57 protein-coding genes, 1 riboswitch and 1 other annotated feature (2 of these 59 cut by a window edge) are annotated in these 56136 nt (G+C 49.2%); of the genes, 41 read left to right on the top strand and 16 right to left on the bottom strand.

Going from position 1 to position 56136, the window contains the following annotated elements; all coding sequences use genetic code 11:
* Positions 1 to 54: riboswitch (cyclic di-AMP (ydaO/yuaA leader) on the top strand (it extends 83 nt beyond the left edge of the window).
* Positions 55 to 237: 183 nt separating this feature from the next.
* The 3 genes from AB4Y93_RS12000 to AB4Y93_RS11990 all read left to right on the top strand — a co-directional run bounded on the left by AB4Y93_RS12000 (position 238) and on the right by AB4Y93_RS11990 (position 3235).
* Complete coding sequence (locus AB4Y93_RS12000; RefSeq protein WP_441892162.1) at positions 238 to 1257, top strand: KamA family radical SAM protein; 1020 nt, start codon at positions 238 to 240, stop codon at positions 1255 to 1257.
* A 55-nt stretch (positions 1258 to 1312) separates the two neighbouring features.
* On the top strand, positions 1313 to 2425 hold the full coding sequence (locus tag AB4Y93_RS11995; protein ID WP_441892160.1) for an alpha/beta hydrolase: 1113 nt from the start codon (positions 1313 to 1315) through the stop codon (positions 2423 to 2425).
* A gap of 300 nt (positions 2426 to 2725) precedes the next feature.
* Positions 2726 to 3235, top strand: coding sequence for a C40 family peptidase (locus tag AB4Y93_RS11990; protein WP_441892158.1), 510 nt, complete (start codon positions 2726 to 2728; stop codon positions 3233 to 3235).
* 218 nt (positions 3236 to 3453) lie between these two features.
* Here the strand turns inward: AB4Y93_RS11990 and AB4Y93_RS11985 are convergent, their stop codons facing one another.
* Together AB4Y93_RS11985 and AB4Y93_RS11980 are read right to left on the bottom strand one after the other, a co-directional pair.
* Positions 3454 to 4521 (bottom strand): CapA family protein, encoded by a 1068-nt coding sequence (locus AB4Y93_RS11985; protein ID WP_441892156.1) that lies wholly within the window; start codon positions 4519 to 4521, stop codon positions 3454 to 3456.
* A gap of 13 nt (positions 4522 to 4534) precedes the next feature.
* Complete coding sequence (locus AB4Y93_RS11980) at positions 4535 to 5584, bottom strand: YheC/YheD family protein (RefSeq protein WP_441892154.1); 1050 nt, start codon at positions 5582 to 5584, stop codon at positions 4535 to 4537.
* A 217-nt stretch (positions 5585 to 5801) separates the two neighbouring features.
* Between AB4Y93_RS11980 and AB4Y93_RS11975 the strand changes: the two genes are divergently transcribed.
* Together AB4Y93_RS11975 and AB4Y93_RS11970 are read left to right on the top strand one after the other, a co-directional pair.
* Positions 5802 to 6551, top strand: a complete 750-nt coding sequence (locus tag AB4Y93_RS11975) for a YheC/YheD family protein (RefSeq protein ID WP_441892152.1) — start codon at positions 5802 to 5804, stop codon at positions 6549 to 6551.
* A 240-nt stretch (positions 6552 to 6791) separates the two neighbouring features.
* Positions 6792 to 7613, top strand: a complete 822-nt coding sequence (locus AB4Y93_RS11970; protein WP_441892150.1) for a squalene/phytoene synthase family protein — start codon at positions 6792 to 6794, stop codon at positions 7611 to 7613.
* Between the two features lie 159 nt (positions 7614 to 7772).
* Here AB4Y93_RS11970 and AB4Y93_RS11965 read toward each other — a convergent pair whose 3' ends face one another.
* Positions 7773 to 8486, bottom strand: a complete 714-nt coding sequence (locus tag AB4Y93_RS11965) for an SDR family oxidoreductase (protein ID WP_441892148.1) — start codon at positions 8484 to 8486, stop codon at positions 7773 to 7775.
* A 153-nt stretch (positions 8487 to 8639) separates the two neighbouring features.
* Complete coding sequence (locus AB4Y93_RS11960) at positions 8640 to 8993, bottom strand: winged helix-turn-helix transcriptional regulator (protein ID WP_441892146.1); 354 nt, start codon at positions 8991 to 8993, stop codon at positions 8640 to 8642.
* Between the two features lie 133 nt (positions 8994 to 9126).
* On the opposite strand from AB4Y93_RS11960, the gene AB4Y93_RS11955 reads away from it, so the two are divergent.
* The 7 genes from AB4Y93_RS11955 to AB4Y93_RS11925 all read left to right on the top strand — a co-directional run bounded on the left by AB4Y93_RS11955 (position 9127) and on the right by AB4Y93_RS11925 (position 12957).
* Positions 9127 to 9390, top strand: coding sequence for a hypothetical protein (locus AB4Y93_RS11955; RefSeq protein WP_441892144.1), 264 nt, complete (start codon positions 9127 to 9129; stop codon positions 9388 to 9390).
* 123 nt (positions 9391 to 9513) lie between these two features.
* Entirely contained in the window at positions 9514 to 9978 is a 465-nt protein-coding gene (locus tag AB4Y93_RS11950) for a heme-degrading domain-containing protein (protein ID WP_441892142.1), read from the top strand.
* Positions 9979 to 10063: 85 nt separating this feature from the next.
* Positions 10064 to 10753 (top strand): HAD family hydrolase, encoded by a 690-nt coding sequence (locus AB4Y93_RS11945; protein ID WP_441892140.1) that lies wholly within the window; start codon positions 10064 to 10066, stop codon positions 10751 to 10753.
* A gap of 29 nt (positions 10754 to 10782) precedes the next feature.
* Positions 10783 to 11253, top strand: coding sequence for an MEKHLA domain-containing protein (locus AB4Y93_RS11940; protein ID WP_441892138.1), 471 nt, complete (start codon positions 10783 to 10785; stop codon positions 11251 to 11253).
* A 90-nt stretch (positions 11254 to 11343) separates the two neighbouring features.
* On the top strand, positions 11344 to 11790 hold the full coding sequence (locus AB4Y93_RS11935; protein ID WP_441892136.1) for a hypothetical protein: 447 nt from the start codon (positions 11344 to 11346) through the stop codon (positions 11788 to 11790).
* Positions 11791 to 11849: 59 nt separating this feature from the next.
* Complete coding sequence (locus AB4Y93_RS11930; protein WP_441892134.1) at positions 11850 to 12257, top strand: VOC family protein; 408 nt, start codon at positions 11850 to 11852, stop codon at positions 12255 to 12257.
* An 88-nt stretch (positions 12258 to 12345) separates the two neighbouring features.
* Positions 12346 to 12957 (top strand): polysaccharide deacetylase family protein, encoded by a 612-nt coding sequence (locus AB4Y93_RS11925; protein ID WP_441892132.1) that lies wholly within the window; start codon positions 12346 to 12348, stop codon positions 12955 to 12957.
* A 52-nt stretch (positions 12958 to 13009) separates the two neighbouring features.
* Here AB4Y93_RS11925 and AB4Y93_RS11920 read toward each other — a convergent pair whose 3' ends face one another.
* Entirely contained in the window at positions 13010 to 13639 is a 630-nt protein-coding gene (locus AB4Y93_RS11920; RefSeq protein WP_441892130.1) for a M15 family metallopeptidase, read from the bottom strand.
* A gap of 638 nt (positions 13640 to 14277) precedes the next feature.
* Between AB4Y93_RS11920 and AB4Y93_RS11915 the strand changes: the two genes are divergently transcribed.
* Positions 14278 to 15894 carry an S-layer homology domain-containing protein gene (locus tag AB4Y93_RS11915; protein WP_441892128.1) on the top strand — a complete coding sequence of 539 codons (1617 nt, stop codon included), beginning with the start codon at positions 14278 to 14280 and terminating at the stop codon, positions 15892 to 15894.
* Positions 15895 to 15998: 104 nt separating this feature from the next.
* Here the strand turns inward: AB4Y93_RS11915 and AB4Y93_RS11910 are convergent, their stop codons facing one another.
* Entirely contained in the window at positions 15999 to 16643 is a 645-nt protein-coding gene (locus AB4Y93_RS11910; protein WP_441892126.1) for a TetR/AcrR family transcriptional regulator, read from the bottom strand.
* Between the two features lie 163 nt (positions 16644 to 16806).
* On the opposite strand from AB4Y93_RS11910, the gene AB4Y93_RS11905 reads away from it, so the two are divergent.
* The 4 genes from AB4Y93_RS11905 (at position 16807) to AB4Y93_RS11890 (ending at position 21576) form a co-directional block, all read left to right on the top strand.
* Complete coding sequence (locus AB4Y93_RS11905) at positions 16807 to 17559, top strand: SDR family NAD(P)-dependent oxidoreductase (protein ID WP_441892124.1); 753 nt, start codon at positions 16807 to 16809, stop codon at positions 17557 to 17559.
* 411 nt (positions 17560 to 17970) lie between these two features.
* Entirely contained in the window at positions 17971 to 19434 is a 1464-nt protein-coding gene (locus tag AB4Y93_RS11900) for an aminotransferase-like domain-containing protein (RefSeq protein WP_441892122.1), read from the top strand.
* Between the two features lie 37 nt (positions 19435 to 19471).
* Entirely contained in the window at positions 19472 to 20383 is a 912-nt protein-coding gene (locus AB4Y93_RS11895) for a D-alanine--D-alanine ligase (RefSeq protein ID WP_441892120.1), read from the top strand.
* Between the two features lie 20 nt (positions 20384 to 20403).
* Positions 20404 to 21576 (top strand): aminotransferase class I/II-fold pyridoxal phosphate-dependent enzyme, encoded by a 1173-nt coding sequence (locus AB4Y93_RS11890; RefSeq protein ID WP_441892118.1) that lies wholly within the window; start codon positions 20404 to 20406, stop codon positions 21574 to 21576.
* 100 nt (positions 21577 to 21676) lie between these two features.
* Here the strand turns inward: AB4Y93_RS11890 and AB4Y93_RS11885 are convergent, their stop codons facing one another.
* From AB4Y93_RS11885 to AB4Y93_RS11875, 3 genes are all read right to left on the bottom strand, one after another.
* Positions 21677 to 23086 (bottom strand): ABC transporter substrate-binding protein, encoded by a 1410-nt coding sequence (locus AB4Y93_RS11885; RefSeq protein WP_441892116.1) that lies wholly within the window; start codon positions 23084 to 23086, stop codon positions 21677 to 21679.
* A 79-nt stretch (positions 23087 to 23165) separates the two neighbouring features.
* On the bottom strand, positions 23166 to 24005 hold the full coding sequence (locus tag AB4Y93_RS11880; RefSeq protein ID WP_441892114.1) for a carbohydrate ABC transporter permease: 840 nt from the start codon (positions 24003 to 24005) through the stop codon (positions 23166 to 23168).
* Entirely contained in the window at positions 24002 to 24967 is a 966-nt protein-coding gene (locus tag AB4Y93_RS11875; protein ID WP_441892112.1) for a carbohydrate ABC transporter permease, read from the bottom strand. Before AB4Y93_RS11875 ends, AB4Y93_RS11880 begins: the two co-directional genes overlap by 4 nt.
* Before the next feature lie 269 nt (positions 24968 to 25236).
* Here AB4Y93_RS11875 and AB4Y93_RS11870 point away from each other — a divergent pair, with 269 nt between their 5' ends.
* From AB4Y93_RS11870 to AB4Y93_RS11860, 3 genes are all read left to right on the top strand, one after another.
* Entirely contained in the window at positions 25237 to 26028 is a 792-nt protein-coding gene (locus tag AB4Y93_RS11870) for a glycerophosphodiester phosphodiesterase (protein WP_441892110.1), read from the top strand.
* Between the two features lie 150 nt (positions 26029 to 26178).
* The gene (locus AB4Y93_RS11865; protein ID WP_441892108.1) at positions 26179 to 27069 is read left to right on the top strand and encodes a DUF72 domain-containing protein; all 891 of its coding nucleotides are present in this window, start codon (positions 26179 to 26181) and stop codon (positions 27067 to 27069) included.
* A gap of 87 nt (positions 27070 to 27156) precedes the next feature.
* A complete protein-coding gene (locus tag AB4Y93_RS11860) occupies positions 27157 to 27786 on the top strand; it encodes a DUF2306 domain-containing protein (RefSeq protein ID WP_441892106.1) in 630 nt (209 codons plus the stop codon).
* Positions 27787 to 27820: 34 nt separating this feature from the next.
* On the opposite strand, the gene AB4Y93_RS11855 is transcribed toward AB4Y93_RS11860, so the two are convergent.
* The gene (locus AB4Y93_RS11855) at positions 27821 to 28453 is read right to left on the bottom strand and encodes a TetR/AcrR family transcriptional regulator (protein WP_441892104.1); all 633 of its coding nucleotides are present in this window, start codon (positions 28451 to 28453) and stop codon (positions 27821 to 27823) included.
* A gap of 286 nt (positions 28454 to 28739) precedes the next feature.
* Between AB4Y93_RS11855 and AB4Y93_RS11850 the strand changes: the two genes are divergently transcribed.
* The 13 genes from AB4Y93_RS11850 to thrC all read left to right on the top strand — a co-directional run bounded on the left by AB4Y93_RS11850 (position 28740) and on the right by thrC (position 43307).
* Entirely contained in the window at positions 28740 to 30194 is a 1455-nt protein-coding gene (locus AB4Y93_RS11850; protein WP_441892102.1) for a 4-hydroxyphenylacetate 3-hydroxylase family protein, read from the top strand.
* A gap of 37 nt (positions 30195 to 30231) precedes the next feature.
* Positions 30232 to 31395 carry an FMNH2-dependent alkanesulfonate monooxygenase gene (gene ssuD, locus AB4Y93_RS11845; protein WP_441892547.1) on the top strand — a complete coding sequence of 388 codons (1164 nt, stop codon included), beginning with the start codon at positions 30232 to 30234 and terminating at the stop codon, positions 31393 to 31395.
* Positions 31396 to 31414: 19 nt separating this feature from the next.
* Complete coding sequence (gene sfnG, locus AB4Y93_RS11840) at positions 31415 to 32503, top strand: dimethylsulfone monooxygenase SfnG (protein WP_441892100.1); 1089 nt, start codon at positions 31415 to 31417, stop codon at positions 32501 to 32503.
* A 130-nt stretch (positions 32504 to 32633) separates the two neighbouring features.
* On the top strand, positions 32634 to 34073 hold the full coding sequence (locus AB4Y93_RS11835; protein ID WP_441892098.1) for an APC family permease: 1440 nt from the start codon (positions 32634 to 32636) through the stop codon (positions 34071 to 34073).
* A 28-nt stretch (positions 34074 to 34101) separates the two neighbouring features.
* Entirely contained in the window at positions 34102 to 35301 is a 1200-nt protein-coding gene (locus tag AB4Y93_RS11830) for an acyl-CoA dehydrogenase family protein (RefSeq protein WP_441892096.1), read from the top strand.
* Between the two features lie 19 nt (positions 35302 to 35320).
* Positions 35321 to 36496, top strand: coding sequence for an acyl-CoA dehydrogenase family protein (locus AB4Y93_RS11825; protein ID WP_441892094.1), 1176 nt, complete (start codon positions 35321 to 35323; stop codon positions 36494 to 36496).
* Between the two features lie 53 nt (positions 36497 to 36549).
* Positions 36550 to 37632 (top strand): dimethylsulfone monooxygenase SfnG, encoded by a 1083-nt coding sequence (gene sfnG, locus AB4Y93_RS11820; RefSeq protein ID WP_441892092.1) that lies wholly within the window; start codon positions 36550 to 36552, stop codon positions 37630 to 37632.
* 233 nt (positions 37633 to 37865) lie between these two features.
* Complete coding sequence (locus AB4Y93_RS11815) at positions 37866 to 38939, top strand: PQQ-dependent sugar dehydrogenase (RefSeq protein ID WP_441892090.1); 1074 nt, start codon at positions 37866 to 37868, stop codon at positions 38937 to 38939.
* Positions 38940 to 39020: 81 nt separating this feature from the next.
* Positions 39021 to 39419, top strand: a complete 399-nt coding sequence (locus tag AB4Y93_RS11810) for a hypothetical protein (RefSeq protein ID WP_441892088.1) — start codon at positions 39021 to 39023, stop codon at positions 39417 to 39419.
* Between the two features lie 12 nt (positions 39420 to 39431).
* A complete protein-coding gene (locus tag AB4Y93_RS11805; protein WP_441892545.1) occupies positions 39432 to 39869 on the top strand; it encodes an SRPBCC family protein in 438 nt (145 codons plus the stop codon).
* A gap of 1 nt (position 39870) precedes the next feature.
* A complete protein-coding gene (locus AB4Y93_RS11800) occupies positions 39871 to 40245 on the top strand; it encodes an ArsR/SmtB family transcription factor (RefSeq protein WP_441892543.1) in 375 nt (124 codons plus the stop codon).
* Between the two features lie 485 nt (positions 40246 to 40730).
* Positions 40731 to 41795, top strand: coding sequence for an undecaprenyldiphospho-muramoylpentapeptide beta-N-acetylglucosaminyltransferase (locus AB4Y93_RS11795; protein ID WP_441892086.1), 1065 nt, complete (start codon positions 40731 to 40733; stop codon positions 41793 to 41795).
* Between the two features lie 111 nt (positions 41796 to 41906).
* The gene (gene thrC, locus AB4Y93_RS11790; protein WP_441892084.1) at positions 41907 to 43307 is read left to right on the top strand and encodes a threonine synthase; all 1401 of its coding nucleotides are present in this window, start codon (positions 41907 to 41909) and stop codon (positions 43305 to 43307) included.
* Between the two features lie 87 nt (positions 43308 to 43394).
* Here thrC and AB4Y93_RS11785 read toward each other — a convergent pair whose 3' ends face one another.
* Together AB4Y93_RS11785 and AB4Y93_RS11780 are read right to left on the bottom strand one after the other, a co-directional pair.
* Positions 43395 to 43904 (bottom strand): methylated-DNA--[protein]-cysteine S-methyltransferase, encoded by a 510-nt coding sequence (locus tag AB4Y93_RS11785; RefSeq protein ID WP_167279162.1) that lies wholly within the window; start codon positions 43902 to 43904, stop codon positions 43395 to 43397.
* Entirely contained in the window at positions 43901 to 44470 is a 570-nt protein-coding gene (locus tag AB4Y93_RS11780) for a bifunctional transcriptional activator/DNA repair enzyme AdaA (protein ID WP_441892082.1), read from the bottom strand. Before AB4Y93_RS11780 ends, AB4Y93_RS11785 begins: the two co-directional genes overlap by 4 nt.
* Before the next feature lie 155 nt (positions 44471 to 44625).
* On the opposite strand from AB4Y93_RS11780, the gene AB4Y93_RS11775 reads away from it, so the two are divergent.
* Together AB4Y93_RS11775 and AB4Y93_RS11770 are read left to right on the top strand one after the other, a co-directional pair.
* Positions 44626 to 45531, top strand: a complete 906-nt coding sequence (locus tag AB4Y93_RS11775; protein ID WP_441892080.1) for a DNA-3-methyladenine glycosylase family protein — start codon at positions 44626 to 44628, stop codon at positions 45529 to 45531.
* A gap of 19 nt (positions 45532 to 45550) precedes the next feature.
* Positions 45551 to 46297 (top strand): SDR family NAD(P)-dependent oxidoreductase, encoded by a 747-nt coding sequence (locus AB4Y93_RS11770; protein ID WP_441892078.1) that lies wholly within the window; start codon positions 45551 to 45553, stop codon positions 46295 to 46297.
* Between the two features lie 237 nt (positions 46298 to 46534).
* On the opposite strand, the gene AB4Y93_RS11765 is transcribed toward AB4Y93_RS11770, so the two are convergent.
* On the bottom strand, positions 46535 to 47584 hold the full coding sequence (locus tag AB4Y93_RS11765; RefSeq protein ID WP_441892076.1) for an LLM class flavin-dependent oxidoreductase: 1050 nt from the start codon (positions 47582 to 47584) through the stop codon (positions 46535 to 46537).
* A gap of 173 nt (positions 47585 to 47757) precedes the next feature.
* On the opposite strand from AB4Y93_RS11765, the gene AB4Y93_RS11760 reads away from it, so the two are divergent.
* From AB4Y93_RS11760 to AB4Y93_RS11750, 3 genes are all read left to right on the top strand, one after another.
* A complete protein-coding gene (locus AB4Y93_RS11760) occupies positions 47758 to 48036 on the top strand; it encodes a hypothetical protein (protein ID WP_167279166.1) in 279 nt (92 codons plus the stop codon).
* Positions 48037 to 48245: 209 nt separating this feature from the next.
* Positions 48246 to 48818 carry an RNA polymerase sigma factor gene (locus AB4Y93_RS11755; RefSeq protein ID WP_441892074.1) on the top strand — a complete coding sequence of 191 codons (573 nt, stop codon included), beginning with the start codon at positions 48246 to 48248 and terminating at the stop codon, positions 48816 to 48818.
* Positions 48779 to 49801 (top strand): hypothetical protein, encoded by a 1023-nt coding sequence (locus AB4Y93_RS11750; protein ID WP_441892072.1) that lies wholly within the window; start codon positions 48779 to 48781, stop codon positions 49799 to 49801. The genes AB4Y93_RS11755 and AB4Y93_RS11750 overlap by 40 nt, the downstream gene beginning before the upstream one ends.
* A gap of 42 nt (positions 49802 to 49843) precedes the next feature.
* On the opposite strand, the gene argS is transcribed toward AB4Y93_RS11750, so the two are convergent.
* The 3 genes from argS to AB4Y93_RS11735 all read right to left on the bottom strand — a co-directional run bounded on the left by argS (position 49844) and on the right by AB4Y93_RS11735 (position 53180).
* Complete coding sequence (gene argS / locus AB4Y93_RS11745) at positions 49844 to 51538, bottom strand: arginine--tRNA ligase (RefSeq protein WP_441892070.1); 1695 nt, start codon at positions 51536 to 51538, stop codon at positions 49844 to 49846.
* 46 nt (positions 51539 to 51584) lie between these two features.
* Positions 51585 to 51820, bottom strand: a binding site (T-box leader).
* Between the two features lie 44 nt (positions 51821 to 51864).
* The gene (locus tag AB4Y93_RS11740) at positions 51865 to 52185 is read right to left on the bottom strand and encodes a thioredoxin family protein (protein ID WP_441892068.1); all 321 of its coding nucleotides are present in this window, start codon (positions 52183 to 52185) and stop codon (positions 51865 to 51867) included.
* Between the two features lie 41 nt (positions 52186 to 52226).
* Positions 52227 to 53180 (bottom strand): L-lactate dehydrogenase, encoded by a 954-nt coding sequence (locus AB4Y93_RS11735; protein WP_441892066.1) that lies wholly within the window; start codon positions 53178 to 53180, stop codon positions 52227 to 52229.
* 553 nt (positions 53181 to 53733) lie between these two features.
* Between AB4Y93_RS11735 and AB4Y93_RS11730 the strand changes: the two genes are divergently transcribed.
* The 3 genes from AB4Y93_RS11730 to AB4Y93_RS11720 form a co-directional block, all read left to right on the top strand.
* Complete coding sequence (locus tag AB4Y93_RS11730; RefSeq protein WP_441892064.1) at positions 53734 to 54693, top strand: ABC transporter permease; 960 nt, start codon at positions 53734 to 53736, stop codon at positions 54691 to 54693.
* A gap of 90 nt (positions 54694 to 54783) precedes the next feature.
* On the top strand, positions 54784 to 55698 hold the full coding sequence (locus AB4Y93_RS11725; protein WP_441892062.1) for a carbohydrate ABC transporter permease: 915 nt from the start codon (positions 54784 to 54786) through the stop codon (positions 55696 to 55698).
* Between the two features lie 63 nt (positions 55699 to 55761).
* A protein-coding gene (locus AB4Y93_RS11720; protein ID WP_441892060.1) for an extracellular solute-binding protein crosses the window boundary here: on the top strand, positions 55762 to 56136 show its beginning. The gene runs 1326 nt beyond the window's last position; 375 of the gene's 1701 nt are visible here — the first part of the coding sequence; the start codon lies at positions 55762 to 55764; the stop codon falls past the right edge of the window.

Here is a 56136-nt window from a genome sequence, read left to right as displayed (position 1 = left end):
GGAACCATCTATCCCGAGTCCGTCAGCTAACCTCGTCAGCTTGAGATGGGTCTTTTGCGAATAACATTGCGAATTATTAGACCCTTTAACAGGGTCTTTTTCTGTTTAGAGGCCCACATGCACACAGAGCATGCCCATGCTCTGTGCTGCTGGGGTCTTTTTTTATTTTTCTGGGGGTGGGATGGACTTCCCGGCAAGTAGGTGAGAAAGTCAACAAACCTTTTGGAGGGATGACGAATGGTACAACCAATGGCTGATAAAGGAAGAGCGGCAGGGCTGTCAGAGGCGGAGAGAGAGCGGCTTAAGAAGCATTTTCGCGTCAATGATTACTACTTAAACCTGATTGACTGGGATGATCCGAAGGATCCGATCCGCAAGCACTTGATTGCAACGGCTGGGGAAGCTCACGGAGAGACTTTGGAGGATGCTAGTGGCTGTAAGCATGTCTACCATTCGATGGCGTTGCTCTCCGTCTCCCATGCTGCAGAAGGACTTGCCTATATTGCAGAACATACTGAAATCCATAAAGTTGTACTGACTGGTGGTGACAGCCTCTTATTAGCAACCGCTAAGCTGCGCCGAATTATCGAGCAACTGCGGGAATTGGATCATGTTGGCACAATCCGGCTGGACTCTAGAATCCCGATCTTTAATCCGATGCGGATCTATGAGGACTCCGAGCTGTTAGATATGCTTCACAAGTTCTCAAGTCCAGAGAAACGGATTTATATCATGACCTCCATTAATCATCCGCGCGAAATAACGGCAGAAGCGAAGAAAGCCTTTAATGCGCTGCATCAGGCAGGAGCTGTAGTCGTCAATCAAACCCCTATTGTAAAAGGCGTCAATAATGACCCGCTTGTACTTGGCAAGCTGATCGATCAATTGTCCAGAGCGGGGGTAACGCCGTATTCCTTTATCGTTAACCGTCCCCATACCGCAGCATACGCTGAATCCGTATTGTCTCTGAAGAGTATTTATTCCATTGTAGAGCAAGCAAAAGTACTGACCGCAGAGCTTGGTCAGCGCATCAGATTGTTAATGGCGCATACCTTTGGCAAGATTGAGCTTCTAGATATTGAAGCCGGCAAAGCCTATGTAAAATATCATCATTATAAAGAAGATGGCAATGGGCGTTTCATGATGCTCGACTGTCCGCCTGAAGCCGCTTGGATTGATGATTTGACCGATCATGATGACCATACGGTATATATATCGCAGGAACAACTTCCTAAAGTGAATAAAGGATGTTCTTGAATTGAAGTAGAAGTAGTTAGGGATAGTAACTCACATCCCGGGAGGCTTCTATTCAATGAGAGAATACGGTCAAGAACTAGTTAATGCTTTGCAGGCTCAGCAGGAAGAAGTAAGCTTGAACGGAACACCGGTTATTGTAAAAGGTAATCCGGAAGAGACAAGAGCAGGTTACTTGGATCCGTATGAGCTTAAACTGATCAGGCAGTGGATTGATGCCAGCCAGCAACAGGCCCCCCCTGCCACGCCGCCTACTCCGGAACAGCAGCTTCAGCTCATTCGAGATGCAATGGGTTTTCCGAATCGGAACTTGAATACGGTCGAGATTTACACGGGCTATGAACGGATACAGCTTGGCGATAATGAGGTTGGCCTTTGGCGGTATTATCCGCGTAAGTCGATGCGTAAGCCGAACAAACCTTGTCTCATTTATATTCACGGGGGCGGATGGATTGGCGGAACGGTATTTGCGGTAGAGAATCCATGCCGGCTGATCGCGGAACTGGCGGATGCCGTTGTCTTTAATATTGATTATTCGCTGGCTCCGGAGCATAAATTCCCGAATGGGTTTAATGATTGCTTTAACGCTGTTCAATATATTTACGAGCATGCGGAGGAGTATGGCATAGACCGGAACCGGATCGCGGTTGGCGGCGATAGTGCTGGTGGTAACTTAACTGCAGCAGCAGCGCTCAAAGACCGGGATCTAGGTACTCGTATGATTGCCCAGCAGGTGTTGATCTATCCATGTGTCACCTTCATTAATGATGTGAAAGGCTATCGCTGGGAGCTGTCGCAGTTCGAGATGGCGGAGGAGCAAAGGGCAATGATTGATCCGATGCTTGGTATCGGACGCCCTACGGAGGCTGATCCTGAAGGGAAAAAAGCATGGGAGCTTTATCTGCCAACCGAGGAGGACGTCCGTAATCCGTATGTCAGTCCGCTTCTAGGGGACAGTAAGGGATTGCCGCGCACGCTTTGCATTGGAGCAGAGTTTGATGGTTTGCGAATTCAGTCGGAAGTTTACAGCAAGCAGCTTGCTGAAGCGGGTGTTCCGGTTAAGACAATTCGTTACAAAGGCTGCACCCATGCATTTATCGATCGTTTAGGCTTTGTACCGCAAGCCGAGGATCTGTGTATCGAGATTGCCGAAGCTTTAAAAGCATTATAATAGAAGAGACACGGCTTTAAGCCGTAAGTGAGCCCGCTCTTTAATTATGGAGAGCGGGCTTAATTGTGTGGAAATATGAAAATTACGAATTATAGCATACGAACCACAAAGCAACAAGTAAGAAAATACTCATCAAAGCCTCATTTTATTCTCAGAAAGTGGATATACCTCATGAAACGCCTAGTTTTCAGCATTCTTAACGCTTTCATTTACCGCTCGCTTCCAATTTTTGCGGGTACTAACCAACTTTGAGCCTCTTTATAATTAGCCCTATCAACAAAGATAGGGAGTGAACAGCAAATGAAATTTATGACAAAAATCGCGATGCTCTTGGTGGCTATCGCATTACCAGTAACAGCGCTGCTGCATACGACGGCGGATGCCGCTTCGTCTGCAGATGCTAAGAGAGCGAAGATCGTCCAAACTGCAATGAAATTGAAAGGTCATGTCAACTACGTACACTGGCAAGACCGTCAAGAGAAAAAAGCCCCTTACGCGACAGACTGCTCCGGCTTCACTGCACTTGTATATAAACTTGCAAATGTTGGCGTTACTCTTGTCAACCGTGATGATGATGATCAAGCTAAAGTAGGTACAAAAGTAGGTTACGGCAACTTCAAAAAAGGCGACCTGTTGTTCTTCTGGAACAGCGGTTCGAAAAACCATAGCGACGTAGGCCATGTCGGTATCTACATCGGCAACGGTAAAATGATTCACAACGCAAGCCCTTCGGCTGACGTTATTATCTCGGATGTTAACTCCAGCTACTATAAAACACGTTTCATCGTGGGAAGACGCGTAATTAAATAGTTTGATTAAATAGCCTCACTACGCATTCGTATGTTCTTCCGACCGCTGTTGTTCGGGGATTCCATGATTGAAGCAGTATAGGAGGGAATCCCCGAACAAAGGCGGACGCTAACGCTTCTACAGAATCATACGAATCGCTCCGTTTGGGTTTTAATCTATATTTAATTACAAATAGGGTATGCAAATATGGCCGTACGGGATATCCGTACGGCCATTTTTTATATGATTTCCGCGCTGACGGAGGATGGGTCGCTTACGATATGATGCTTAACATGCTGGAGCATACGTTTCATACGGATGGCTTCTGGGTTGCCGGCATCCAGTTTTTTGAGATGTTGGGATAACGGGACGACCTTGAATGCACTTCGGCCGCCTGATTTTGATATTCGTGTCCAGGTTGGAATGAAGTCGACCTTCTTGATGCGGATCGAACCGTCGTCCAATTTGCGAACTTGAAGCTGTGTAATGAGTCCGGTTAAGGTGTGGTCATTGTAGTAGAGACGCGTTGAAATAATATTGCCGAGGGAATAGATAGCGAACTTTTGGATACCCGAGCCGCTTTTGTAGAAGACGGCAGGCTGGATCGTATGCGAATGTGCTCCCAGAATAATGTCGGCGCCATGTTTGAATAATAATCGCACCATGTCCTTTTGCTTCTGAACCGGATAATTGGCATATTCCCTTCCCATGTGCAGACTTACAATGATGAGATCGACGTTTTTGGCTTTCAACCGTTTCAGGTCGGAGACCATTTTGGTCGGATTAATAAGGTCGACTGCCCATTTGTGGTCAGAAGGGACAGGGATTTTATTCGTTGTTTTCGTATAAGCGAGGAAACCGATCTTAATTCCCTTCACTTCTTTGATGACAGCATGCTGCGCTTCATTAGGTGTCCGGTACGTCCCGGTATGGGCAATACCTTTGTTATCTAGTATTCGGAGTGTCCGTTTCAGACCGCTAATCCCATTATCCATACAATGGTTGTTGGCCGTTGAGACGAAGTCGAAGCCAAGATTTTTGAGTGTGTCGGCGAAAGCGTCCGGACAGTTGAACATCGGCCAGTTCGTCCGCGGATGCCGTTTCACTACGCTATAAGCGTCATCGGATGTCTTGCCCGCGAATACGGTTTCCAGGTTGCCAATGGTCAGATCGGCGTTACGCAGGTAAGGGGCGATGGGCTCAAACAAATGGTCGAAGGAATAGCCCTTCTCGCCTTTGCAAGAATTGATGATTCGCGTCTTCATCAGGAAATCCCCGACCGCGGTTATCGTTATTTCCGTGCTCATGATTCATCTCCGTTTACTTGATGGTTTTCGGCAGCAGGCTGCGGGCATATTGAAAATGGGTATGCAGGCTTTGCTCCCACACCTTTTGGCCATATAACTGCTTCATAATCATTTTCCCTGGCTTGATGTTAACCTCGAGCAGCCATAGTTTGCCGTGTGTATCAACAGCGAGGTCGATTCCAAGCTCGCAAAGCCGGGATTGGTACGACCTTTCCATAAAGGAAGGAATGTATTCCGAAACCTCACGAATCGAATTGGCGAGGGCGTCTCCTTTTTCGTCACCAAATTCTTTTTTAAGATAGGATCTCGCTTCAAAAGCATGACCGCCGCTCTTCAGGTTGGAGGTAATTCGTCCACGCCTTGCTTCACGCACAGCGATCCCCGTCGTTTGCCAGTCTCCTTCGCTTCTCTTTTGCATAAGTGACCGAATATCGAAGACAATACCCTGCTTGTTCCGGATATCAATCCACTGCTGCATCAGATGCCGTTCTTTGCCTATGACCCTTCGGACATAAGAGCGAAGACCCGCGGCATGCATCGTTTGTGTCATCTCTCCATTGGTCTGAACTTTAAAATGATTTTTCTCCACGGTTACCCGTACGATGCCTCTTCCGCCCCAGCCATTAATAGGTTTGAGCATGACGCTTCTATATTTTTTAAGAAAGAGGATAAAACTGCCCGCATTCCTCACCAGTTCTGTTGGAAGCAGATAAGGCTTCAGAACAGAAGATGTGATTAGATGCTTTTGGATCCTGATTTTATTGCCGACGCCGTAGCCGGTAAAAGGGAAAGACGGTGCTTTTTTGACCAGAGTAGCTCTAGCGACATCGGATCCTGTATAAAACCCGATATCCATATTGATCTTTGGAAATGGCATTGTCTGCTTGCTCCAGGTTCCTCCGCGATAAATGTTACCGTGAATTCTTCTGGTCGTTAAATTAACATCCCTAGGGGTGTATACAAGAATGCCGCTGAATTTCTCGGTGAGAGCCGATTTGGCATGTCTGGCAAAGCTGCCCGGATGGCCAATCCGATGAGTCATGATTCCTAAGATGTCGCTCATCTGTCGTTCTCCTGTCCTGTGGCTTGGGCTGAAATCGGAACTGTATATTATCATATGAAGCATGACATTTGTCCGGTATGGGATAAACGCCCATTCCTGAGCGGGCAGAAGGCTATTGAAGGTACTTTTTACTCGTTCAAGGAATAGTATGGAGCAAGCGATTAGCCTAATGTATAAGGATATGTAACCGCTGTTTGTCAACGGAGGAGATTCCAACATGAAAGGCTATATGATTAAATATCCAGGGAGAAAATGGTTAAAGCATGTGGCGCTGTCAGGTGAAGAGGAAATTCTGGATTTACTGCCGGACACCGAGCAATTCACGCCTAATGGCTTCATTAACATGATTGAACTTTATCCCGTTTTGTTCGTGAAGCCGGATCTTGGTATGAAGGGTCAGGGCGTTATGAAAGTCACCTATAATGACGGAACAGTTGTCATTCGTACCGAAAGGAATCGTTATTCCTACCAGAGTACGAAGGTGGCTGCCTTTAAGCTGAAGCAATTGATTGGAACGAAAAGATATATTATGCAGCAAGGCATTGATCTGATTCAGATCGACGGGAACCCTATTGACTTTCGTATCCTAATGCATTTGCGGAGGGATGGGACGTGGAAGTTTTTTGGCGTTATGGGCAAGGTTGCAGCACCTAACCGGTTTGTGACCAATCACAGCAGCGGGGGAAGAGCGATTCGGCTGCATCATGCGTTGGGCATCACGAAGCAGGAATGCGAGTCATGGGAGAAAAAGCTGCGTGATTATGCTTACAAGATCGCGCTAGGGATGAAAAAGCATTTTCCACTGATTAGCGAGCTTGGCCTTGATATCGCTATCGATAAAAATGATAAGATCTGGCTGCTGGAAGCTAATACCAGGCCGCAGTTCCAACTGTTCCGTTACCATTCCAATCCAAAGCTGTACGCGCAGATCGCCTCTTCAGTGAAGCATATCCGGGCGGATGAGTGAGCTGGAGCGTAGTTATAAAAATATCGGATGGTGTATAATGGAAGCTGATCAGCGTGTGAAGCACTCCGCTCTTTTCCGTCACTGATGGAGAGGGGCGGTTATTTTTATTTTTAGGGGGATGATTTGTATGAGATCAGCTCCTTTTAGACTATAATTGCGTCGAATTGCGTCGAATATTTTACTTTTGGGGAACCGTTAAAGTATGATGGATACATAGAGTTTACGTGAGATTACCGTGGTATGGAGGGAATTCCCATTACGAACATTATGTTGAACGATGCAATGACGATGTTGAAGCTGACAAGCCGGACTTTTTATATTCCAATCAGCAAGCTGATACCAGAATTGAGAGAAGCAGTGTCGTCTGCTTACCTCTGTATGAGAGCGATTGATGAGGTCGAGGATGACGAGAAAATGCCGGCTCCCATCAAGAAAGAACTGCTGCTTGGAGCAGCTGAGGCGATGAAATCGCCGAACATGGAGGAGGCGCTTCACCAGCTATGGGAGCCTCATCGCGAAGCGCTGCCAGAAGTAACTTTGCGAATGAATGAATGGGCACAGCTTTGCCCCGCAGGCATCGCACCGACGGTATTCAACTATATTAAGATGATGGCCGAGCAGATGTCGGATTGGGTAGGCACGTCGTGGAATATCCATACGGAAGAGGACTTGGATAAATACACGTACAGTGTTGCTGGCATGGTTGGCGAGATGCTGTCGGATATTTGGCGCTGGTATGACGGAACTGAGACCGACCGTGACAAAGCAGTAGCATTTGGCCGTGGTCTGCAAGCGGTTAATATTATGCGCAACCGTACAGAGGATATGGAGCGAGGTGTTGATTTCTTCCCGGATGGCTGGGATTTGAAGGACATGCTGCGTTACACCCGCCGCAACCTGAAGAAGGCAGATGAATATCTTGCTGAATTGAAAAAGGGTCCTGCACGAAGCTTCTGCCAAATTCCATTGTCGCTCGCACATGCTACGACTAACCTTATTGCCATCGGCGGCAATAAATTGACTCGGGATGCCGTGCTGAAGATCGTCAGCAAGATCAAGTAACCTTATAAAAAGAAAGTGCCCCACAGCATCGGGCTGTGGGGCTAAGTATTTATATTATTAAAAGGGGGGTTGAGACCTATTATAGGCGATGTTCATTAAAGAAAGATGAACATTAGATTGCGAATATGTTACAAATATTAACCAAACGATTCCAATCGCCTAAATAAGTCTATGCCCGCCATCCACATGAAGGACGGTTCCCGTAACAAAAGTATTCTGAATCAGATACAGTACGCTTTGCGCAACATCCGATACAGTACCAACACGGTTCACCGGAAGATTACCGGCAACCGTATCGTAAAATTGCTCGCGAGCATCCTGCGACATTTTGCTGCGGGATGGGGTATCGATAATGCCTGGTGAGACCACATTAACACGAATGGGAGCAAGCTCAAGGGCAAGTGTCTGCCCGAGATTCGAGACGGCGGCATTCACCGCGCCAAGCGCCGCTGAACCAACCATCGTTTTATAAGCAACCACTCCGGAAAACAAGGTGATTGATCCGGCTGCGGTCAGCTGTAACGCGCCATACTTGGCCGCATAATATTGACCCCAGAACTTATTCTCAAATAATTGGCGGGATGCCGCTGAATCGGTTTCCAGGAACTTACCGCCTGATGTCTCCGCTGCGCTGACGACCAAATGATCATAGCTTCCGATCTCCTCGAAAAACCTTCTCACTTGTTCTTCATCCGTCGTATCCAATACATGAATGGAAACAGAATCGTTTAACTGTTCCTTAGCTGCCTGCAGCTTTACCTCTGAGCGACTAGCGATGATCACTTCAGCGCCTCGTTCAAGAGCCTGCCTTGCTGTCTCCAGCCCAATTCCCGAGCTCCCTCCAATAATAACGACCTTTTGATTATGCAGCATGCTTATACCTCCTAAGTGGAAAATATTTGAAACTACTCTTGCAATGAGCAAAGCATAACTTCAATATTTCCTTTTGGGAAGTAGTGTTATTTTATTCATATAGTTTCCGAAAAGTAAGTTATGGATGACTATGCGGCATACACCGTGCTGAAATTATTTTCCTTGCAGGGTAAGTCCAAACCTTTTCAGCTCTATAAAAATACTTTCCAACTGCCTGCCACGCTCAGTCAACGTATACTCCACTTTTGGAGGAACCTCCGGATATACGGTTCGTTTAACGATACCTTGCGCCTCCAGTTCCTTGAGCCTTAGCGACAGCGTCTTGGGGCTGACGCCCTCCATTCCCTTCAGAAGATTGCTGAATCTCAAGGTCCCTTCCAGCAGCAGATCACGGACAATAAGAAATGTCCATTTTGTACCGATGACGTCAAGTGTGGCTTCAATCGGACAAGGCTCACCGGGAGTTCCTTTATTTAATGTAATCGGCTCAAGCATGCTCTTTCCCATCCTTCTCTGCTCATTTATTCCTCTCATAGTAGCATCATAATAGGTTGATGTGTAGGCGTACATGTCCAAGCCAATTACTGTTCCCTGAATACGATAAAAGGCAAGTATTCTCTAGTAAAAGGGGGAGTGGACAATGGGCTTAAAAAGTAAAGGTGTGCTGGAAAACCAGGTTTATTCGAACCGGGTTGTTCGATCGGAATTCGATAAGAACTGGAAAACAGTCATGACAAGAAGCGGGTATGTCGTCTATATTGCACTAAGAAACCATGCACAGGTGACGGTTCTGCTTACTACAGGTGCGAGAAAGCTGATTACCTTTAACAAGGGCGGCAAAGTCATCGTAGGCTCAGGCGGCATCAGTCATTACAGCAAACTGCATTTGGCACAGAATATTTAAGCAGAACAGCCTCTTGGAGCTGTTTGGAAGGGCCGGGTAATGCCAAGCCATACGGTATCCAAGGGGAAGGTTTTATAGTAAGATGTGGTTGTTAGTAATCGGATGCAAGGAGAGGAAGCAAGCATGAACGACTTGATGAAAACATTACTTGCGCAGGAAGAAGAGCTGCAGTTTGACTCATTTACACATGATGATGCGCTTCAATTAGGCAGTATAGTCGTGCAGCATGCGAAGGACGTTATCGGTAAAGGGATCGCCGTACATATTGAGAATGAGGAGCATCCGTTGTTTACCCACTACATGGCGGGTACCTCGAAAGATAATATTTATTGGGTGAATACGAAGAAAAATGTTGTGAACCACTTTGGTCACAGCTCTCTATATGTCGGCGAGATGTTCCGTGATCAAGGAACAACCTTCCCGGAAAGCTCTGGTCTTCCATTGTCGGAATACCAAGGGGAAGGCGGCTCGTTCCCGATTGTTGTCCGCGGCAAAGGTAAGATCGGAACTATTACGGTATCTGGCCTAACGGGTGAAGAAGATCATCAAGCGGCGGTTGACGGGATCCGTAAGTTTTTGGTGAAGTAAATACATAATTACGCAAAGAACAAACACCTCCGATTCAGCATCTGAATACTGGGGTGTTTTTTCATTCGTTATTTGGAGGCAGACGATGAAGTTAAAGGCGATATTTCTAGACTTTTATGGAACATTAGTGCATGAGGATGACGATATTTTGCCTCCGATCTACGAGGAGATTCGTCAAAACTCATCCTTCGATTGCGATGCGCAAGAGATCGGTCAATATTGGTGGAAGTCGCTCTCCGGCTTGTTTTCCGTCAGCTATGGGGATGCTTTCAAAAGTCAGAGGGAACTTGGAATACAATCGCTTACTGAGACTATTGAACATTTCCAATCTGGCAGTTCGGCAAAGCAGCTTATCGGGCAGCAGTTTGAGCATTGGATGAGGCCGGAGTTATATGAGGATACGCTTTCTTTCCTCTCGACTTTCAGTCATCTCCCGATTTATATTTTATCTAATATCGATACAACTGATATTGCAGCTGCGGCTGCTTTTCACGGCATTGAGGTCACAGATGTTCTGACGAGTGAAGACGTACGGGCTTATAAGCCTCGCCCGGAGTTATTCCTTGAAGCCATGAGAAGATGCGGAATAAAACCGGAGGAGATCGTACATATCGGTGATTCTTATGCTAGTGATGTTGTTGGTGCAAATACGCTAGGCATTAATACGATTTGGTTGAATCGATTGTATAAGCGGCAGCCACAAGGGGCGAAGCCGGACTTTATTTGCCATGATTTAAAAGAGGCAGAGCAGCGGATGCTTCAGGCGATGGAATAGAACAAAGGATCACAACAAGGAGGACTACAATGATGAACAGACCAACAGGAATAGGAGCATCCTACGAGCACAATAAGCTGCTCCTGGACAGCTTTCGGAGATGGACAGGCCAAGATTTGGTGCAGGTAGATTCAGATGGGGAGAAGAGCTTAGAGGAGCAGCTTTTTGACGCTCCGCGGGTTATTTTATCACATGGTACGGAGAAGGATCCGGTATTGAATTATGGCAACCGAATGGCGCTGGAGTTGTGGGAGATGGACTGGGAGCAAATGACGAGCACGCCGTCCCGTTTAACAGCTGAACCGATGGAGCGGGCGGAGCGGGATCTTTTTTTCACTCAAGTTACTGCGAATGGGTACGTCGATAACTACACTGGCATCCGAATTTCCAGCACAGGACGGCGTTTCTATATTGTCAATGCAACCGTTTGGAATCTGGTAGATAAGGACGGAATCTATCGTGGGCAAGCGGCAACCTTCCAAGATTACCGGAACCTATAAGGGGTTCTACAAAAGTTAGAACTGCACGGGCAGCAAAGGGCTTGATAGGATAAAGGCGTTCCATACTTTATTTAAAGGAATGGTGCCTTTATGCCGATTCGGATACCATGGTGCAGATTTATCAAATATTTTTCCTCCAAACTGTTTGGTGTTGGAATAGGGCTGCTTGTCTTTTACTTTATGTTCACGGGCTTCAATCCGGAGGTATGGTCAGCAATTAGCAGGGAGTTGATCGGTTATCCGGTCTGGACCTTTTTCTATGGATATGCTTTATTATTTTCTATCTTGGCTGATTATTTGGCATGTCTAACGAAGCGCGGGCGCGGTTTCTTTCTGCCGGTATTTTATTTGATGGGCGGCTTTGTCCCATTTTTCTGGTGGGATACTGCTGTTGTTGTAATTGCAGGTTCGGTCGGGGCATTTATGTCGATGATCGTGTTCGGAGCTTCATTTCTTATCCGCAAACATTGGCGGTTCTCAGGAATTGGAGCAGGGCTGCTGCTTTTGTTTCATATTGTCTTGATTGTAAGCTATTGAGCGGTGTAGGCTAGAATAAATGAGAAACTTAATTATGGACAAAGGACGTGTATAGTCGAATGGCAAAGCTGACACCTTACTTTTATTCGGAAGATGCCAAGGCACAAGTGGGATTTTATGTACAGGCGCTTGGCGGTGAAATCATTGATCAAATGACATACGGACAAGCTCCGGGTACGGATGAATCGATGAAGGACAAGATTATACATATGGTTTTCAAAGCCGCGGGTGTTACCTTCTACATTGCCGATACGATGCACGAGCCTCCGGGACGCAGCACCAGCTATGATTTGAACCTGGAGTTCAAGACGGACGAAGAAGCGCAGCAGGCATTTGCTAATCTGTCTGAAGGCGGGCGTGTTATTATGCCGCTGGAGAAGCAATTCTGGGGTACGCTGTTTGGCCGGTTGGAAGATCAGTTCGGCATCAAATGGCAGATCAGCACGGAGCCGAAGGCACAGGGCTAATAAAATAGAAACTATTCGCAGCACCTGCTGACATGAAGGTGCGGATAGTCTTTTTGGCAATTTCTGATTTGAAAGGGGAAACAGCATCATGAATATTCAAATGGTGGAAACGACACACAAAGTGGTTGCGTTTACTTTCGACGATGGTCCAAATCCGACGTATACCCCGCAATTGCTCGAGATTTTTGCTGAGGCCGGCGGTAAGGCGACCTTCTATATGATCGGGGAGCAGATCGCTGCCCATCCGGAGACAGCAAAGCTTGTTCATGAAGAAGGGCATGAGATTGGCAATCATACGTATACGCATCCTAATATGACAGAGCTGTCTGATGAAGAGATCTTAAGCGAGCTGTCCCGTACGGAGGAGCTTATCAAGCAAGTGACGGGTTCGCGGGCTGCAACCATGCGGCTTCCATATTTGGCAGGTGACGAGAGAGTTCATTCTCTTCTTGCACGGGAAGGCTACCCTGCACTAGGGGCATTAAACATGGATGCGAAGGACTGGGACATGCCGGGTGTCCAGCATATTCTTGACCATACACGTGATACTATCCGTAATGGAAGTGTCCTGATCTTCCACGACGGTTACGGCGATCGTTCACAGTCAGTGGAGGCGGTACGTGTACTCACGAAGGAGCTGACAGCAAGCGGTTATCGGTTAGTGACGGTAAGCGAGCTGCTTCATATGGGAGAAGATTAAGTAAAAAAGACATGACCCGCTGCAATCACAGCAGGTCATGTCTTTTTTTATTTTACTCCGCAGTAGGAGGTCTCTTGCCTTTCTGCAGATCTTTAATGGAATAGCCGAAGTCCATTTGCAGATGGGGGTAATCCTTGAAGCTTGTCCAATCTCCGCCCCAGGTAAAACCAAGTTTTTTCGCGGTTGTAACCACTTCCATCCAGTCAGCCTTTCCGTTTCCGTTTCCATCATATTTCATATCCCAGATCACATCGCCGTCAGGCTTTACAAGCGCAAAGTCGACTGCCAGCCCGTAGTTATGGAATGAAGCGCCGCCTTTGACATTCGTCACAACTTGTCCAGGTTCTGATCGTCCCTGCTTGTAAAGAACATTCTGCTCTTCACTCGAGCGGAAATCATCCGTGATCAGGATCTTGATGCCAATCTTGCTGGTTTGGGCGACAAGCGCATCTGCTTTCTGTGCAACAATCGGGTTAAGGGAGGTAATAGACGTACTTCTTGCCGCTTCCGGTGCGGCGGGTGCCGGTTGGTCCTGTATGGAATCTATCCATCTCCAGCCCATGATGATAATAGCGATCAGAATGAGTGAAGTCATCACTTTGTTGCGCTTCTGCGCGGGTCTCATATAAGGCGGATTTATTCGGCCAACCGTTGCTTCTCGCCGGGACATAGGTTCGAGCATTGCTTGCTTCTCCTTCCAATCTATCTCTAGTAATCTATAACTCTCTCTATCTATCATGCGCAATTATGTACGCCATTAAACGTTTGGATCGTTATATTGTAACATAGTGAAGGACATGCTACCCCCGCCCAAGGTAGGGGAGTTGCATAGGGACTAGCTGACGCGTGGGCAGTTAAAGTGATCGGAGCCAGTCTTTATAAAAAACACAAAAGGCCCATAAAATGGGCCTTCTGAGTGAAGATTAAGGTGCTTCTGCTGGTGCGATGATTAATCGATCAATCAAAGATTACCAGAATCTACCAAAGCCACATCCGCAAATAATGATCACCAACAGTATAAAAAGCACCAGGATGAACCCTGTAGAGTTAACACCACCAACGCCACCAACGCCACCAACGTAACCGGACATTATACATGCACCTCCTTACGTCTTGAGTACTCTATAAGTTATGACGATTTGCTCCATGGTGCTTGGGTGTTTGTTCCTGAGGCATTTGACTAATTATAAATGCACATTAATGACGCTTGTACCGGATAGACAGCTGATGCTTGGCAGATTGCCATTTTCTTGCCGATGATCCCTTGACTGAACTTTGTTACCATGAAGAGAGTATCTATAGCTATAGGGGGACAATCTCTTGATTCAGGACAAGTTTAAGAGATGGATCGCAGGTGCTGCGGCTGTGTCTTGTTTCATGGGGGCAATGCCGGCAGGTGCTGCAGCAAGCTCTAACAAGCTGCCTTTTGACGACATTGCAGGCAGTTTTGCGAAGGATGCCATCGTACGTTTATATAATAAACAAATATTAAGTGGTACCACGGAAAGTACGTTTTCACCAAAAAAATCTGTTACACGCGCTGAGTTTGTCATCATTCTTGATCGAGTTCTTGGAATAGAGCCCGTCCATAGTGCGATTAACCCGTTTAAGGATGTATCAGAAAAAGCCTGGTATTATGATGCGGTCACAGCCTCTGTCCAGGTCGGACTAGCTGATGGGACAAGTGCACATACCTTTGAACCAGCGAAGGCAGTTACCAGGCAAGAGGCGGCAGTGCTGCTGGTCAGAGCACTCAAGCAGTCGGGGATTAGTGGTTCAACATCGGATTATGTAGATGAAGAGGAAATTGCAGGCTGGGCGGATTCCGCAGTTGGCGCCGTCCGGACACTTGGACTAATGAGTGGTGACGAGAATGATCAATTCCGCCCAAGCGACGGAATGAGCAGGCAGGAGATGGCTGCGGTCATTGATCGTGTATTGCAAAATGTAAAGTGGGCTGCAGCACTTAATCAACAATCAAATGCGACACGGATCCAGATGGGCTGGCAATATGGCCAAACGACCGCTCAATACGAGCAATCTGTTTTACAAGCCAATGTGACGACTTTATCGCCAAGGTGGTTCTTTTTCGACCCCAATGGTGTGGTAGCAGATAATGCGGATCAATCGCTTGTCACTTGGGCGAGCAAGAATAAGAGGCAAATCTGGGCAATGGTTGGCAACCGCTCGAACCAGGAAGTTACGCATCAGAATTTGTCTGACGTCACCTACCGCGGGAAAGTTGTCAGTCAACTGACGAGTTACGTACAGAAATATGGGCTCAAGGGACTTAATATTGATTTCGAAAATCTCGCTCCTGAGGATCGCGCGTCTATGACTGCTTTTATCACGGAACTAAGCACGCAGCTGCACAAGATTGGTGCTGTAGTCTCCGTCTGTGTTTCTCCTGATCTGGGAAGTGACTGGACGGACGGCTTCGATTACAGATCTCTTGGCGCAGTGGCCGATTATATTGTAATGATGGCTTACGACGAGCATTGGAGCACCAGCCCGAAGGCGGGGTCAGTTTCATCAATGCCTTACGTGAACAATGCCGTAACAACGCTGCTCAAAGTCGTATCAGCCAATAAAGTCATTCTGGCGTTGCCTTATTACAATAGGGACTGGACGATCACCACAGACGGCAGTGTGATTGCTTCGGAACTGACGCTTGTTGAGCAGGATAGTCTTGTCCGGAAGCGAGCTTTGCGGCCGGCCTGGGATGCTGCTGTGCAGCAATACACGGTCTCCTATCAGCTAAACACCCTTAAGCATCAAATATGGGTGGAGGACGGCCGATCTCTTACTGCCAAGTACAAAACGGTGATGGACCATAATCTGGCTGGCCTTGCTTATTGGTATATGGGAGGCGCAAGCCCGGATATTTACACAAGTCTTAGTAATGTGGAACGGTTCTACGGATTAAATTTTAATTAGCTTATGGATTAACGCCCTTATTTATTATTAACAGTAAAAGAACGCTTCCCGTGCAGGCAATATGCGGGCAAGCGTTCTTTTTGTGTTCTGTGCGATCGCGCAGCTTATGGGCTCTTTACATACTCGAGGAACATCCCTTTGAGGATAAGAAGCTGAGGCTTTGATTCCAGATCCGATTCGAACAGCAGAATGTTATTCTGCAGCGATAGCTGCCGCGAAAATTGGCCGAAGGTGTTCATAATCGTCGTTAATGTTTCTTTGATCTGAAGATCCGAACGGATTGATCTGTCTTCGATGCCGGATTGCACAATGGACGCAAAATGCAGCGAGATTCGCCGGTGCAAGGCTACGAACGTCTCCATATCCTCGACCGGCTCATGCGAATGAGCAGCATAGTTGTCGAAGTCGATCATGAATTTGGCGCTTGCGCGGTCATGCTCTCCGATAAGGAAGTCGAATAGACGTTCTAACTTGCCGAGGCAAGGAAGCGGCAGAGCAGCGGTCGCCACGAAAGCGTCATGAATGGGCTGCAGCAGCTTGGTCGCCACCGCAACGATCAGCTTCTCTTTCTTCGGAAAATATCGAAATAATGTAGCGATGCCAATATTGGCCGCGTCTGCTATATGCTGCATGGTGGTTTTCTCGATTCCCCGGTCTATAAACTCACGCTCGGCAGCATCTACAATTACAAGGAGCCTTTGCTGTTTACCGTCGTTCCTTTCTTTCACGTACCGTTCTTTAGCATCCATTCGTCGTTACCTTTCATGGGCCAATTAGCCTTTAAATATATCGTTATTATAACGATGCCAACTCCTTCTAGGCAAGAAGCGTTGAGTTTGGTCTGACATGATGATATAGTTTATATCATAGTGATATACACACTATCATATTATTCTTGGGGAGAGATGATCCATGAGTCGTCTAGCAGATAAAGTAGCTATTATTACAGGTGCAGGAAGCGGCATGGGCCGGGAGGAAGCACTGCTCTTCGCTCGCGAAGGCGCGAAGGTAGTTGCAACCGACATTAATCAAGCAGCGGTGCAGGCCGTCGTGAAGGAAATCGAGGCGCAAGGCGGCATTGCAACGGCAATCGTGCACAATGTGGCATCCGAGGAGCAATGGATCAGCATTGTCGAAGCGGCAATTGAGGTTTATGGCCGAATCGATATTCTCGTCAACAACGCGGGTATCTCGTTCGCGGTTGGTATGCTAGATACAACAGTCGAGCAATGGGACAAAGTCATGAATATTAACTTATCGAGCGTGTTTCTTGGCATGAAGCATGTCGTTCCTCATATGCAGAAAAATAATGGCGGTTCGATCGTTAACATATCGTCGATCGCCGGCATTACCGGCAGCCAAGGCGCTGGCGCTTACACAGCATCAAAGGGCGCTGTTCGCATGCTGAGCAAGGCGGCTGCGGTTGACTATGGCAAGGACAACATCCGCGTCAACTCGGTGCATCCTGGCTTTATCGAGACGCCAATGAGCAAGGAGTTCGTTAATAATGAGCAAATGCTTGGATGGTTCTTGTCCCAGACCGCATTGCCGCGTGTAGGACAAGCCGTTGAGGTAGCGAAGGCAGTTCTGTTCCTCGCATCGGATGACGCTTCGTACCTGACAGGCATTGAATTGCCTGTCGACGGTGGTGTGACGGCGAAGTAAGGAGATAAATGAGCATAGTTGGGGAGCGGGCTTATAGGCAGCCTGTGGCCTGCGATACGTAATCTAAGAACCACGCCAGAGTCGAAAGACGCCTGGCGTGGTTCTTTTGTTAACGGCCATTTTATGCCATGATAGACTTATGCTTACGAAGTAAGAATCGTCGCCAAAAGCGACGGCAATTCTTTTTAGCTTATGCTTACGAAGTAAGAATCGCCGCCAAAAAGCGGCGGCAATTCTTTAAGCTTATGCTTACGAAGTAAGAATYKCCGCCAAAAAGCRGCGGCAATTCTTTAAGCTTATGCTTACGAAGTAAGAATTTCCGCCAAGAGCAGCGGCAATTCTTTAAGCTTATGCTTACGAAGTAAGAATTTCCGCCAAGAGCAGCGGCAATTCTTTTTAGGAGGTAATCGGGTGTATTCTGATATTCAATTCGCGGGCGACCGGCCGGTATCGATGCAGGTTAAGGATTATATGAAACGGCTTATGATAACGGGCGCGCTGCAGGCGAATCAGAAGCTCCCGTCCACACGAGAACTAGGACTGCTGATGAACGTCAGCCGCAATACAATCGTGACCGCTTATGCGGATTTAGTGGAAGAAGGCTTTATTTATGCCGTTAAAGGCAAAGGCAACTTCGTTTCGCAATCGGCGGGCGGCGTTTCTGCCGAAGAGGGCAGTGGTAAACGGCTGGAATGGCGGGACCGGGTAAGCAGCTTCGCCCGCACAGCCGAGGAGCATGATCTAATGAAGCATGGCATCCGCGCGAAGCGGGGAGCTATTTCTTTTACCAGTATCGCTCCGGATGAGAAGCTGTTTGATCTGCAAAATGTAAAGCGTGCATTCCTTGATCGGATGTCGCTTGAAGGCAACATTATATTGAATTATGGCTACGCCAAAGGTTATAAACCGTTGATCGACTTCCTGATGCGTTACATGGAGAACAAAGGCGTCGATCTGGCTGGCAAAGATATGCTTATTACAAATGGCTTTACGGAAGGGTTCGATCTTGTCTTATCTGCCTTAGGCAAACGCAGCGGGAATGCGCTTTGTGAGAACCCAACTCACCATACGGCAATAAAAAATTTAAAGATGCACCAATTCGCCATTACTGGCGTAGATATGGAGCCTGACGGCATTAGCCTAGACCAGCTTGAAGACGAGCTTGGCAAGCGGGAATACGACCTTGCTTATCTTGTTCCTTCTTACCATAACCCGACCGGGATTGTGATGTCCCATGTGAAGCGGGCGGAGACGATCCGTTTGCTGAACGAGCGTCAAATCCCAATTATTGAAGACGGGTTTAACGAAGAGCTGCGTTATTCTGGTGCTCATGTCGCTCCGCTTATCGCCTATGGCGGCAATCGAAATAACGGGACGATTTACTTAGGCAGCTTCTCCAAAATCCTGTTCCCCGGCCTTCGAGTTGGATGGATTCTGGCGGATAAAGAGCTGATCGACTACCTGGAAAGCGTCAAACGTGCACGCACGATCCATACGTCGACACTCGATCAGTCTTTGCTGTATCAGTATCTTCATAACGGCAATTTCGAGAAATACCTAAAGCGGGCCAAATCGGAGTATAAGCGCAAATATGAGCTGGCAGTGGAAAGCTGCAAGATGTATTTGCCGCTAAAGAGGCTTTCAGGCGATGGAGGACTTCACCTGTTTGCTGAGTTTGAAGAGGCATTCTCCACGAGGGAACTGCTGCAGGCTTGTACCGATAAAGGCGTGTTGTTCACGCCAGGCGATATTTTCTACACCGATGGTGGAGGACAGCATACGATGCGGCTTGGTTTCTCCCGTGTATCCGATAAGAATATTGTCAAAGGGATTCAAATTATAGGCGAGACTGCGAAAGATATTTTAGGGTGTTAACAATTATCTGCGAAAAATTTTCAGGAGGCTATTCATCATGAAGAAAATCGGAGTTATTATGGGCGGCATTTCGTCCGAGAGAGAAATTTCGTTACTAACAGGCCAAGAAATGATCGCGAATCTGGATCGCAGCAAATACGAAGTATTGCCGATCGAGATTAACAGCAAACGCGATTTGATTGATAAAACAGCAGGCATCGACTTCGCACTGCTTGCACTGCATGGCAAATACGGTGAAGACGGTACCGTGCAGGGCACACTGGAATCATTGGGTATTCCTTACTCTGGCTGTGGCGTGTTGTCGAGCAGTGTGAGTATGGATAAAGAGCTGGCCAAAAAGCTGATCCGCTTTGATGGTATCCTGACAGCAGATTGGATTAATGTCGCCAGCATGGAAGAACTCGCAGCGGCTAACGTAGAGCGTCTTGGCCTGCCAGTAGTCGTTAAGCCGAATTCGGGCGGCTCGAGCATTGCCACACGTCTGGTCAAATCGCAGGAAGAGATCGCAGGGGCGGTAGCGGAAGCACTCAAATGGGATGAGTCCGTCATGATCGAGCAATTCGTTGGCGGGGATGAAATTACATGTGCCGTACTGAACGGCAAGCTGCTGCCAATCGTATCGATTCAAGCGAACTCTGATTTCTTCGATTACGAGTCCAAATACCAGGATGGCGGAGCGACAGAGCAAGTTATCGAACTGCCTGCCGATGTGCATGCACGCGTTGAAGCATCTGCCTTAGGCTGTTATAAAGCATTAAAATGCAGCGTGTACGCACGTATCGATATGATTATTACAGACGGAGTTCCATATGTGCTGGAAGCAAATACGCTGCCAGGCCTGACGAAGAACAGCCTGCTGCCAAAAGCGGCAAAAGCAGCTGGTATCACATTCAGCGAGCTGCTTGATTACATCATCGACTATTCTCTAGAGGAGAGAAAAGAGAAATAGTCGGCTAGGGAGAGATTAATATGCTGACGAAGAGCACTTGGGTATCGCCGCTTGTACGCGATTTGCCGCCATCGGGCATTCGCAAGTTTTTTAACGCGGCTGAGGGGAATAAGGAAATCATATCGCTTGGGGTTGGAGAACCCGATTTTGCAACGCCAAAGCTGGCTAGAGAAGCCTGTATCCGCGCACTTGAGCGGGGTCGGACGATGTATACGCCTAACGAAGGGCTGATGGAGCTGCGGGAAGAGATTGCAGCGTACATGCACGGAAACTTCGGAGTAAGCTATGAACCGGCGAAGGAAGTGCTGGTTACCGTAGGCGGCAGTGAGGCGATTGATCTGGCAATGCGTGCGATTCTCGAGCCTGGCGATGAAATGATTATTCCAGTACCTGGTTACATTGCTTACGCACCGATTTGTACATTGAACGGAGGGGTCCCTGTAGAGCTGGAGATGACAGCGGACCAATCGTTCAAGCTGACGGCAGAGGCATTGCGGCAGGCTATTACCCCGAGATCCAAAGTGCTCTTCGTCAACTTCCCAAGCAATCCGACGGGGGCAGTCATGACATATGAAGATTGGCTTCCGATCATTAAGCTTGTGGAAGAGCATAACCTCATCGTATTGTCCGATGAAATCTATGCCGAGTTGACGTATAACAACAGCAAGCATACGAGCTTTGCTTCTCTGCCAGGGATGAAGGAGCGGACAGTTGTGATCAGCGGCTTCTCCAAAGCTTTTGCCATGACGGGAATGCGGGTTGGTTATGCATGTGGTGGTCAGGAGCTGATTGCAGCGATGACGAAGATCCATCAGTATACGGCGCTTTGTGCTCCGATTATCGGTCAGATTGCAGCTATCGAATGCTTACGGAACTGCATGGAGGATAAGGATGAAATGGTTGAGGCGTTTAATCAGCGCCGGCGGTTGTTTATCAAAGGCTTGAGCGAGATTGGGCTTACTTGCCGCGATCCGCAGGGGGCGTTCTACGCTTTCCCATCCATTGCTTCAACGGGTCTCAGCTCCGAGCAGTTCGCTCAGCGGCTGCTGCAGGAAGCGAAGGTAGCTGCTGTGCCAGGCTCGGTGTTCGGACGGGGCGGAGAGGGCTTCATCCGCTGCTCCTATGCTTCTTCTGTAACGAATCTGACAGAAGCGCTGGAACGTATAAGCCGCTGGATTAGAACGGAAGTGTAGTTTTCCCGTTTAGCAAAGTAACAGTCGGCTATAATCAAAAAACAGCCCTTGGGAGCATATGTCCCAATGGCTGTTTTTGTTTGAAGCGGCTTTTCGCTGCTTATTTGGATACCGTCTTGTTATAGATATCGATTTTCTCTGTAATTTGTTTTGCCGCATCATCAAGTGCAGCCTTTACATCTTTCTTGCCCGAGAACACTTCTTCGATCGCACCTTCCACCGTCTGGCGAGCATCTGGGAATACGCCCATAACGGCGCCTTGGCTTGCCGTGCTTGGCTTGGAAGCATGAAGCTGGTCAACAGCTGTCTGGAACTGCGGATACTTCGCCAAATTATCTTTTACGATTTGCTCGTCATAAGCTTTTGTTGTGATTGGGAAGTAACCTGTGCTGATATGCCACTCCGCTTGAACAGCTGGCTCAGCCAGATACTTGATGAATTCCCAAGCAGCCTTCTGCTCTTCAGCCGACTTGTTATTCAGAACCCACAAGCTTGCACCACCTACAACAACACCACCTTCGGAAGAAGTGTCAGGCTTAGGGAGGAAGGCTGTGCCAACTTCGAACTTGCCTGCTGCACCATCAACAATGCCGCGCAGCGATGCAGTCGAATCCAATGTCATGGCGATTTGGCCGGCCAGGAACGCTTTCTTTGTATCATCTGTCTTGCGTCCAAGATTCAGAGCAGACTTGTTATCTACCATGCTCTTCCACCAAGTCAGCGTAGTCGCAGCTGCTTCCTGGTTCACGAGTGATTCCGTAGCGGAGCTCTCGCGGCCATTGCCGTTATTGACGAGGTCCTTGCCTTGATTTGCGAGCAGCTGCTCCATGAACCAGCCGTAGATGGCAAAGGACGCTCCTGTTACGTTGCCCTCGGTCAGTTTTTTGGCATCGTCAGCAACCTCTTGGTAAGTGGTTGGCGGAGTTTCAATACCGGCTTTTTTGAACAGGTCCTTATTATAGTAAAGAATAGGGTTGGAAGTGTTAAAAGGCATGGAATATTGCTTACCGTCAAACGTGTAGTAGGTGCTAATATTGGGCTCCAGCGAAGACACGTCATATTTTTCTTCATCGATGAATTGCTGCACTGGTGTAACCGCACCGGAATCGATCATGAATTTCGAACCAATCTCATACACCTGGATCAAGGATGGACCGGACTTTGAATCCATGGAAGCTTTGAGCTTGTTCAAGCTCTCGTCATAAGTGCCTTGGAAGACGCCCTCTACCTTGATGTCCGGATGTGAAGCATTGAAGTCACTGACCAGCTTGTTCGCTGCTTTGCCAAGCTCGCCGCTCATGGAATGCCACCAGACCACTTTGACCGGCTCTTTGGCTGGTTCCGTTGAAGCTGCACCAGCATTAGCCGTGCTCTCCGTATTGGAAGCTGATACAGTAGGTGACGGATCGGTGTTTTGACCGCCGTTATTCGGATTTGATGCACATGCAGATAGAGGCAGCACGAGCATAGCCGCCACAGGTAATACCATTTTCCAATTGCGATTAATCATGTTGAATCCCTCTCCCTCTCCATTTGAAAAAATATTTATATATGTGGTAAGTCCCGTAGGACGAGTACCCGGATCAAATTCAGCCCTTAACCGCGCCAGCGGTTATGCCACGCACAAGCGGCTTCAAGCCAAGCGCCAGAAGAACGAATGAAGGCACCAGAACGAGTGCCACACCGCAAAGGACCAGATTCCAGCTCGTCAGCTCCTCAAACTGGAGCATAGCGATTCCGATCTGGACCGTTCTCATGGCATCACTGCTCGTAGTGAGCAGCGGCCATAGGTACTGGTTCCATCCGTTCAGGAACACATACACGGCAAGCGATGCTGCAGCTGGTCCGGATAACGGCAGCACGACGGAAACAAAGTGGCGGAAATGCCCGCAGCCGTCGATGCGCGCCGCTTCGAAAAGCTCACGGGGCAGCTGTAGGAAGAACTGGCGAAGCAGGAACACGCCAAATGCCGAGGCTGCGAACGGCACAATGAGTCCTTGGAACGAATCGAGCCAACCCCAGCTTTTGACTGTTAAATAGTTGGGGATAATCGTTACTTCCCATGGAATCATCATGGTGCTTATGAACAAGGCGAACCAGAAGCGGCTGCCGGAAAACCGGATATATACGAATGCGTAGGCGGCAAGAGCCGCCGTTAAGACCTGAAGCACCATGATCGCGGTCGCCAGAACAAAGCTGTTGAAGATAAAGCCGAAAATAGGTACGGTTTCGATCGCGTTCTTCAGCTCTCCCGTGTAAAGACCGGAAGGAAGCAGCTTGGGCGGATATTGGCTTGCCTCGTCCGGAGTCATGAAGATCTGAGCAAGCAGATACAGCAGTGGTCCCAGCACGAGAAGCGACAGCAGAATAAGCAAGCCATAATGGCTAAATAACCGAATCGGATTACGTGGATGGCTCAATATCTTCACTGGTAATGCACCTTCTTTCCAAGTGCAAGGAATTGTACCGCCGTCAAGAGAAGCATCAAGATGAACAGGACGATAGCCAGCGCACTGCCGGTTCCGAACTGGTAATTGATGAACGCTTCCCGATAGATGGAGTACACCAATACATTCGTGGAGTCGGCAGGGCCTCCGCGGGTGAGAATATTGATTTGCCCGAACGATTGGAAGGCGCTCATGATTGACACTACCGCAAGGAAGAAGAGTGTCGGCGACAGCAGCGGCAGCTTAATGGACAATAATGTTCTCCACATCGAAGCGCCGTCGATACGTGAGCTGTCCATGACATCGTTGTCGAGTCCCTGAATGGCAGCGAGGAGCAGGACAAACGGAAACCCGGAGTTCATCCATACGGTCATAAGGGAGACGGAACCAAGAGCCGATCCGGGATTGGTCAGCCACTCAATTGGTCCGATACCGATCTCTCCAAGCAAGTAATTAAGCATGCCGAGTGACGGATGGTAGAGGATCATCCACAGAATAGACGCTGTTCCGACCGAGAGTGCCAGCGGAATGGAGAAGATAAAGCGGAAGAGCTTGCTTCCTCGGCCTGCGGAATGGACAAGGCTGGCGCATAGCAAGCCAAGGACAAGTCCGGCAGGAACGGTAAGCAGCGTGAATTTGACCGTGATCCAGATGCTGTTCCAGAAATCAGATGATTCCATCATGCGAGAATAATTGTCCCAACCCACATAAGCAGCTACTCTGCCGCGAGGATCGGTGAGCTGAAAGCTCAGATAGACGGAACGAACCATCGGGTAAAATAAAAACAAGATGAATACGACCAGGCTAGGTGACAGGAACAGGTAACCTAGCAGCTGCTCCCGCATCCGCTTTAACCTGCCTGCGTTGCTCGAGGTTCCGGCTGAGACTGCGGAGGCCGGAGACAAGACTTGATTAGACTTTTCCGAATAGAGGGATGTGTTCATTTGTGACTGAAACCGCCCTTCCTAGAGATTGTTTAGCCGGATTCGGCTTGGCAAGTCCAACAATAACGACCATTTGTAACCTCAATGTCAGCATTTTATTAAGATTAGGAAAGGTGATAACGCTTTATTGAAATGAACCGTATCTTTCTAAAGATTCTTTTACATTTCCTTTTTAGTAGGGACAGACTTTCCGATAGGGTCTATAATCGTGAGTAACGGGATTGCCAATAGTAACGAAATGAAGCCCGGGCCGGGAGGAGAGAAAAGGGATGTTAGGGGAAATGGAGCAAAGCATAATGGTGAACAGTCCAATCGTAATTGGGCATAGAGGTGCAGCCGGAGAAGCGCCTGAGAATACACTGGCAAGCTTCAGGCTTGCAGCTGAGCAAGGAAGCCATATGGTAGAGCTGGATATTCATATGTCAGAGGACGGCAAGCTTATCGTCTGTCACGACGATACGCTCGACCGGACGACCGACAGCTCCGGAGCAATCCGCTCTCTGCATTCGGATGTCATCCGTGAGGCGGATGCGGGAAGCTGGTTCTCGCCTTCTTTTGCCGGGGAACGAGTTCCGTTTCTGGAGGAAGTCTACGACCTGCTCCCGGAGCACATTGAAATCAATGTTGAAGTGAAAGATTCCGAAGGAACGTTTTTCGATGAAGTCCTGCTGAACTACCTGCGCGGCGACAATCGGATAGATCGCACAGTCGTATCCTCCTTCGACCACAAACTGCTTCTCAGGCTGAAACAGGCAGAACCGGAGCTTCGCATCGGACTGCTGTATGCTGCCGATCTCATCCATCATGCTTCTTACGCAGCGCTGCTGGAGACGGAGGTCTGGTCGCTTCATCCGCATCATGGCCTCATCGGGGCTGGCGATACAGAGGACGCTGTAGCCGCAGGGCTTCACATCTATCCTTACACGGCCAATCGTCCTGCTGATTGGGACAGGCTTCTCTCCATTGGCGTGACAGGGATCATTACCGATTATCCGGGTCGATTGAAGGAACATCTAAGCCGTCTTACTCTCATAGGCGTAACAAACAGCCTGCACGGATAACCCGTGCAGGCTGTTCTTTTTTTGCAGCGACAAACCGTTTTTCAGCGGAGCTGGAACGTTGCAGACGGCTGGGCAGCGGGTATAGTATGAAGGAAGGTGCTTGTGCGAGATACTAGACTAATAGTTAACGTTAGAGGGGCGGTGAATGAGATGCCTATACATATCGGGCTTGCGGGCTGGGGTGATCAGGATGCGCTCTATGGTCCAAGTGTGAAAGCAAAGGATCGGCTAAAGGAATATGCGAAGCATTTCCCTCTGGTGGAGGTGGATAGCAGTTTCTACGCGATTCAGCCGCGAGAGCGGTTTGCCAAGTGGACGGAGGAGACGCCGGAGTCGCTGCATTTTATCATAAAAGCTTATCAAGGGATGACCGGCCATCAGCGTGGTCCGGCAGCGGCTGCTGCGGCGAATGATCCGGATGCTACCTTTGCGGCTTTCCGCGAGTCGATTGAGCCAGTGATGGAAGCTGGGCGTCTTAGAGCGGCTTTGTTCCAGTACCCGCCTTGGTTTGATTGTACCCGGGACAATGTGCGGCTGCTGCGCGAGACGAAGCGGCGGATGGAGGGCATCCCTGTCGCACTGGAGTTCCGCCACCAAAGCTGGTTTACACCGGAGTACCGGGAGCGGACGCTTGATTTCATGCGCCAGGAGGGCTGGATTCATAGCGTATGTGATGAGCCGCAGGCAGGTTTGGGTTCGATTCCAACCGTGCTGGAACCAACAGATGCGGCTATGACTGTGGTTCGGTTTCATGGCCGTAATGCGAGCGGCTGGAATCAGGGCGGCGCGCCGAATTGGCGGGATGTCCGTTATTTGTACCGCTATAACTCGGACGAGCTGCAGCAATGGGCGGATTATCTTGGGCAGCTTGAGGAGAAAAGTGAGCATATTTGCGTGATTTTCAACAACAACTCCGGCGGTGATGCTGCGGATAACGCGAAGCAAATGATGAACCTGCTTGGATTGCTCTGCCCTGACGGACGGGACCCGCTTGAACCAATTGAAGAGCCTCCCCAATATGAGCAGCTCGATCTGTTCTAATACCGCCTTAATATGCAGCATGAAGCTGGCATACCTCGTGGTACACTTAGAGATGTTAGTTTAGCTGGGTTAAGCGAGGTTGCTCTTATGAAAAAAACAAAATCATTATACTTGGCCATGGCCATCGTATCCTTTGGATTTATTCTATATACGACTTATAGTAACTTCATTCGTGATCCGGAGGCGTCCGGTTTCCTTGGTCATAAAACAAACCTGAAGCATGTCTCCGTATGGCTCAAGGTTATGGATATCCACATTGCGGGTGCATGTGTGGCGATGATTGCGGGACTGCTCAATTTTTCGAGATGGATGAGAACGAACTACGTGAAGGTTCACCGCAAAATTGGCTATGTTTACGTAGCTGCTGTAGCTGTGGTTGATCTGACCTCCGGATACATGGCGCCATACTCGACAGGTGGGAAGATCAACAGTGTTGCTTTTAATATGGTGAATATCATTTGGTTGGTGGTAACCGTTATAGCAATCATGAAGATCCGGAAAAAACAAGTCGAGGCCCATCGGAAGTGGATGATTCGCAGTTATGCATTTGTGTTTACCAATCTGTTCATTCACCTCATTACGACAGCCTTTCACAGAGGCTTCGGCATGACTTATGCCGATAGCTATACGATTGGGGTGTACAGCTCGATCGTGCTTCTGCTCTTGTTGGCGGAATTTTTAATCAGGCAGATAAAAACAGACCCGGAAAGGCCATAAACTTGGCTGATTCGGGTCTATTTCTTGTTCGAAGTTATGCTCTCAGCAGCCCTATCGCGTCATAGGTGCCGAGAATGGACAAGCGGGTGAGCTGCAGCGCCATATGACGGGACGAGTACACCATACGCTGCTCCAGCCATTTGCGCGCCATATGGAAGGTAGAGAAGCTGATATAATCGAGTAGCAGATCAAGTGGAACGGATTGCTTCTGGTCCATGCTGAGCGAGGTAATGCGTTCATAAAAAGCTTCGCGTATGACGCTAAGCAGTGAGCCCGCGTAGTCTGTTCCGTCTGTTGCCGGTTTAATCCTCGTTAGAAGAACTCGGTAGAATACTTCATTCTCTTCTATGTGACTGAACAAGAGGACGAAAAAAGGATCGGGCGCATTAAAGTCCGGTATGTAATTCCCCGATTCTTTCCATTCCGTATCCATCCGTGCGTTTAGCTGACTTAATTTATCCTTCACCATATGATCCAGCAGATCGAATTTATCGCTATAGTAGGCGTAGAAGGTAGAACGGTTTACGTTAGCTCTCTCGGTTATATCCTTAATAACAATTCCCTCGATATCCTTCTCCAAAAGCAAGGCCAGGAATGCCTCAGAAATAAATTGCTTAGTTCTCGCGATTCTTCGGTCCGTAATGAATTGGCTTTGTTGGACAGACATGCCTCATTTTCCTCCATTCAGACAAAATTGATAATAATGTTGGATTTCCAACTCTACAGCAAGCAAGAGACGGTTGATCCTGGCTTGAAGTCAGCCAGACAGATTAGCTTGGTTTGTGCGGATATTATTTTCTAATCCTACAAAAGTGCGAAAAGTGTTGATTTTACAACGTTTAAGGCACAAGTAACGGTTGCTGCAAAATGATTATTAGCTATCATAATAAACAAAACCAATTAAATCAATTGGGATAGTAAATTTTATTTTATGGTAAAAAGGAGAGGTTCGCTTGCGAGGAGAGGCTTTTCTACAAAGCTTAAATGACGGCCGGAAAATATGGCTGGAAGGCATCCAGGTGCCGAACGTGCCTGCACACGCGGCATTTAAGGGAACGCTCGATACGATCCGGCAGCTGTTTAATATGCTCGACGATCCGACAGTCCGGGACACCGTCGGCTACAAAGTGGAGAGTACGGGGCGATATGCTCACAGCTCCTTTCTGGTTCCGTACACGCGGGAGCAGCTAGCGCAGCGCAGCGGCTCCTTCAACCGTTGGTCGCAGGAAACGCATGGCATGATGAGCCGTTTGTCGGATTATGCGCGGTCACTTGTAACCGGCTGGTATGCAGCCCGGGATGAGCTTGGTCAGTTGGATCCGCAGTTCAAGGAGAAAATAACGCGTTACTATGAGCAGGCACGTGACAAGGATTTATTCCTGACCACAGCGATTATCGACCCGCAGATCGACCGCTCCAAAAGTCTCGACGACGAACGGATTGCTGAACGCTTCCTGCATGTCGTGAAGGAGACGAGTGAAGGAATCGTCGTCCGCGGTGCCAAAATGATTGCGACGGGCGCGCCTTATACGCATGACTTTATTATTTCATCCTTCTTGAAGTTTGAAGCAGCGCACCAAAGCCATGCACACGTGCTGATCGTACCTGCCAACTCGCCGGGGCTGCACATTGTTTGCCGGGAATCCTTTGCCAGCATTAGCGAGCGGAACCATCCGCTGAGCGCGAATTACGACGAGATGGACGCGGTGCTCTTTTTCGACGATGTATTGATTCCTTGGGAACGGGTTCTGCTGTACGGTGACGCGCAGAAGGTGCTCACCTTGCGGTCGAACAAAACGGCGAATGCGCTAGCGTTCCATCAGAACATCGTCCGGTACGTCGCAAAGCTAGAATTTGTCACTGGCGTTGCCTTTGCAGTCACGGAATCCATTGGCGCGCAAGGCTTCCTCCACGTACAGGAAAAGCTGGGCGAGCTGCTGACGCAGATCGAAGTCATTAAAGCGCTTGTCATTGCGTCGGAGGTACAGGCCAAACCGGATAAATCGGGTGTGCTTGTGCCGGAGATGTCCTACATCGACACCGCACGCAATATCGGGACGAAATTTTATCCCCGAGCGATTGAAATTTTGCAGCAGGTGGGCGGCGGCGGCTTCGTTCAGGCGCCGTCCGGCATCGAGGACTTCTACGGCCCGCTGGCGGACCTAATGCACAAATATTTCGAAGGAGCGACAGTCAGCGCGGAGAAAAAAGTACAGCTGCTTAAGCTGGCCTGGGATTTGATCGGGAGTCCGCTTGGATCACGGCATGAGCTGTATGAACGATTTTACGCGGGCGACCCTGTGCGGGGCTACGCGAATCAGTTCCTGAGCTTTGATAAGGAGCGTCTCACTGCTCCGGTATGGGATTTGCTGAAGAAAGCAAGCAAGGACGGCAAGACACTGGTGTAATCCACTATGGAATGAGTAATAGAAAGGATGATGAATGATGGAATTATTCTGGTTTATTCCCACACATGGCGACGGACGATATCTTGGTACAAGCGAAGGGGCGAGAGCGGTTACGTACAGCTATTGCAAGCAAATCGCGCAGGCTGCTGATGAGCTGGGCTATAGTGGTGTTCTGCTGCCAACCGGCAAATCATGCGAGGATGCCTGGATTGTCGCTTCGACTCTTGTGCCCGTTACGGAGCGGTTGAAATTTCTGGTTGCCGTTCGTCCAGGTTTAACACTGCCAACAGTAGCGGCACGGATGTCGGCTACGCTCGATCGTTTCTCGAAAGGCAGACTGCTCATTAACGTTGTAGCAGGCGGCGACCCGGTAGAGCTGGCCGGTGACGGTCTGTTCCTCGACCATGACACGCGTTATGAACTGACGGATGAATTCCTTCATATTTGGCGCAAGGAGCTGGAAGGCGAAAGCGTTGATTTTGAAGGGGAGCATCTGAAGGTAGAAGGCGGAAGGGTGCTTTATCCGCCCGTGCAGAAGCCTTATCCTCCGCTTTATTTCGGCGGATCGTCGGAAGCGGCAATGGATGTGGCAGCTGATCATGTGGACGTCTACCTGACTTGGGGCGAGCCGCCAGCAGCCGTGAAGCAGAAGGTTGAGAAAATGCGCGAGCTGGCAGCCGCCAAAGGGCGTCAGCTGAAATTCGGTATCCGGCTGCATGCCATCGTCCGTCCGACGGAAGACGAAGCATGGCGGGCGGCAAATGAACTGATCGAGCACCTGGATGAGGAGACGATTGCTTCGGCGCAGCAGATCTTCGCACGTATGGACTCGGAAGGTCAGAAACGGATGAGCCAGCTGCATAACGGTGACCGCTCGCGGCTGGAGATCAGCCCAAACCTGTGGGCAGGCATCGGCCTAGTGCGCGGAGGAGCTGGAACCGCGCTTGTCGGCAGCGCCGAGCAGGTCGCAGAGCGGATCAAGGAATATGCGGAACTGGGCATTGAGACGTTTATTTTATCAGGCTACCCACATCTGGAAGAAGCGTACCGGACCGCCGAACTGCTCTTCCCGCTGCTCCCGCTGGCGAAGCGAAGCGGCGAAGACGACCGCACCTTCATCAGCCCATTTGGGGAAATGATTGCAAATAACGAGCTTCCTGGACGCGCGCCGAAGGCAGAAACGGCTGTCTCGGGCAAATAAGGGCAAAGGGGAAAAGAAGATGAGTGCAATTGAATTTGGCTATTGGGCACCCCTCGAGGACGGCGGGCTGCTTGCGACAAAGCTGCCGCAACGGACCAGCTCATCCTTTGAGGCGAATATCCGGTACGCGGAACAGGCGGAGCGCACGGGATTTGACCATATGCTGCTGCCAACCAGGTTCGTGGCCAGCAGCGACTCGGAGAACCAGTGGGAGTCTCTTACCTTCGCTGCGGCTCTTGCGGTAAAGACGCAGAAGCTTGGGCTGATCGTAGCTGTAGCATCAGGCCTGATCCCGCCAGCTATTGTAGCAAAAATGTTGACGACGATCGATCATTTGAGCGGCGGCCGTGCAGCCATTAATGTCGTAAGCGGCTGGCTGAAGGATGAATATATTGCGCTCGGCCAGCATTGGCTCGACCATGATGAGCGGTACCGCCGCTCGGAGGAGTTCATCCGCGTGCTGCGTGAGTTGTGGACGAAAGACCAGGCATCCTACGCAGGAGATTTCTTCCGGCTGCGCGGGGCGGATTTTAAACCAAGACCCGTGCAAGTGCCGGGACCAACCATCTATCAAGGGGGCAACTCGAAAGCTGCCAAGCAGATGGCCGGCCGCGTATCGGACTACTATTTTATGAACGGCAATACGCTCGAGGGTCTGAAGAAACAGATTGATGAAGTAAAGGGATACGCCGCTGATAACAATCGCGAGATCAAGTTTGGCGTAAATGCCTTTGTCATCGTGCGGGATACGGAAGAGGAAGCGAAGCAGGTGCTTCGCGATATTATTTCAAATGCGGATGCGACGACGGTTGAATCGTTCCGCGAGCAGATCAAGTATGCCGGACAGTCGACAGGCGACCGCGAAGGCATGTGGGCGAACTCCACGTATGAGGATTTGATCCAGTTCAACGACGGCTTCAAGACCGGGTTGATCGGGACGAAAGAACAGGTGGCAAGGCGCATTCTTGAGCTGAAACAGATCGGCATCGATCTGGTGCTGGCGGGTTTCCTGCATTACGACGAAGAGCTGGAGTTGTTTGGAGAGCAAGTGATTCTGCTTGTACGTCAGTTGGAGCTGGAAGAGAGCGTCAGCGCAATCGGCCGGTAGTTTCCGGCGCGCGTGAACAATGGAATAATGATAGATCCGATCGGACGACCGAAGGCTCTCTCCTTCCTTTTGCAGGAATACGCGAGAAGTCTTTTTTGTTGTCTATAAACGATCGGGAGGAATGGGATTTATGAGTACTTTGGAAAAAGAAACAGTTGTTCAGGCAGGAGGCTCGCTCTCTCCGGCACGCAAATTGACGTTGGTGGATGCCATTGGATCAACCCTGGCGCAGATGGCGCCGGCAGCGGCTATCTATTATGGTCTTCCTGTTATCTTCATCGCGACCGGTATCGGCTCGCCGCTTACGCTTCTCTTATCAGCCGTAGCGATTATTATCGTTGGGCTCAGCCTTACCCGGTTTTCAGCCAAACATCCGTCAAGCGGGTCGCTGATCAAGTATATAGGGATGTCGTTCGGCGGGGTAATTGGTACCGCGGCATCCATTGTTTTTATTGCGGGTACGGTTTTTCTGGCAGCGTCTGCCTTTATCGAGCTTGGCGGCTGGACTGCGGATTCGCTGGCATTATACGGCGTTCATATTCATTGGGCGTTCCCTACGGTCGTGCTTGGCATTCTGATCTGGGGACTGACGGTTATCGGGATTGACCGTTCAACAAAAATCGCCGGGATCGCGCTTATTATCGAAGTGCTCGTCCTTCTTGGCGTGTCTGTCTATATCCTGCTTGATCCGCCTAACGGATTATCTCTGAAGCCGTTTGCCCCGTCGTCGGTGTCCGATGGTCTGGCTGGCATTGGCCTTGGATTCCCACTAGCGATTTATCTGTTCATCGGCTTCGAGAACTCGGCTGCACTTGCGGAAGAAACGCAAAATCCAAAGCGCAACGTCAAGCGCGCCGTTCTGATCAGCATCGCTGTTATGACGGTATTTTATTTGCTTGTGAGCTATGCCGTTATTGCGGGCTTTGGTAATAACAGCGATGAGCTGGTGAAAAGCTCGAATCCGTTCATGACGCTGGCAGACCGTTATTTGGGCGACTTCTCATTCCTTGCGGTGATCGCAGGTTTTACAAGTATTGTCGGCATGACGATCGCCTGCCTCAACGGCTTCTCACGAATCGTATTTAACACGGCCCGCGAAGGATTGATTACGTCGAAGTTAAGCGCTATCTCCAAATGGCAGACACCTACCGGGGCTTTGACCCTGCTCAGCGGACTAGGGATCGCATTCGCATTGCTGTTTGGCTTCGCGGGGGATACATGGGTAACCGGCTTTGGTTATCTCGGTACGATTGGCACGATTCCGCTGCTGCTCATTTATGCGCTGCTCAATATCGCTGTCATTATCTATCCGAATGAAGATTTGAATATTATCCAGCGTTATGTGCTTCCGGTGGTTGGGGTGATCAGTATTGCGCTTCCAATCTGGGCGATGATCCAGCCGGGACAGCCAGAGCCAGTCAGCTACTTCCCTTGGGTGATAGCCATTATTGTCCTCATCAGCCTGGTGTATGCCTGGATCAGAGTGAAACGGGATCCTTCGCTACCAGCTCGTGTCGGGGCCGCTGCAGAGCATTCCGGAGAATACGATACGAAAGTGTCTTCGTTATAAAGCGTTTGTTAATAAGGAGGTATTTGATATGTCTAGTCATACGACCACAGTACAACAGGACTATGGGCAGCTTGTGGCTTCCATCAGAGAAACCGTGGATGAGGTAATTCGCCAGAACGCTGAACGAATTGATAGAGAAGGGGTTTTTCCTTCAGAAAATTTGCAGGCATTAGCCGAAAAAGGCTGGAACAGCCTCATCATTCCGGCGGAATATGACGGCCTTGGGCTGGACTATACCGCCTTCGCGCTTGCGGCCGAAGAGATCGGTAAAGGCTGCCCATCCACCTCGCTGATCTACGTCATGCACGTCGGGGCAGCGCAGACTCTCGTCTACTATGGCTCGGAAGATCAGAAGCAGCGCTGGCTGAAGCCTGTCCGTAAGGGTTCGATCGGTACCCATTCCATGAGCGAGAAGGCAACGGGTGGTCATACCTGGTTCAATTTGAGTGAAGCGAAACGCGACGGCGAAGATTATGTTCTGGATTTGGAAAAATCGTTTACGACAAGTGGCGGTCATGCCGACTTCTATGTGCTGCAGACCCGGACTCCGGGTGCGCAGCAGCCGACTGACCTGAGCTATTTCATCGTCGACGGCAAAGATCCGGGCATCTCGGCCGGTCCTTGGGAGGCGCTTGGTGTGCGTGGTAATCAGAGTGGGCCACTTAAGCTGGACAATGTCCGCGTACCGCGAGCGGATCTGCTCGTCGGAGAGAATCGGGCCATTGAGATTGCGTTTAATGGTGTGGATCCTTTGTATCTGCTTGGGATCGGATCGGCGTGGATAGGAGTAGCAACGGAGGCTTTGACGATCGTAGTCGAACGAGTGAAAAGAACGGTGCACCGCGACTTCAACCGCAGTCTAGCGGATTACCAGGTTATCCGCCAGCAGCTGGCAAATGCGAAGATTGGGCTAAGCGCATTGAAGCCTTGGCAGCTCTCGCTAGCTGAGAAGTATAACCGTTATGAAGCGGAAGGCAGACCACTTGGCGAGCTTTGGTACGAAGCGACGGAATTCAAGATTCATGCCACGGAGGTAGCGAATCAAGTGGTATCCATCGCAATGGATGTGACGGGCGGTTACGGGTACAAAAAAGGAACAATAGAGCGGCTCTATCGCGATGTACGGGCAGGTCTCGTGCTTGCGCCATCCAACCATCTGGCGCGAGAGCTTGTCGGTAAAGAGCTTGTTGGACAACCGCCTGAGCTGTTTACGCAGGGTGGGGAGTAGGATTGGAGGAGAGGTCATCATGGCAACAAGAACAGCACTGGATTATTTGAGCGCAGCAAGGGAGCTTGCGGACCGGTTTCGTGAGGATGCCGTAAAACGTGACAAGGAAGGTGGTACGCCTAAGCTGCAGCGCGACTGGATTCGTGAGAGCGGCCTACTGAAGCTACTGATTCCATCCGAGTATGGTGGATACGGCGGACAATGGTCAGAGGTACTTCAGGTTGTAAGGGAGTTCGCCCGGACGGATGCGGCGCTGGCCCATGTGTACGGCTATCATTTCCTTTGTCTAATCTCACCGCATTTGGCAGGAACGCAGGATCAGAAGAGGTATTTCTACGAGGTTACGGCGGCGAACCATTATTTCTGGGGTAATTCCTCCAATCCGCTTCAGAAGACGATTATTGGTGTGAAATCCGAGGGCGGAGTGATCGTAAACGGCTCGAAGGGGTTCAGCTCGGGTTCTCCAGATTCCGATCTGCTTGCCATCTCCTGGCACGATAATGAGACCGGGGACTATTACGAGGGCATTATTCCATCAGGACGCGCTGGCGTTGAGATCATAGACGACTGGGACAACATGGGACAGCGGCAGACTGGCAGCGGAACCGTGAAATTTTATGATGTGCGCTTAGAGCCGCATGAAATACTCGAGACGCCATATGCCGGGCAGACGGTTTTCTCCACACTTGTCCCGCAGTTGTCGCAGAGTATTCTGGCCAGTATTTTTATCGGAAGCACAGCAGGGGCGCTGGAAGAGGCGAAGGCTTATACGCTTGAGCATGCGCGGCCTTGGTACACATCGGGACTTGAGAGGGCTTCAGAGGAACCTTCAACTTTAAGCCGTTACGGGGAGTGGTGGGCGGACTATCAGGCAGCACTAGGTCTCGTGGAGAAATCAGACCGTCTGCTTGATGCAGCCTGGGCCAAGGAAAAAGCGCTGGATGAAGCGGAACGCGGAGAGCTGGCGGTATTCGCAGCGGCTGCGAATGTGCAGGCAAGCAAAATGGCACTTGAGGTGACAAGCCAGATGTTCGACGTGATGGGGGCAAGGGCGACGGCTTCTCGATATGGCTTCGACCGGTTCTGGCGTAATGTCCGCACCCACTCGCTCCATAACCCGGCGGAGTTTAAACTTCGGAATGTTGGCAATTGGTATTTGACTGGTGCTTTGCCGGAACCCGGTTTCTATTCCTAGCATCTTAGACTCGAACAGAGATTTCAGCTATTATTCGAAGGAGTGTGAATGCGATGTCATTGCAATTTGCTTATTGGGTGCCGAATGTGAGCGGCGGTCTTGTGATCTCCAATATTCCTCAGAAGACTGGATGGTCGTTTGAAGAGAATGCCCGTTATGCGAAGACGGCGGAAGAAGTGGGATTTGATTTCGCCCTGCTTCAGACGCGGTTCGTTGCCAGCTATGGTGCGGAAAACCAGCTTGAAGCGATTACGTTGGCCTCTGCGCTCGCGGCTGTAACAAGCAGAATCAAGCTTATCGCAGCTGTGCTGCCGGGGCTGTGGCATCCCGGTACTGTTGCCAAGATGCTGGCGACAATTGATCAGATCAGCAACGGCCGCGCCGCTGTTAATGTAGTCAGCGGCTGGTTCAAGGGAGAGTTCCATAACTACGGAGAACCTTGGCTTGATCATGATGAGCGTTATCGCCGCTCGGAGGAATTCATCCGAGTCCTGAAGGAGATGTGGTCGGCGGAGGAAGCAAGCTTCCGCGGTGACTTCTATCGCCTGAATAACGCACCTCTAAAGCCAAAGCCTGCGGCCGCTCCGCCAGTGTTCCAAGGTGGAAACTCCGCTGCGGCACGCCGGATGGCGGCAAGAGTATCCGATTGGTATTTCATGAACGGCAATACTCTTGAAGGCTTTAAGGCGCAGATTGACGAGCTGAGATCGGAAGCGGCCGCGAACGGCCGTGAACTCAAGTTTGGTGCGAATGCGTTTGTCATCGTGCGTGATACCGAAGAGGAAGCACGCCAAGTGCTGTGCGATATCGTCGAATATGCAACTCCGGAGGCGGTGGAAGGGTTCCGCAGCCAGGTCAGCTTCGCAGGGAAAGCTTCACCGGAGCGGGAAGGCATGTGGGCGAATTCCGATTTTACGGACCTTGTCCAATACAATGACGGCTTCAAGACAGGTCTGATTGGTACGGCGGAGCAGGTAGCAAACCGTATTATCGAGCTGCGCAAAATTGGTGTGGATCTAATCCTGACCGGCTTCCTGCACTATGAAGAGGACATTAGGGCATTTGGTGAAAAGGTTATACCACTCGTCCGAGAGAGGGAAGCGGCGCTTGGGCTGGAAGCATCAGCTGTGCTGTAATAGATTTTTGATAGACCGGAGCTAATTGCTCTGGTCTTTTTCTTTTTCATAATGAGATGCAACTAATCCCCCACCTCCATTGTCTAATTTATAGAAAGGCGGAGACGCCGGATGGCATAGCGGTGGAATGACGAAGCAACAGGTAACTAAGAAGCGGGCATTTTGACCACAATAGGTTTAAGTACATCAAGCTCAGTCAGCCTCTGTAACAATGGAATAGAGGAGTGATGGGAATGAAAAAGGGTATATTGTCCGTTGTTCTGTTTATGGCAGGGGTGTTGATGCTGGCCTCCTGTGATGGAAACAAATCTTCTGTCAAAACAGGAGGCACGGCTGAGCAAGCCACGTATAAAGTTGTGACGGAGAAGCTGCAGGCACCGTGGGTGATTGCTTTTACCGGCAATGTTATTTATGTGAGTGAGAGGGACGGTAACATAGTGCGTGTTGAGAACGGGAAGTCCACTCGCATGGCTGTCCATTTCAACAAGAATGTTCATGCAGAGGGGGAAGGCGGGTTTCTGGGGTTCGTGCTGGCATCGGATTTTCAGAAGTCGAAGGAGGCTTACGCCTACCATACGTATGAAGAGAACGGTGAAATTCTGAACCGTGTCATTGTATTGAAGCTGGAGCAGGATACTTGGACCGAGTCGAAGGTGCTGCTTGAAGGCATTCCGGGTTCATTTAATCATGATGGCGGAAGGATGGCGATTGGCCCGGATGGGTTGCTGTACATTACAACAGGAGATGCAGGTCATGAAGAGCTGGCACAGGACCGGGGAAGTCTCGCCGGCAAAATACTTCGTATGAAGCTGGACGGCACGATCCCGTCAGGCAATCCTTTTCTAGATTCCTATGTTTACTCTTACGGGCATCGCAATCCGCAAGGCCTTGCTTGGAGCAGTTCAGGTATGCTGTTTGTCGCTGAGCACGGGCCATCAGGGAACCCCGGCGGACATGACGAGATTAATAGTATTGTGGCTGGAGGTAATTATGGCTGGCCGGTCGTTATTGGGGGCGAGCATCGTGATGGGATGATCGATCCAGTCTTCCACACAGGGGGTGACACCATTGCGCCTTCTGGTATTGCGATGGATACAGGTAACAATTTGTTGATTGCCACGCTTAGGGGAGAGAAGCTGCTCCGCTATAATACACTGACGAAAAAGATGTCCGTTGTACTCGAAGGTGAGGGGCGACTGCGTGATGTTCAGGTGCATGATGGTGGTATATATGTCATCACGAATAATACGGATGGCAGAGGGACACCATCTGATAAGGATGATCGGTTGCTGCTTCTGGCGAAATAAGGTTATTGACAGGAAACCGAATGGTTTCCTATAATAAAAAGCGAAACCAAAACGTTTCCTATTGGAGGAATCGAGTACAGAATGAATGAGGAATTGGTGAAGAAGCTACGTTATAAGTCCGGACAAGCTTCTGTGATTAATGCACCTGAGGGTTATTATCTTGGGATTGAAACGGCAGCTAGTTCAGATTTAGGATCGGCAGTTGTTGGCCCATTCGAGTTTGTGCAGCTGTTTGTAAACAATGCGGCAGAACTTGAGGATAGGCTTCCTAGTGTACTGCCTTTGCTGGAGGAAGATGCGGTGTTTTGGATTACCTATCCGAAGCAGAGTTCGAGGGTGAAATCAGATCTTAATCGGGATACTCTAGCAGCTGCTGTACAGGAATCGACGCCATATCGGCCGGTAAGTAACGTTGCAGTGGACGAAAAATGGTCGGCGCTGCGTTTTCGCTTGAAGGAAAAAGTGAAATCTAAAAATTAACTGGAGGTATTTATAATGAGCAACGCTACAAGCAAATTGCCTGACGTTCGTCAGACGGTTGAAGTGAACGCACCTATTCAAAAAGTATGGGATGCGGTATCGACTGCAGAAGGTATTGCAGCCTGGTTCATGCCGCCAAGCAGTGACTTCAAGCCGGAGACCGGCTGTGAGTTCCATCTGGAGGCTGGCCAGTTCGGCCAATCCCCATGTAAAGTAACAGAGGTAGATCCGCCGAACAAGCTGACTTTCAACTGGGGTAAGGACTGGACGCTGACTTTTGAGTTGAAAGAGCTGGCAGGCGGCAAGACTGAGTTTACGTTGACCCATGGCGGCTGGGATGCAGATAAGGTTACGGAGTTTGGACAAACGCATAYGCAAGTACGCGAGCATATGGCAGGCGGCTGGGTTGGCATCATGAAGAAGTTTGTCAGCGTTGTCGAAGCCGGGTAATATGGCGGCGGAGCCCAAGCACGACGTTTTCCAGGCCATTGCTGATCCAACCCGCCGCAGCCTGCTGCAGCTGCTAGTCGATCAGGAGATGCCGGTAAACGTGATCAGCGGTCATTATTCGATGAGCCGGACGGCGGTGTCGAAGCATCTCCGCGTACTTGCGGAAGCGGGGCTCGTGAAGGAGCGTAAGGTTGGTCGCGAGACACGCTACCGACTGGAGCCGGAACCACTGCTTGAGCTGAAGCGCTGGCTCAGCTACTATGAGCGCTTCTGGGAGAACAAGCTTCAGGCGCTCAAACGCTTCGTCGAAGAGGATATGCCGGCCGGCGGGCCGTCAGGTCCGTTGCAGGTTGTTGAAGGAAAGCAGGAAGAATAAGCGGAGGAAGCCGCGATTGGTCGAGCTATGCTCGGATGATCGCGGTTTTTTAGTTGCGCGGGAGCAGCTTGCTTGAGCTGTAAATCCGATATCGGCCTTACAGAAGCAGATTCGCGGAGAAAACATAACCATAAGACTGAAATCTTCCATACAGCGATCCAACGCTTATAGGTGGTAAGCCGTGCATAGACATCTCCCTCCCTATGGAAAGTTTTCACGCATACTGGAAATTTACAAGCTTGCTGGCTTACAATAGACTTCGATAAGTGGGCCTTTATGCTTTCGAAGTAAGAATCATCACAGCTAACTAATATAAGCTAGCCTTGGTGATAATTCTTTGGATTATGCTTTCGAAGTAAGAATCATCACAGCTAGCTAAGATAAGCTAGCCTTGGTGATAATTCTTTAGATTATGCTTTCGAAGTAAGAATCATCACAGCTAGCTAAGCTAGCCTTGGTGATAATTCTTTTTAGGAGTGAGCAATGTGCGTAAAATTATGTTTACAGGCGGCGGATCGGCAGGGCATGTGACAGTTAACCTGGCGTTGATTCCCCATTTTATACAAGAAGGCTGGTCGGTAGACTACATAGGCTCGGAAGCGGGCATCGAGAAGCAGCTCATTGAGCCGCTCCAAAATGTACGTTACCATGGCATTGCAACGGGCAAGCTGCGCCGTTATCTGGATTGGCAGAACGTAAAAGACCCGTTCAAAGTCATCAAAGGTGCGTTCCAGGCTTACCGGATTATTAAAAAACAAAAGCCTGACGTGCTATTCTCCAAGGGTGGATTCGTGTCCGTTCCCGTGGTGATTGGAGCAAGGCTGAACAAGGTACCGGTCCTGATTCATGAATCCGATCTAACGCCGGGGTTGGCGAATAAGATTGCGATTCCTTTTGCAGCTGGGGTGTGTACAACATTCCCGGAGACACAGCAGCATCTTCCAGACGGGAAGTCTCATTACGTTGGAGCGGTCATCCGCGATCAATTGAAACAAGGTGATGCAGCAAAAGGCCGCAAGTTCGTTGGCTTCGTATCAACCAAGCCGGTTCTGCTCATTATGGGCGGCAGCCTTGGCGCCCGCAAGATCAATCAAGCGGTCAGGGCATCACTCAGCAAGCTGACAGAGAAATTCCAGATCGTTCATCTTTGCGGCAAAGGGCAGGTTGAGCCTTCCCTGCAGTCCCCTCAGTACAAACAGTTCGAGTATGTGAATGAGGAGCTGCCTGATCTGCTGGCGATGTCGGATGTGATTATTTCACGTGCAGGCTCTAACTCGATCTTTGAATTCCTGTACCTGCGTAAACCGATGCTGCTTATTCCTCTTACCAAAGAAGCAAGCCGCGGCGATCAGATTCTGAATGCACGATCGTTCCAGTCGGCAGGCTTCTGCGAAGTGCTCTATGAGGAGAACATGACACCAGAGACGCTCGTCAGCAGCGTCACCGAGTTACATGCGAACCGTGATAAATACGTCGATAATATGCAGAAAAATGACAACAAGGACGCTTTATCCCAGCTCATTGGCCTCATTAAAAAGACGGCAAAATAATCGTCGAATGACCTCGAATGACCGCTATTAACCAGCAAGTATGTCTTGTGGTTATGGCGGTCTTTTTCTATAATAGGGGGAAGGTTAGGCAATAGTAGGAGGGAATTACAGATGGAATATATCAGTACTCGCGGTAATGTGGGCAAAATCGGCTTTGTCGACGCATTCCTTATGGGTCTTGCAGACGACGGCGGTCTTCTCGTACCTTATGAAATTCCGGTCGTTTCCGCGGCTAAGCTGAAAGAGTGGCAGGAGCTCAGCTATCAAGAGCTGGTGCTTGAAATTTTCTCGCTTTATACGAATGATGAAATTCCTTATGAAGATCTGAAGAAAATGGTATACGACGGCTATGCAACGTTCCGCCATCCGGAAGTAACGCCGGTGCATAAACTCAGCGACAGCCTCTATTTGCTGGAACTGTTCCATGGTCCTACCTTTGCATTCAAGGACATTGCGCTCCAATTCATGGGCCAATTATATACGTATGTGTCCAGCAAGCAGAACAAGAAGATTCATATTCTGGGCGCAACTTCCGGCGACACCGGCGCTTCGGCGATCGAGGGTGTCAAGGGTAAAGAAGGCATCAAAATTTGCATCCTGCATCCGAACGGCAAAGTAAGTAAAGTGCAGGAGCTGCAAATGACGACGGTTCAAGAGGACAACGTCCTGAACCTGTCGGTTGAAGGCAACTTCGATGACTGCCAGCGCATTATTAAAGATCTGTTCGCTGATCTGGATTTCAAATCGACGAACCATCTGTGCGCGATCAATTCAATCAACTTCGTTCGTATCATGGCGCAGACGGTCTACTACTTCTATTCCTACTTCCAAGTAGCGAAGCAAACAGGCAACTCGGACGCAAAAGTGAACTTTAGCGTACCAACGGGCAACTTCGGTGATATCTTCGCAGGCTACCTGGCGAAACGTATGGGGCTGCCGGTGGATAAGCTGATTCTGGCGACTAACGAAAACAACATTCTGGAGCGCTTCATCAAGGAAGGCGTGTACAAGCCGGGCGATTTCCGTTCGACATACAGCCCTTCGATGGACATCCAAGTGGCTAGCAACTTTGAACGTTATCTCTACTATGTATTGGGTGAAAATCCGGAGCAAATTCGTTCGATCATGGACGGCTTCAAATCGGAAGGGCAAATCGTTGTATCCGGCGATGCGCTTCTTAAGGTACAGGAAGAGTTCGCTGCGCATGGCGTACAAGGCCAAGAATGCCTCGACACGATTGCAGCTTATAACAAAGAGACAGGCTATCTGCTGGATCCGCACTCCGCATGTGGTGTAGCGGCATCGAACCAACACGCAGATGCTGACACAGTGACCATCTCGCTCGCAACCGCTCACCCTGCGAAGTTCAACGAAGCAATTGAGCTGGTTGGTATCGAGCAGGAGTTCCCTGCCCCAATTCAAGCGCTCTTCAACAAGCCGCAGCGTCAGACGCTTGTGGACGGCACGCAGGAAGCCATCGTACAAGAAATCGTGAAGTTCTATAACGCTTAATCGATAGTTGAAAAAAAGGGCTGCTCCGAGCAACCGAATGTCACATTCGGATTGTGCGGAGCAGCCCTTTTTTTGTGCTAGTACAGATTAGCCGCGCTTTTGCTCAAGCTCTAGCAATGCTGTCTTCATTGGTAAACCTCCGCGGTAGCCGGTCATCGAACCCGTCTTGCCGACGATTCGGTGACAAGGAAGGACGATCAGAAGTGGATTGGCGCCTACTGCCGCCCCTACTGCACGTGCAGCCTGCGGCCGGCCGATGGTCTCAGCCAATTCGGAATAGGCAGCTGTATTGCCATATTGGACCTCGCTCATCGCTTGCCACACCCGCTGTTGGAACGGAGTACCTACGAGATCAAGAGGCAGCGTGAAGACATCCAAGCTTCCTTGGAAATAATGTGAGAACTCATGAGTATACCGCTCCATCTCCGTATCATGCCGCACTAATTCATAGCCAGGAAGGCGGGCTTCCGCCCATTCGGCCAGCTCATCGAAGGAGGCTCCTTGCGAGCCTACATAACAGAGACCATTATCTGTAGCGGCCAAATGCAGGTTCCAATCATCATGTTGAAGCAGGGTCCAATATACGTTTTTAGTCATCGTTCAAATTCAGCTCCTCGGTATTGGGATGGGGTTAGTCCAGTTATAGCTTGAAATCTTGTTGCAAAATGAGCTGCATTCATAAAGCCTACTTGACCTGCTATGTCCGTAATAGGCAAGTCGGAGGAGGCAAGAAGCTTCATCGCCTCTTGAATTCGGATTTGCTGAATATAGGCAGCGGGTGTTACACCCGTTAATCTTTTGAAGGTTCGCTGTAAATGGTAAGGGCTCAAGTGAAGCACATCTGCAAGCACCGATAAGGTAAGCGGCTCGTTGTAATGCTGTTCGATATAAGTGCGCGCCTGCCCCTCCCATTCTTCATCCGGCAGCAGCTGCGAAGCGGGCTTGCATCGTTTGCATGGACGAAATTGCTTAGACATGGCTTCCTCTGCATGATGAAAAATTCGAATATGCGCACGATTAGGAGGCTTGGACTTGCAGGATGGCCGGCAAAAGATTCCCGTTGTGGTCACTCCATAATACCATTGCCCATCATAAGTGCTGTCATTCGACAGAACGGCAAGCCATTTGTCTTCCGGAATACTGGCAGTTTCGCTATTTCCCATTTTCGTCACCTCTACGCTCAGTATACCTCGAATGGGGAAGGATTCGTTAGCAGGTGCGAATGAAACCGCAAGAATACGAAAGCAGCCGGTCTGTTTGGTATGGTTGAATAGTCGTAGTAGAATGAATTGTATTAGCACATAAAAGGAGGATATCCATGACGAAGTCAGCTCTGCTTCAAATACAGGTGCCAGAGCCTTTCAGTTATGGTGAGACAATCAGCTACCTGCAGCGATCACCAAACGAGCCGTTATATCAAGTGGAAGGCGATAAGGTTTATCGGCTAATTCCAATAGGGGAAGAGCCAGCGGTAGTTGAGATCGGGGAGTCCACTGATGGCGGAACTCTTCTTGTGCGGATAATTGGTGAGGAAACGGTTAGTGAGCAGCGGCAGATGGAAATAAAGGCTTTTATCAGAGAATGGTTTGATTTCGATCATGATCTGCTGCCATTTTACGAGATAGCCCGTCAGGATTCTCTGCTTAGTCAAACAATCGATCGTTTCCACGGCCTTCGGAATATTGGGATTCCTGATCTATTCGAGGCGTTATGCTGGGGGATTATCGGACAGCAGATTAATTTGACGTTTGCCTACAAGCTGAAGCGCAGGTTTGTGGAGACCTATGGACAAAGTACGGAGCGGGAAGATCGGACATTCTGGCGGTTCCCGGTTCCCGAGACAATTGCGGCGTTAAAGCCGGAGGATATGGCCCCTATGCAGATGTCAGTCAAAAAATCGGAGTATCTGATTGGCGTCGCACAATTGATGGCGGATGGATCATTAAGCAAGCGGCAGCTGCTGGCGCTTAGCGATTTTGAGACCATAGAGAAGAGGTTGACGGGCATTCGCGGCATCGGGCCTTGGACAGCCAATTATGCACTTATGCGCTGCCTTCGGCTGCCGAATGCTTTTCCAATCGCGGATGTAGGTCTGCATAACTCAATTAAAGCCCTTACCGGAAGCAGTGTGAAGCCAACCATCAAAGAGATTAGGCAAATGGCGGAAGGGTGGAAGGGCTGGGAGTCTTACGCGACATTTTATTTATGGCGAATGCTTTATTAGGGAAGGGGTATAGGTGAAGATGAGGTTTGATGGAAAGGTTGTTGTCATCACCGGTGCGGGCAAAGGGATCGGCGCTGCAGTTGCTGCTGGTTATGCAGCCGAAGGTGCACGTGTTGCGGCTGTTGAACGTGATGCGGAGCTGTTGGAGCAGACGGTAAGAAGCATTGTTGCTGCGGGAGGGCAGGCTGCTGCCTTTACGGCAGATATTAGCCGCCCGGAGGCGATTGAAGCGGTCTTTCAGGCCATTGAAGAGCAGTTAGGACGAGTAGATGTGCTGATCAATAACGCGGGATTAGGGATCTGGAAATCCCCTTATGACCTGGCCTTGGACGAATGGGATTATGTAATAAACACAAACCTTCGCGGCACGTTCTTATGTGCAAAGGAAGCAGCCAAGCGGATGCATCAGCATGGAGGAGGGGCGATCGTCAATTTGGCGTCAACACGTGCGTTAATGTCCGAGCCTAACTCTGAAGCATATGCAGCGTCAAAAGGCGGGATCGTCGCGCTCACGCATGCGCTTGCTGTGTCGCTAGGTCCCGATCATATACGGGTAAATGCAATCAGCCCTGGCTGGATCGAGAATGGAGATTACGATGCGCTACGGCCAGAGGATCATTCGCAGCACCCGGCGGGACGCGTGGGTAGACCGGATGATATTGTCCGGGCATGCTTTTACTTAACCGATCCGGCCAATGATTTTGTGACCGGGATCAATATGGTAATCGACGGCGGGATGACGCGGAAAATGATCTACGAGGAGTAGCTCGCAGTCTGACTCCACAACACTAGCCGCGTTCTGCAGCAGTCTGGTACTGGTGTAATGCCTTCTGACGTTATGTTGGATTTTGTACAGCACTATCAACCATATACCAAAGAGGAATTATTCACGTTGGATTTCGTCCAGTGATATAGCCTATGTTTAATACAAAGAGGCGAGTAGAGCGCAAAACGCTGGATGGAATCCAACGCAGCTTCTATTCGCCTCTTTTGTGTGTTCATTTTACTGGATGGAATCCAATTTAGCGTTAGGGACAGCTTGCTCAGACCCCTGCAGACCAAACGCCTCAGCGATCAGCCGATATGACTTCACACGTGCGTCGAAGTTGTGGATCGAGCTCATGACGAGTACCTCGTCGGCGTTGTATTGCTCAGCAAGCTGTAGAATCCCGGCTTTTACCTGGTCCGGTGTACCGATAATCCGGCGTTCCCGCGCGGAATTGATGCGGTACAGATCGGCCTCCGTATAAGGATAGTCGTAGGCGGTTTGAACAGAAGGGAAGCTGATCTGATCAATGCCATTCTGAAGCAGGAGGAAGAACAGGTCGGTACTGAGCGCCAACTCATTGGCCTCTTCCTGCGTATCCGCGCAGATCGCAAGAGCAGCAACCATCGAATGCGGCTTCTCATTAATGACAGACGGCTCAAAGTTTTCTTGGTAATGCTTCATCGCTGCTTCTCCACCCGGCGTCCCGAAGAACTGCGCGAAGGCGTAGCTTGTTCCAAGCTGGGCAGCGATACGTGCGCTCTCGTAGCTGGACCCAAGCAGCCAAACCTCAGGAATCTGCTCAATGGCAGGGGCTGCATGCAAACCGGCAAAAGGATGGCCTTCCGGCTGCTTGCCACGCAAATATCCGATTAAATCCATGATTTGTTGTGGATACTTGTTAATATCAACGTATTTGTTTTCCTGCAGCGCTCTTGTAGCTATCGGCATACCGCCTGGAGCACGGCCAAGACCAACATCAATCCGACCAGGATAAAGCGCTTCGAGCAGCTTAAAGTTTTCTGCAACTTTGTAGGAGCTGTAATGGGGGAGCATAATGCCGCCGGAGCCTACACGAATGCGTGATGTAGCTGCTGCCAGATGGGCGATCAGAATTTCCGGACTAGAGAAGGATAACATCCGTCCTGCATGATGCTCCGAAATCCAGTACCGGCCATAACCGAGTTTGTCGGCTTCCTGTGCCAGACGAGTGGTGTCTTTCAAAGTGCTTGCTGCAGTCTGTCCTTCGTTAATATGAGACTGGTCGAGAATACCCAGTTTGATCATGAGTGCACTGCACCTCCTATGCAAGTAAGTATGTGTAAACTAGATTATACTCTAATTTAATAACTGTTACAAAATTTTGTACAGTAGCTCGTGCTATGGCGTAAATATTGACTTCGGGCGCTATAAAGGGTATTATTACACAAGCTTGAATACGAACAGTAAGGGTGAAAATCTTGAATTCGAAACTTCAAATTAAGAGCGTAACCTTAGCGGACAAAGACATGAAATCCGGTTTATTCCAGTACATTATGACGCTTGCAGACGGCTCCAAAGCAAGACTTTTCTACAATTCCAAGCCTGAGTGGCATTTGACGGGCGTAACTCGTCTGCTCAACGTTCCATGCCCGCTGTGCATGAAAGACTACTACTGCAACTGCTTTGAGAAAAATGCAGCCTTTTTTGACCGTCAAGTGACTGAGAATGAATTGATTCCTGCATCCATGAGAGCTTAAGCTTTATAACATGATGAAACGGCTTCGTCTAAGCGCGAATCGATACTGTCTATTAAGACAGCATCGATTCATCGCTAAGACGAGGCCGTTTGTCGTTTTCGTACAGAGTAATGAAAAAGTTATTCCCGCGCTTTGTCCCCTTGTAGCATAGGCGAGATGTTATATAGAACAAATGGAAAGGGAAGGGGGAGACATAGACGGATAAGGAAATGATTGAGAAGTGGATTGTCTCGGTACAAGACGGACGCACAGAGGATTACGCGGCAATCGTCAAGTTATACCAACGCCGGATTTTTATATACTGCTGCAGGATGCTTGAGAATGAGCAGGAGGCAGAGGACGCGGCACAGGATGTTTTCGTAAAAGCGTATCAGTCGATTCAGAGCTATAGGCCAACGGCCGGGTTCTCAGCATGGTTATACAAGATTGCCTACCGGCACTGCTTAAATGCTCTTCGAAGGCGTCGTTTGCAACTACATAAGCACGCTTTGTTCCAGCCGAACAAATCCGTAGAGAGTCCTGAAGAGATCGTAGATCGACAGTTATTCAGCCCACCACTTGATTCCGTCTTAAAACGTCTTTCTATTGTGGAGCATAATCTGCTTGTTCTGAGTGTGTTCGAGGAAAGGACAAGTGTGGAGATCGCGGCCATTATCGGTAAAAGTCCAGAATCGGTTAAGAAACGAATCGCAAGGACCAAACAGAAAGTGCGGGACATGCTGGAGAAGGAGGGGGAGAAGGAATGGATCGTACAACGAACACTGTTGAAAACGAAGCTTTAATCCGTTACGCGAAAACGGAGGCTGATTATCCGGATATAGACATTACACAATCCGTTATGGAACGGATTAATCAATTGAGTAATAAGAGCCCTTACGGCAGGCGACGGAGGCCGATCCGTCGTTCATCGGCTATAGCTGCTATTAGTGGAGTCATGTTGATAGGATCGCTGACAGCTTATGCGGCTGCGGAGTATGCACAAATTCATGATTCTAATGGCCGGACTGTTATTGAAGCAGTCGCTGAAACTCCAATCTACCCTCTGCCAAAAGAAATAGCCGAACAGTTCGATGCATACCGCCAGCGGGTGTTAAAGCTGCTGAAGCCGGGGCAAATGCTCGCTTATTATATTAATGATGACAAGCTGAATTCGAATGGATATGACATGGCTAATCCGATTAAGTTCGAGTTTAATCTTCTCTACAGCTCTTACGAGGATTATGTACAGAAATTACGGCAAGTATCAGGGCCGCGGTTAGAGATGCCGGATTACCTGCCGGAAGGTTATGAGTTCAAGCATGGTCAGATTTCCCCGAGGCCGCCGATGCGCGGTGACAAGGATCATTCCGCCTATGATAAGGTGCAGAAGAAGTTGTTGGAACGAGCTGCCGCAATGAAGGGAACGGACAAGCTTGTTGTTGAACAGGTGGACTGGACGAATACACTTGGCGTGAATTTGGGCTTTACCAACGGATCCACTGTACTAAATCTAATGGCTCAAATTGGTCCTGACAATCCGGAGCATGGAGGGAAGGCAACCGTAGCTCAGTCAGCTTCAGCCACCTCGGAGACCGTCCGGATCGGAGAACAAGAGGCTCTCTATAGGAGTGACGACAGTCAGGGTGCTGATATCCCTCACTATTTGTTCTGGTACGATGAGCAGAAGAACGTCTATTATTCGATTATGGATAGTACGGGCAGCGAACTAACCCGGAAGGATTTCATATGGATTGCTCAGAGTATGATGAAGCAGGCTGGAGAATAAAGTAAGGGGCAAGTTCGCTATAGCGAACCGGCCCCTTTTGATTTACATCTCTTTTAAAGCTTTAAGTCCAAGCATCTTAAGCCCATCTTCAAGGCACTCTGCTGTCAGCTGGACAAGTGCGAGCTTCGCCACTTGTTCAGCTGTGTTACCGGTAATGATCTTCTCGTGATGATAGAACCGATTGAACGTCTGTGCCAATTCGATTAGATAGCGAGCGACGACTGAGGGCTCATACCGCTGAGCGGCTTGGGTGAGGGCATCGGGGTAGCGCATCAGAGCTTTGGCAAGCTGCCAGGAGTAATCGCTAGAAACGAAGCTGAAGTCGGATATTGCCGCGGTACCAGCTGCTTCGGATTGCAAGCTTGCTTTACGCAATAAGCTTTGCGTCCGGGCATAGGTGTATTGTACGTATGGCCCAGTCTCGCCCTCGAAGTTAACGATTTCCTCCAGTGAGAAGTTCACTTCATGCAGCCGTGAATGGAGTAAGTCGCCAAAAATAACGGCGCCTACCCCAACGGCTTCAGCTATTGCGGCTTTACTTGTGAGGGACGGGTTCTTCTCTTCGATAATGCGCAGTGCATGTGCTGTTGCTTCATCCAATACATCCTCGAGGAATACCACTTTTCCTCTGCGGGTAGACATTTTCTGCCCATCCATCAGCATTAGTCCAAACGGGATATGCTTGCATTGCTTCGCCCAATCGAAGCCCATCCGCTCCAGCACGAGGAATAACTGGCGGAAGTGCAGCGACTGCTCCGCACCTACAACATACAGCAACTCGTCTCCATCCATCTGTTCATGCCGGTAAATCGCCGTTGTAAGATCACGGGTCGCATAAATGGAAGAGCCATCCGATTTCTTGATGATGCATGGCGGCAGTCCCTCCTCATCAAGATGGACGACCAGAGCACCGTCACTTTCCTCAAGCAGCCCAAGCTGTGCCAACTGCTCAACGACGGCATCCATTTTATCGTTATAGAAGCTTTCCCCAAGATAATGATCGAAGGAAACCCCAAGACGGTCGTACAGCTGATTAAACGCTGCGAGGCTGTCCTCAATAAATACTTGCCAATAGCGGTGCGCCTCCGAATCACCGGCTTCCAGCTTCACGAACCATTCACGCGCCTCATCCTCCAGCTCGGGATGGAGCTTTGCTTCTTCATGGAAACGGACGTAAAGCTCGAGATAGGCTTTAATCGGCTCTTCGGATTTCTGAGAAGGATCTCCCCAATGAAGGTAAGCAGCTATCATTTTGCCAAATTGGGTTCCCCAGTCGCCTAGATGATTAACGTTTACCGGTTCATAGCCCACCTTGCCTAGCAGATGATAAAGGGCGTTGCCGATCATCGTCGACCGCAGATGCCCGATGCCAAATGGCTTTGCGATATTGGGAGAAGACATGTCGATAATGACACGTTTGCCAGACCCGAGTTTGGGGAAACGCAGACCCTCCTCACGGTGTTCATTTGCGAACTGCTTAATAACCTCAGCACGGTTAAACTTAAAATTCAAATAGGGACCGGCAGCCTCTGCAGTCCACAGCTCGCTTTGAACAGACTCACTTAACTGCTCAGCAATTAGAATGGGGCTTTGCTTCAACGTCTTGGAAAGTGCAAAGCAAGGGAAGGCAACGTCGCCAAGCTGTTCGTTAGGCGGAAACTCCAAGAGCTCAAAGATTTGCTGCTCGCTTAAAGAACAATGCTTTGCTAATGATGCGGCAATCATTTCTTTTAACATAAGAAGACCTCCAGCTTATTTGTGAAAACATAAAAACCCCGTCTCAGAAAGAGACGGGGTTGAATCCGTGGTACCACTCTTGTTGCTTATAGAGGGACTATGGAAGTCACGTCGTTATAAGCATCTCGCCGTTGTAACGGTACTGAACCGGGCGGGCCTACTGTAAGGTTCGGCCAGCCATCTCCCGGGTCCTCTTCACCTTAATTGTCATCACCGGCTTTCACCACCCCGGCTCGCTGCTCATGAACATCATAAGGATACTGTCCCGTTCCTCGATATTAGTTATAACGAGCATCATACTGGATATTATCTGAAAAATCAATCTATTACTTCGTTCGGCTGCTAAGAATGTTGATGAACGATTGGCAGGCCACAAAGGTACGCATAACGGTAATCGGCTGGCCATCTTTGTAGAGCGCAAGGGCAGGGACAGAACGAAGCTCCAGCGGAGCGGCAGTCTGCGGGAAAAGATCAATATTGACCGATGTAACGGTCATTTCCTCGCGAAGAGCAGGGGCGACGGCCTCTAGTTGTCCTGCAATAGTATGACAAGGAGTGCAGAAGGTACTGCGGTATAGAACAAGCACGGAGCCTCCACGCTGAATCTCTTCTTGGAGCTGTAGATCGGTATATTGATTTAAGGACATATTATGACTCTCCCAGACTTGGAATGATGCCTACCATTGTATCATCCAAGTGCCAACTGCTCAATTGCACTTCTAATCGTACTGCATGAGAACGTCATCTGCTGCTCTTCCTCCGGTGATAAATTCAGCTCGATGATCTCTTTGACACCGTTGTGGGTAATGATTGCGGGAACGCCAGCTGCAATGCCAGTCTGGTTATATTCCTGCTCCAGGACCGAGGAGACGGCGATGATGCGGTGCTCATCGTACAGTATGGAGCGAGTAATATAGGCAAGCGCGTTCCCGATACCATAGTGTGTCGAGCCTTTACGAGTATAAATCTCCCAGCCGGCGTTTTTGGTCTGTAGTGCAATCTCTTCGAGCTTAAGGTGACCGAACCTGACCGGATGCTGGGTCAAAATATCACGAATCGGCTTCCCGCCAATCGTCACATGTGACCAGGCCGGGAACTGTGATTCCCCATGCTCACCAAGCACATACCCATGTACGCTTCGCGGATCAACAGGGAAGTGCTCGCAGAGCAGTGTCTTGAGCCGGGCGGAATCAATGGAGGTGCCGGTACCCATGACAGAGCTGCGTGGAAGCCCAGACAGCTTCCATACAACATAAGTGACAACATCAACGGGATTAGCAGCGGCGAGAAAAATACCGCTAAATCCACTGTCCATAATCCGCGGAATAATATGTTTATAAATGTCCGCGACGGCATGCAGCATGCCCATCCGGTCGCCTCCATCTTTTGGATATCCGCCAGCGCAAAGGATGACCACATCCATATCCGAGCATTGTTCATATGTGCCTGTGTATATTTTGGTACGGCTGTGTACGAAGTCCATCCCGTGCGTCATATCGAGTGCCTGTGCGATCGCGCGGTCCGGCGTCCGGTCAATAAGCATGATTTCATCACATATCGACTGATTGATAAGGGAATACGCGCAGCTTGAACCTACATTGCCAACCCCAACGATCGCTACCTTGCGCGCTTTGCTCCTCATTGCCATCCAGCCCCTTAACAAATGTTGTTACTCTAATATATGGGCTTGCATACGAATCATGTGACAAAGATAGGTAGATGTGAAGAAGGGTGACACGGAAATCTGTAACATACTGGGATTCCTTGATATCCAAGGGAAGTAAGAGTGGTCGCGTCGGGAAGTTGATGAGAAGGTGGATGAACATCAGGTGTAAGATGCTAGGTTATAGTACTTTAGTCTGAGTTAAATAGGCGGATGTGAAAATTATTTTCTTCATTTTCTAACATAATACGACAAATATATTAAATATGTTTTATAGGTTTAGGTGAATAGAGCCTAGCACAAAAAGAGGGCGTATGTGAAAGGATATTAGAGAATTAAGCTCTTTTGCCCAAATAATCCCTAAAATTGTTCAAAAGGAGTATTGAAATAACATATTGAATATATTATATTTATATCAGAAGATGAAACCGCTTTCTTGGAATGGGGGAAAAGAAGCTAAAACCACATGAAGAGCAAGAGCTGCGTATGGGATGCACATTAGCTTTAAACCTATTAGGAGGTGGGAAGGAAAATGATTGTGAATGAAGCAAGGGTTGAGGCAAGAGTCGAGGCCGTAAAGGGAAAAAAGAACACGACTTGGTCGAGGGTTTGGAGTTTCAGGGCTGCCTATTTATTTATGCTGCCAGCTGTTATCTGGTATCTGGTGTTCAGCTATTATCCGATGTATGGCATTTTGATTGCATTTAAAGATTTTAAGTACAACCTCGGAATAATGGGAAGTCCATGGGAAGGACTGCGGTACTTCAAGCAGTTCTTGAATGATTCTAGTTTTTATACTGTCCTCAAAAATACGCTGTCCATCAGCGGACTTAAGCTGTTGTTCGGTTTTCCGGCGCCATTAGTCCTTGCCTTAATGCTTAATGCTGTGATGCGCAGCAAAATAAAGCGGATATTCCAAACGATTTCTTACCTGCCCCACTTTGTATCCTGGGTCGTTGTCGTAACTCTAATGCAAAAGATTCTTTCTCCCAACGTTGGTCTTGTTAATGACATCCGTGAAAAAATGGGTCTGGATTCGATCTTTTTTATGGGCATGCCGAAATTATTTTATCCTCTTGTCCTCACTTCTGATATCTGGAAGGGCATCGGCTGGGGATCGATCATTTATTTGGCCGCGTTAACTAATATAGATCCACACTTGTATGAAGCCGCAGAAATGGACGGGGCGGGCCGCTGGAGCAAGCTGTTCAAAATCACGCTGCCAACCTTGGTACCTACGATTGGCATTCTATTGATCTTCTCCTTAAGCGGCATTCTAAATGCTGGGTTTGACCAAATATGGCTAATGCAGACGCCTGCTACATTAAGCGTCTCTGAGATATTGGACACCTACGTGCTCAAAACAGGTATCCAGCAAGGACAGTTCGCTTATTCCACGGCGATCGGCTTGTTCAAATCGGCGATCTCGCTGGTCCTAATTATAACGGTCAACAAGGTAGCCAAGAAGGTAAGCGACGTGTCTTTATGGTGACAATGGCCTGAATGGCCATTGGGTGACAATTCATAAGACTATGCTTACGAAGTATGAATTTCTTCACAATTCATTTGAGGAGGTGCGGGAATGGGCATGAGAAGAATGTCGACAGCCGATAAAATTTATTCGAGCTTGAATTATACCGTGCTGCTCATATTTTGCTTGACGGCACTGTACCCCTTTATTTATTTTTTAGCGCTTTCGTTTAATGATGGCTATGACGCGATGAAAGGCGGCATTTACTTCTACCCTAGAGTTTTTACACTTGAGAACTACTCCAAGGCATTTAATAATCCGCAGATCTTAAATGCCTTTTCGATTTCTATTTCACGGACTTTAATCGTTACCCTATCTTCCGTCATACTGACTTCTTTACTCGCTTATGGTCTTTCACGGAAAGGTCTACCCGGAAGGAAATATATCGTCTTTTTCTTCTTCTTTACGACCTTGTTCAGCGGCGGATTGATTCCAACCTTCATTTTGTACCGTCAAATTCATATTATCGATACGTATTGGGTGCTAGTCTTGCCTGTACTGTATGACTTTTTTAACGCCATCGTGATGAAGACGTTCTTTGACGGGATCCCTCCCAGCTTGTCGGAGTCGGCCCGAATCGACGGGGCAAGCGAACTGCAGGTATTTGCACGAATCATTCTCCCGCTATCCATGCCTGTATTGGCTACCATAGCTTTGTTTGTAGGGGTTGGCGTGTGGAACGACTGGTTTACCGGGCAGTTCTTTATCTCGAAAGAAAACCTTCAGCCCGCAGCGACGTTCCTGAACAAAATGATAAGTGAAGCGTCCTTCCAGACCATGACAGGTTCAGGCAGCGGTTCATCTATTCAAAACATGAGTCAATCCCAAATGGAGCTGCGGGGTGTAACGCCGGAAGCGCTCCGAATGACTTTTGTCATTATTATTACAACTCCGATCCTCTGCGTGTATCCGTTCCTTCAAAGGTTCTTCGTAAAGGGTGTACTGGTAGGTTCGCTTAAGGAGTAGTCGCGAGGGTTATAAGAGGCATTGCCTTTTATATACAATTAAAAAATGAGAGGGGCTTGTCAAATGCGTAAAACCAGATTAAAAGGTTCTCTTAGCTTGGCAGCTGCGATCCCGCTGCTTGCATTGTCGATGACGGCATGCAGTGATAATGGGGGGAACAACGAACCAAATACGACGGCAGGGAACGCAACGAACACGGGGCAAAAAGAAGCAGATGCACCCAAACAGGTCACGTTAACCTTCCTGAGCGCCTGGAATGGTGGTGGAGCAGGCTTCCCGCAGGACCAGGTGAACAATCCAGTAGCCAAAGCGATTAGAGACAAGACTGGCGTCACGCTCAAGCTGGAATCCATCACGACAAGTGAAGTTGAGAAGCTGAATACGATGTTCGCTTCCGGAACGGTTCCGGATATCGTAAACGCTCCGTATTGGTCGACA

Origin of the sequence: Paenibacillus sp. YAF4_2 (assembly GCF_052113225.1) — a bacterium.
Taxonomy (GTDB): Bacteria; Bacillota; Bacilli; order Paenibacillales; family Paenibacillaceae; genus Pristimantibacillus.
Note: the sequence above shows the minus strand (reverse complement) of the source record. Positions and strands in the feature narration are given on the sequence as shown.

What these genes read in the sequence shown, in the direction of transcription:
- AB4Y93_RS11865 (WP_441892108.1), top strand. Translation starts at nt 26,179, where the DNA reads ATGCCTATACATATCGGGCTTGCGGGCTGGGGTGATCAGGATGCGCTC.
- AB4Y93_RS11860 (WP_441892106.1), top strand. Translation starts at nt 27,157, where the DNA reads ATGAAAAAAACAAAATCATTATACTTGGCCATGGCCATCGTATCCTTT.
- sfnG (WP_441892092.1), top strand. Translation starts at nt 36,550, where the DNA reads ATGTCATTGCAATTTGCTTATTGGGTGCCGAATGTGAGCGGCGGTCTT.
- AB4Y93_RS11750 (WP_441892072.1), top strand. Translation starts at nt 48,779, where the DNA reads ATGGATCGTACAACGAACACTGTTGAAAACGAAGCTTTAATCCGTTAC.
- AB4Y93_RS11980 (WP_441892154.1), bottom strand. Translation starts at nt 5,584, where the DNA reads ATGAGCGACATCTTAGGAATCATGACTCATCGGATTGGCCATCCGGGC.
- AB4Y93_RS11725 (WP_441892062.1), top strand. Translation starts at nt 54,784, where the DNA reads ATGGGCATGAGAAGAATGTCGACAGCCGATAAAATTTATTCGAGCTTG.
- AB4Y93_RS11875 (WP_441892112.1), bottom strand. Translation starts at nt 24,967, where the DNA reads ATGAACACATCCCTCTATTCGGAAAAGTCTAATCAAGTCTTGTCTCCG.
- AB4Y93_RS11730 (WP_441892064.1), top strand. Translation starts at nt 53,734, where the DNA reads ATGATTGTGAATGAAGCAAGGGTTGAGGCAAGAGTCGAGGCCGTAAAG.
- AB4Y93_RS11885 (WP_441892116.1), bottom strand. Translation starts at nt 23,086, where the DNA reads ATGATTAATCGCAATTGGAAAATGGTATTACCTGTGGCGGCTATGCTC.
- AB4Y93_RS11755 (WP_441892074.1), top strand. Translation starts at nt 48,246, where the DNA reads ATGATTGAGAAGTGGATTGTCTCGGTACAAGACGGACGCACAGAGGAT.
- AB4Y93_RS11780 (WP_441892082.1), bottom strand. Translation starts at nt 44,470, where the DNA reads ATGGGAAATAGCGAAACTGCCAGTATTCCGGAAGACAAATGGCTTGCC.
- argS (WP_441892070.1), bottom strand. Translation starts at nt 51,538, where the DNA reads ATGTTAAAAGAAATGATTGCCGCATCATTAGCAAAGCATTGTTCTTTA.
- AB4Y93_RS11965 (WP_441892148.1), bottom strand. Translation starts at nt 8,486, where the DNA reads ATGCTGCATAATCAAAAGGTCGTTATTATTGGAGGGAGCTCGGGAATT.
- AB4Y93_RS11975 (WP_441892152.1), top strand. Translation starts at nt 5,802, where the DNA reads ATGAAAGGCTATATGATTAAATATCCAGGGAGAAAATGGTTAAAGCAT.
- AB4Y93_RS11765 (WP_441892076.1), bottom strand. Translation starts at nt 47,584, where the DNA reads ATGATCAAACTGGGTATTCTCGACCAGTCTCATATTAACGAAGGACAG.
- AB4Y93_RS11925 (WP_441892132.1), top strand. Translation starts at nt 12,346, where the DNA reads ATGAATATTCAAATGGTGGAAACGACACACAAAGTGGTTGCGTTTACT.
- AB4Y93_RS11770 (WP_441892078.1), top strand. Translation starts at nt 45,551, where the DNA reads ATGAGGTTTGATGGAAAGGTTGTTGTCATCACCGGTGCGGGCAAAGGG.
- AB4Y93_RS11740 (WP_441892068.1), bottom strand. Translation starts at nt 52,185, where the DNA reads ATGTCCTTAAATCAATATACCGATCTACAGCTCCAAGAAGAGATTCAG.
- sfnG (WP_441892100.1), top strand. Translation starts at nt 31,415, where the DNA reads ATGAGTGCAATTGAATTTGGCTATTGGGCACCCCTCGAGGACGGCGGG.
- AB4Y93_RS11960 (WP_441892146.1), bottom strand. Translation starts at nt 8,993, where the DNA reads ATGGGAAAGAGCATGCTTGAGCCGATTACATTAAATAAAGGAACTCCC.
- AB4Y93_RS11775 (WP_441892080.1), top strand. Translation starts at nt 44,626, where the DNA reads ATGACGAAGTCAGCTCTGCTTCAAATACAGGTGCCAGAGCCTTTCAGT.
- AB4Y93_RS11935 (WP_441892136.1), top strand. Translation starts at nt 11,344, where the DNA reads ATGCCGATTCGGATACCATGGTGCAGATTTATCAAATATTTTTCCTCC.
- AB4Y93_RS11990 (WP_441892158.1), top strand. Translation starts at nt 2,726, where the DNA reads ATGAAATTTATGACAAAAATCGCGATGCTCTTGGTGGCTATCGCATTA.
- AB4Y93_RS12000 (WP_441892162.1), top strand. Translation starts at nt 238, where the DNA reads ATGGTACAACCAATGGCTGATAAAGGAAGAGCGGCAGGGCTGTCAGAG.
- AB4Y93_RS11995 (WP_441892160.1), top strand. Translation starts at nt 1,313, where the DNA reads ATGAGAGAATACGGTCAAGAACTAGTTAATGCTTTGCAGGCTCAGCAG.
- ssuD (WP_441892547.1), top strand. Translation starts at nt 30,232, where the DNA reads ATGGAATTATTCTGGTTTATTCCCACACATGGCGACGGACGATATCTT.
- AB4Y93_RS11910 (WP_441892126.1), bottom strand. Translation starts at nt 16,643, where the DNA reads ATGGATGCTAAAGAACGGTACGTGAAAGAAAGGAACGACGGTAAACAG.
- AB4Y93_RS11800 (WP_441892543.1), top strand. Translation starts at nt 39,871, where the DNA reads ATGGCGGCGGAGCCCAAGCACGACGTTTTCCAGGCCATTGCTGATCCA.
- AB4Y93_RS11815 (WP_441892090.1), top strand. Translation starts at nt 37,866, where the DNA reads ATGAAAAAGGGTATATTGTCCGTTGTTCTGTTTATGGCAGGGGTGTTG.
- AB4Y93_RS11955 (WP_441892144.1), top strand. Translation starts at nt 9,127, where the DNA reads ATGGGCTTAAAAAGTAAAGGTGTGCTGGAAAACCAGGTTTATTCGAAC.
- AB4Y93_RS11825 (WP_441892094.1), top strand. Translation starts at nt 35,321, where the DNA reads ATGGCAACAAGAACAGCACTGGATTATTTGAGCGCAGCAAGGGAGCTT.
- AB4Y93_RS11735 (WP_441892066.1), bottom strand. Translation starts at nt 53,180, where the DNA reads ATGAGGAGCAAAGCGCGCAAGGTAGCGATCGTTGGGGTTGGCAATGTA.
- AB4Y93_RS11905 (WP_441892124.1), top strand. Translation starts at nt 16,807, where the DNA reads ATGAGTCGTCTAGCAGATAAAGTAGCTATTATTACAGGTGCAGGAAGC.
- AB4Y93_RS11810 (WP_441892088.1), top strand. Translation starts at nt 39,021, where the DNA reads ATGAATGAGGAATTGGTGAAGAAGCTACGTTATAAGTCCGGACAAGCT.
- AB4Y93_RS11985 (WP_441892156.1), bottom strand. Translation starts at nt 4,521, where the DNA reads ATGAGCACGGAAATAACGATAACCGCGGTCGGGGATTTCCTGATGAAG.
- AB4Y93_RS11970 (WP_441892150.1), top strand. Translation starts at nt 6,792, where the DNA reads ATGGAGGGAATTCCCATTACGAACATTATGTTGAACGATGCAATGACG.
- AB4Y93_RS11890 (WP_441892118.1), top strand. Translation starts at nt 20,404, where the DNA reads ATGCTGACGAAGAGCACTTGGGTATCGCCGCTTGTACGCGATTTGCCG.
- AB4Y93_RS11945 (WP_441892140.1), top strand. Translation starts at nt 10,064, where the DNA reads ATGAAGTTAAAGGCGATATTTCTAGACTTTTATGGAACATTAGTGCAT.
- AB4Y93_RS11785 (WP_167279162.1), bottom strand. Translation starts at nt 43,904, where the DNA reads ATGACTAAAAACGTATATTGGACCCTGCTTCAACATGATGATTGGAAC.
- AB4Y93_RS11835 (WP_441892098.1), top strand. Translation starts at nt 32,634, where the DNA reads ATGAGTACTTTGGAAAAAGAAACAGTTGTTCAGGCAGGAGGCTCGCTC.
- AB4Y93_RS11870 (WP_441892110.1), top strand. Translation starts at nt 25,237, where the DNA reads ATGTTAGGGGAAATGGAGCAAAGCATAATGGTGAACAGTCCAATCGTA.
- AB4Y93_RS11830 (WP_441892096.1), top strand. Translation starts at nt 34,102, where the DNA reads ATGTCTAGTCATACGACCACAGTACAACAGGACTATGGGCAGCTTGTG.
- AB4Y93_RS11950 (WP_441892142.1), top strand. Translation starts at nt 9,514, where the DNA reads ATGAACGACTTGATGAAAACATTACTTGCGCAGGAAGAAGAGCTGCAG.
- AB4Y93_RS11920 (WP_441892130.1), bottom strand. Translation starts at nt 13,639, where the DNA reads ATGCTCGAACCTATGTCCCGGCGAGAAGCAACGGTTGGCCGAATAAAT.
- AB4Y93_RS11930 (WP_441892134.1), top strand. Translation starts at nt 11,850, where the DNA reads ATGGCAAAGCTGACACCTTACTTTTATTCGGAAGATGCCAAGGCACAA.
- AB4Y93_RS11940 (WP_441892138.1), top strand. Translation starts at nt 10,783, where the DNA reads ATGATGAACAGACCAACAGGAATAGGAGCATCCTACGAGCACAATAAG.
- AB4Y93_RS11855 (WP_441892104.1), bottom strand. Translation starts at nt 28,453, where the DNA reads ATGTCTGTCCAACAAAGCCAATTCATTACGGACCGAAGAATCGCGAGA.
- thrC (WP_441892084.1), top strand. Translation starts at nt 41,907, where the DNA reads ATGGAATATATCAGTACTCGCGGTAATGTGGGCAAAATCGGCTTTGTC.
- AB4Y93_RS11895 (WP_441892120.1), top strand. Translation starts at nt 19,472, where the DNA reads ATGAAGAAAATCGGAGTTATTATGGGCGGCATTTCGTCCGAGAGAGAA.